A 57,671-nucleotide genomic window follows, 5' to 3' on the forward strand; every position below is an offset into this window, starting at 1 on the left:
TGGAACATTGGGGGAAAAATCAAAACTATATTTCTAGCGCAATGCACACGCCTTCAAGTTTTGGGGGAACCATAAATCATGGAGGTCAGTACATTCCTACAGCGTCAACAGCATTTCATGTTTATGAATTAATTTGGACTCCAGAAAGAATGGTATTTAGTGTAGACGGCAATGTTCATTATATCTACAATCCAGAGACTAAAAATGATGAAACATGGCCTTATTATGAAGACCAGTATTTCTTGTTAAATATTGCTATTGAGGAAAATGGAACGCCTGCAAGTTTTACCCAAAGTGCTATGGAAATCGATTATATTAGGGTGTATCAAGAATCTACAGCTTCTGTTTCTGATATCAATTTGTTAGAGAACGTAAAACTGACTCCAAACCCAGTAAATAATGAGTTAACAATTCAAGTTGATGAAGGTTTAAAATTTACAAAAGGAACAATTTACAGTATCACAGGAAAAAAAATACATACATTTTTTCAAAATTCATTTAAACAAACGCATGATACTTCTTTTTTAAAGAAAGGAATGTATCTATTAAAAATTGAAACATCGACAGCATCTAAAATGTTTAAAATTTTAAAAAATTAAGGGATTTTATAGCCAAAATGATAGGTTTGATTTCATTAAAAAATTCATGGTTTAATTAGAAAAATTATGTATATTTACTCGACATAATTCCCTCCAATCGATTATCATGTATTATAAAAATCAATTTATTACTTATAAGAAGCATTTGCTTGACAGGTACTCAAGCTTAGTAGAAAAGTCTGATAACTACAGATTTGAAGATGAAGTAAAAAGTGATCTCGCAGCTTTTAAGGCTATGAAGTTACTAGAAAAAATTAATCAAGTACAGTATTTAGACAGAGAATTTACGATTTAATTGAAAAGAAAAACCTCGAGTCTCTGCCTCGAGGTTTTTGTTAATCTTCTATGAAATTCAATGGAGAGCTGTACCGATTAAATTCTATAATTAATTTGTTAAAAATTATTGTAATCCCTATCTTGTAAAGGTTATCAGTTAAAAAATAACATTGGTTTATTTTTAAAAACCTCGATGTAGCTTTTTGAAATAGTCAAAAGCAAACAATAGTCTTGTTCCGTACCAAGAAAAGAACTCCCCATCTACTAAAATTATCTGTGTTTTTTTAAAGGTGTTTTCGAGTTCTAAAATATGCTTTTCGCCAAAAGGATAGGGTTCTGAAGATAGAAATATAAAATCAAGATCCTGCTCTTTATGCAAGTCTGTTAAATTAATCTCAGGGTAGCGATTTTTATGTTGAAATACATTTTTAAAGTTATTGACTTCTAAAAGATGATTGATAAAGGTATTGTTTCCGACAACCATCCAAGGCGTTTTCCAAATGAAATACGCTACTTTTTTATCTTTTTTATCTTTGATGAAATTAAGAAAATCAATTTTTTTATTTTCAATTTTAAGTATTTGTTCTCTCGCTTTTTCTTCACAAGAAAATATTTCCCCATATTGATGAATTAGTTGCAACGTATCTGCAATCGTAAAAATATCAGAAACATGGGTGGTGGCAATTTGTCTACAATTTTCTACGATGTCCTTGGTGTTTTCTTCTTTATTACAAAGAATAATATCAGGTTTTAGATGCTTTATAACATCAACTTTAATATTTTTTGTACCACCAACAACTGTTTTCTTTTTGATCAATCCATTTGGATGAATACAAAATTTTGTAATTCCAACGATGCTATCTTCCAAACCTAAATCTACTAGTAATTCTGTAATACTTGGTACTAAACAAATAATTCTTGTTGGTGTATTTTTAATTTCTAGCGTAGTATGTAGCTGATCTTTTATAAGCATTTAAATTCTTTTAAAATGGCTTGCATTTCAAGCTGTAATTCTTCAGCTTTAGAAGCCGCCATGTTGGCAAAGTTTTTTTCTTTGGATGCATAAATAATCCCTCGAGAGGAGTTGATTAAAAGCCCAATGTTTTTAGATAAACCATATTTACAAACATCCTGTAAATTTCCGCCTTGCGCGCCAACTCCCGGAACTAATAGAAACGAGTCAGGAACAATTTTTCTAATTTCTTTAAAATACTCAGCTTTCGTTGCACCCACAACATACATTAGGTTTTCAGCGTTTTTCCAGTGTTTAGAAGTTTCTAAAACGTGTTTATACAGTTCTTTGTCATTTACTTTTTTTGTTTGAAAATCAAAAGCACCTTCATTAGAAGTTAACGCCAACATAATAGTATGTTTATCTTTAAAAGCTAAAAAGGGTTCTACAGAATCTTTTCCCATGTAAGGAGCAACCGTTACTGAATCGAAGGCTAAATCATTAAAAAATGCTTTTGCGTACATGGTTGAGGTATTGCCAATATCACCACGTTTTGCATCGGCAATGGTAAAAATTTCTGGATAATTTTTATGAATGTATTGAATGGTCTTTTCAAGCGCCTGCCAGCCTTTAATTCCGTATGCTTCATAAAAAGCAGTATTGGGTTTATAAGCAACACAAAGGTGTTGAGTTGCATCAATGATAGCTTTGTTAAATTCAAAAATAGGATCTTCTAAAACTAATAGATGTTCAGGGATTTTATTTAAATCTACATCTAAACCGATGCATAAAAAAGATTTTTTTTGTTTTATTTGTGATACAAGTTGGGCTGTTGTCATTATTTTTACTTAAATTTTGTCAAAAGTACTATTTTAAACTTTTAAGATTTGTAAGTTGTTCCTTTTTTAGCAGACATATTTTATATGAAGAAAATAATTTTACTACTTTTTATCACTTTAATAAGTTGCGGCGCGGAAGACCCTAAAGAGTTTTCCGAAAAAGCGTTGCAAGATATGTTGATTGATTTAGACAATACTAAACTTACCTTTAGAGAAGTATTATATCATAATAAAGGAAAGAAAATACTGATAGATGTTTGGGCTTCTTGGTGCAAAGATTGTATTGTAGGGATACCCGATTCAAAAAAACTACAAAAAGAATTTCCTGAAGTTGTTTATGTATTTTTGTCTGTAGATTTTAGCAAGCCTTCATGGAAAAGAGCGATAGAAAAGTACAATTTAGAAGGAGAACATTACAATTTGCCAAAAGGAATGAATTCCGGTGATTTTGTAGATTTTATAAATTTAAGTTGGATTCCTAGATATATCGTAGTAGATGAAAAAGGAAGGATACAACTTTTTAAAGCTACAAAAGCATCTGATCAAAGCATTGTAAAAGCTTTAAAAACTAAAATATAAATCGTTATCGTAAGTATTTGTTTTTCTGAGTGATATTTGTAATTCATTTATTAAATTTACATTCTATAATAAAAGTATATAATTATGAGAAAAAAAATAGTAGCCGGAAATTGGAAAATGAATAATGATAAGGCTGAAACTAGTGCCCTTATTAAAGGGTTAAAAAGATCAATTAAAAAATTACCATTAAAAAATACAAGAGTAATTATAGCGCCATCTTATCTCAGTTTATCTTCTGCAGTTAAAAAAACAAAAGATACTCCTATAGAAGTGGCTGCTCAAAACATGCACCAAGCTAAAAGTGGTGCCTACACAGGAGAAATTTCAGCAGATATGTTAAAATCTATCGGTGTTAAAACAGTAATTATTGGGCACTCTGAAAGAAGAGAATATTTTTGTGAAACAGATGAACTTTTAGCAGCAAAATTAGATGCAGTTTTAGCAAATGATATGGAAGCAATTTTTTGTTTCGGTGAAAAATTAGAAGAAAGAAAAAAAGAAGACCATTTATTAGAAGTAGGGAGCCAGTTAAAAAACTCATTATTTCATCTAAAGCCAGCAGATTTTAAAAGTATAATTTTAGCATATGAACCCGTTTGGGCCATCGGAACAGGAGAAACTGCTAGTCCAGAGCAAGCGCAAGAAATGCATGCATTCGTTAGAACCGTTATTGGTAAGAAATTCGGACTAGAAGTAGCAGATTCAGTTTCTATCTTATACGGAGGTAGTGTAAAACCTGCCAATGCAGAAGAAATATTTTCGAAGCCAGATGTAGATGGTGGTTTAATTGGAGGCGCGGCTTTACAAGTTGAAGATTTTACAGCGATTATAAAAGCGATATAATATATTTTTAATTTATGTATAAATTTGGTTGTAAAACCAATAAATTTGCATCAGGATTTAAAATCTTGATGCATTTTTTTATGGATAATATATACTTAGAGTACAATTTTACGGTAGCACCCAAAGAACCAGCAACAGAAATTTTAATTGCAGAACTTGGCAACGTTGGCTTTGAGAGTTTTGTGGAAAATGAAAAAGGGGTTACTGCTTATATTCAAAAACAAGATTGGCACGCAAATATTTTAGATGATATTTATATTTTAAATGCTGATGAATTTTCTATTGAATACAATCAAAATGAAGTAGCGCAAACCAATTGGAATGCAGAATGGGAAAAGAATTTTAATCCGATTCAAGTAGATGATGTAGTGAGCATCAGAGCTCCTTTTCATAAGAATCCTAACTTAAAGTATGATATTGTTATAGAACCAAAAATGAGTTTTGGTACAGGGCATCATGAAACTACACACATGATGGTGCAACATTTACTAAAGTTAGATTTAGAAAATAAGAAAGTTTTAGACATGGGCTGTGGTACCGGAATTTTAGCGATTTTTGCTGAAATGAAAGGCGCAAACCCAATTGATGCTATTGATATTGATCGTTGGTGTTATGAAAACTCTGTTGAAAATATAGATAGAAATCACTGTAAAAATATTAGCGTTTTTGAAGGGGATTCTTCACTTTTAACGAACAAAAAGTATGATGTAATTATTGCGAACATCAACAGAAATATATTGTTGATGGATATGGTAATTTATACAAATTGTTTGCATACAAATGGGGTGCTGTTATTAAGTGGTTTTTATCAAGAAGATATGCCAATTATAGATGCAGAAGTTTCTAAATACAATTTAAAACTAGAAACCTTTATAGAAAAAAATAATTGGGTTGCATTAAAATACAATAAGTTGTAATTTTGTGGTTATGAGTACAAAAGAAAAAATTCAGGAAGAAGTAGATGTTTTAGAGCAAGAAACTTTTCAACATGAAATCGTATTGCATAATGATGAAGTAAATACGTTTGATTTTGTGATTGAATCTTTAATAAAGGTATGCGACCATACCTTAGAACAGGCCGAACAATGTACTATTTTGGTGCACTACAAAGGAAAATGTACGGTAAAATCTGGTGAGTACAAAGATTTGGAGCCAAGGTGCTCTAAATTATTACAATTAGGATTATCTGCCGAATTAGTCTAAATATGGAAAATGTTTTTAAATATTACGAGTTTTCAACTTTTTTTTTAGATAACTCGGGTTCGTTTTCAGGAAACGAAATTTCATATTCAGAACTCAACGATACGCATTTTTTAATTTTTGAAAAAATTAAAGAGACCTACAACTTGTATGTTTCTAGATATCGCCATAAAAAAGATATTGGTCAGCATAGTCCTGAAATTCTAGAACTTCTTGTAGAAAATTATGACAAAAGTATTCCGGAACACAGACTCGCAATCAAACAATATGTAGACTAAAATTGAGAAATTTGAGGGTTTAATAGGTAACCAATGAATATCAATTTTACTTCCAATGATTCTTTTAGCAGCTTATGATTTGCATAAGTATCAAAACAAATTTAAAAATCAAATGATTTAAAGTTCTGCAAGATTTAAAAATGATGACACAATAGTATTCAACGAATGAAATCTGGAAATATAAAATCGATTACTAGAAATTATCATGAACGAAGGGCTTTTGCAGTGACTTTTTAAAATTGAATTTATGTATCCCAACAATTCGCTATAATATCGAAAAATTGATACAAATATTCGCATAAAGGGTAATATCCAAAACAAATTAATAAAAAAAGCACCGTAAGTAAACGATGCTTTATTAATAAGTTATATGTTTTGTGTCTTAGTTATTCAACATCACAGGCATTACTAGCATTGTTACTTGTTCGCCTTCATCTGTACCATCTATGGGCGTTAAAATTCCGGCTCTGTTTGGCAAAGACATTTCAATTAATACTTCGTTCGCGTTTAAGTTGTTTAACATTTCGCTTAAAAACCGAGAATTGAAGCCAATTTGCATATCATCACCCTGGTAATCACAGCTCAAACGCTCATCTGCTTTGTTGGCAAAATCTAAATCTTCTGCAGAAATATTGAGTTCTGTACCCGCCATTTTTAAACGAATTTGATGCGTAGTTTTACTAGAGAAAATAGAAACACGTCTTACAGAGTTTAAGAAAGAAGCTCTATCAACCGTTAATTTATTTGGATTCTCTTTTGGAATTACAGCTTCGTAATTAGGATATTTTCCATCAATTAAACGACACATTAAAATCACATTATCTATCGTAAATTTTGCGTTAGCATCGTTGTATTCGATGGTTACATCGCTTTCCAATCCTCCTAAAATACCCTTTAATAAATTTAAAGGTTTCTTAGGCATGATAAATTCTGCAGTTTGATCTGCAGTAACATCTGTTCTGGAATATTTTACCAATTTATGTGCATCTGTCGCTACGAACGTTAAGCTTTGTGGGCTAAATTGAAAAAATACACCACTCATTACTGGGCGTAAATCGTCATTTCCTGCAGCAAAAATAGTTTTAGAAATGGCAGTTCCTAAAATATGTGCAGGCACAATGGTTGCACTTGGTGATGGCAAGGAAACTGCTTTCGGAAACTCATTTCCACTAAAATAAGCCATGTCATATTTCCCTTGATCAGAACTAATTTCAATCGTATTTTTACCTTTTGTTTTAAATGTTAAAGGCTGATTTGGAAATGTTTTTAAAGTATCTAACAACAAACGTGCAGAAACAGCAATAGAAGCAGTGCTTTCACTTTCTACCTCTACAATAGAACTCATCGTTGTTTCTAAATCTGATGCAGAAACCTTTAGTTGATTTTCAGATAATTCAAACAAAAAATTATCTAAAATTGGTAACGTATTGTTGCTATTTATAACACCGCCTAAAACTTGTAGTTGTTTTAATAACTGAGAACTCGATACAATAAATTTCATTGGTTATTTTTCTTAATTAGAATTACAAATATAACTTTAATAAATGATTTTAAAAATTAATTTATCAAGAGGTTCAGAGGGCTTTGTTCTAGATTTTAAAATGTTATAATTATGTTAACAAACTAATTTTTGATTCAAAAAAACTACATTTGTTTCACTTTTAATAAATGATAATGACAATAATTGTCATGCAGAGTGCTGTAAAAAATTTATTTATGTTTTTATTGCACGCTACCTGACAAAAAAATGACCAGCATTCAAAAATGAAGAAACTTTTACTTTTTATAGGAACATTTTTTTTGATTTCTATTTCAATATTCGCCCAAAAACCTCAAAAATTATCAACAAATCAGATTTACGAGAAAATACAGAAACTAAATTTTTTAGGAACAGCCCTCTATATTGCCGCGCATCCTGATGATGAAAATACACGTTTAATTGCCTATTTAGCCAATAATGTAAAAGCTAGAACAGGATATTTGTCTTTGACAAGAGGTGATGGCGGTCAGAATTTAATTGGTCCTGAAATTAGAGAATTGTTAGGAGTTATAAGGACCCAAGAATTGTTAGCCGCAAGAAATATTGATGGCGGTGAGCAATTTTTTACACGAGCGAATGATTTTGGATACTCAAAACATCCAGATGAAACTCTTAAAATTTGGAATAAAGAAAAGGTGTTGAGTGATGTTGTTTGGGCCATTAGAACTTTTAAACCCGATGTCATTATCAATCGTTTTAATCACGAAACGCAAGGAACAACGCACGGACATCATACTAGTTCGGCGATGTTAAGTGTAGAAGCTTTTGAATTAGCCAATGATAGTACTAAATACAGTGCCCAATTAGAAAACACAAGTTTATGGCAGCCAAAACGACTATTTTTCAATACTTCGTCTTGGTTTTATAATGATGAAACAGCCTTTGAAATAGCGTCTAAAGACTTTACAAAATTAGATGTTGGTGTATATTACCCGTTAAAAGGATTGTCTAACAATGAGTTAGCTGCTATGGCGAGTAGTCAGCATTTGTGCCAAGGTTTTGGTAGAGTTACAACAAGAGGAACGCAAACAGAATATTTAAAATTTTTAAAAGGAGATACTTTACAGGATACAAATGATATTTTTTCAGGAATTAATACTACTTGGAATCGAATAGAAGGAGGTGGAGAAATTGGCGCTATTTTATATGATCTTGAAGAAAATTTCGATTTTGTGAATCCGTCTAAACATCTCTCAAAATTATTAGTTGCGTACCAAAAAATACAATTATTAGAAGACAGCCACTGGCGAAAAATTAAAGAAAAGCAAATCAAAGAAATTATTGAAGCTTGTGCCGGATTGTATTTAGAAGTTTCAGCTAATAGTTCTAGCGGAACTCCCAACTCTAAAATAGATGTTAATTTTGAAATATTAAATAGAAGTGATGTTACCATGGTTTTAAGTTCCATCGAATCTTCTATGGATGAAAAAGTATTTATTAAAGAAGCGACTCTTTTTAACAATAAAAAGATGACCTTTAAAGAAACCATCAACTTAAAAACAGATCAATTTTCAGACCCTTATTGGTTAAGAGAGCCTGCAGCATTAGGAATGTATACGGTTACAGATTCTTTGTTCATAGGGAAACCGGAAACACCAAGACCTGCTAAAATGAATTTTAATTTAGTGATGGAAGGTGTACCAATTACCATCACTAAAAATGTAGTAAGAAGATATGCCGAACGTGATCAGGGAGAAATTTATGAGCCGTTTGAAATTTTACCTTTAATAACAACGAAGCTAAAAAACAAAGTGCTTATTTTTTCTGATGAAACACCTAAAAAAGTAAGTGTGGTTGTAAAAGCTGGTGCAAATTTTATTTCGGGTACTGTGCGTTTACAAGCTCCTGAAAATTGGCAAATTTCTCCTAATGAACATACCTTTAATATCGAACAGAAAAATGATGAAGACACGGTAACTTTTTTGGTAACAGCTCCAGAGAATGAATCTGTTGGAAAATTAAAAGTAGTGGCATCTGCCAATGGAAAAGAATATAGTAAAGAATTGATAGAAATTAATTATAACCATATTCCTAAACAAGCTGTTTTATTAAGCTCTGAAGCAAAAGTAGTTCGTTTAAATATTGAAAAAGTTGGCGATAAAATCGGGTATATTAAAGGAGCCGGAGATGCAGTGCCAGAAAGCTTACGTCAAATTGGATATACTGTTGAAGAAATTAATCCTTCGGAAATTAATGAAAATAATTTACAAAAATACGATGCCATTGTTTTAGGAATTAGAGCTTATAATGTGGTGAAAGAATTAAAATTTAAGCAAAAATTTTTATTAGCGTATGTAAAAAATGGCGGAAATATGATTGTACAATACAACACCAATAGAGGAGTAGATGTTAAGGCTCCTTATGGTTTAAAATTGTCTAGAGACCGTGTTACGGATGAGTTGTCTGAAGTAATTATTTTAGATGAAACACATGAACTCTTAAATTTTCCAAATAAAATTACACAAGAAGATTTTAACGGTTGGGTGCAAGAAAGAGGCTTGTATTTTCCAAATTATTGGAGTCAAGAATATACACCATTGTTTTCTATGAAAGATAAAGGAGAAACGCCAAAATTGGGAAGTTTATTAATGACAAAATATGGTAAAGGATATTATATGTATACCGGTTTAAGTTTCTTCAGAGAATTGCCTGCGGGTGTTTCTGGTGCATATAAATTGTTTGCCAATATGCTTTCTGTTGGAAAAGGGAAATAAGTTTTATAACAAGAGTCTCCCTATCGTTTTGAGCCTTTTTGAGTTTAAAATAACATGATAAGAATAGTGTTTATTTGTATTAATTAATAATTTTATGAGAACAAGTTTAGCTTTAATTCAGACTTTCGTTAAATGCAAGACAGCTTATTTCTTTTAGATTTTAGTTTTTTTAGCGGTAAACAATTGCAGGTCAGGATGATAAATAGCTTCAAAAAAAATAAAAAATGAATCAACAAAAATATAAATGGAAAAAAGAGTATTCGTTGGTTTTAATTGCCAACGTAGTTTACATAATTCTCTTTTATTTTATTACCAATTATTTTACCGTATAATTCATGGATATAGAAAGCAAATTACACGCCATAGACTGGATCATTTTATCTGTAACGCTAATTTCTATTGTAGTTTACGGAGCCTATGTTACTAGAAAAAACGCCAATGTAAATGATTATTTAAAAGGAGGAAGCGACTCTAAATGGTGGACGATTGGTTTGTCTGTTATGGCAACACAAGCCAGTGCAATTACATTTTTATCAACGCCCGGACAAGCGTTTCATAGTGGTATGGGTTTTGTTCAATTTTATTTCGGATTGCCTTTTGCAATGATCATTATTTGTGTGGTTTTTATTCCGATTTATCATAAATTAAAAGTCTATACGGCCTATGAATTTTTAGAAGGTAGATTCGATTTAAAAACAAGAAGTTTAGCGGCAATTTTATTTTTAATTCAAAGAGGTTTAGCAGCGGGAATTACCATTTTTGCGCCCGCAATTATTTTAAGTGCAGTTTTAGGATGGGATTTACTAACTTTAAATATTATCATTGGCTTTTTAGTGATTATTTATACGGTTTCTGGCGGAACAAAAGCGGTAAACGTAACACAAAAGCAACAAATGATTGTTATTTTTATCGGGATGCTCATTGCTTTTTTTATGATTGTGAGTCAGTTACCAGAAAATATTACGTTTTTAAACGCTCTAGAAATTGCAGGTGCCAGCAACAAAATGGAAGTGTTAGACTTCTCTTTTGATTTAAGCAACAGATACACAGTTTGGACAGGGATTCTTGGAGGAACTTTTTTAATGCTTTCTTATTTTGGCACAGACCAAAGCCAAGTGCAACGTTATTTATCAGGAAAATCTGTAAGAGAAAGTCAGTTAGGGTTAATTTTTAATGGATTGTTAAAAGTACCTATGCAGTTTTTTATATTGTTAATCGGTGTAATGGTTTTTGTTTTTTATCAATTTAATCCTGCTCCATTAAATTTTAATCCAGGTGCAAATGAGCAAGTTAAAAATTCAAAATACGCTCAAGAATATAAAAATTTAGAAGCAAAACATATAGCCATAGAAAATTCAAAAAAAGTAATTTTTGCTGATGGCTTTCAGGTAAAGGAAAAACCAATAGTGCAACAATTAAATGTTGCTGATTTAGCACTGAAGGATTCGGCTAAAAACATTATTGATAAAGTTGATAAAGAAAATCTACTAGAGAAAATAGAATCTAATGATAAAGATTATGTGTTTATTCATTTTATTTTAAATAATTTACCAAGAGGATTAATTGGTTTGTTGTTGGCTGTAATTTTATCGGCTGCCATGTCATCTACAGCATCAGAATTAAATGCATTAGCGAGCACAACTGCTATGGATTTATATAAACGAAATGTAAAAGAAGAAAAAAGTGATGAACATTTTGTTAAAGCTTCTAAATGGTTCACGTTACTTTGGGGGTTAATTGCCATTTCTGTAGCTTGTATTGCCAATTTATTTGATAATTTAATTCAGTTGGTTAATATTATTGGCTCTATTTTTTATGGGAATGTTCTAGGAATTTTTCTTTTGGCATTTTTCTTTAAAAAGGTAAATGGTAACGCTGTTTTTAAAGCAGCAGTTATCACTCAAATATTAATTTGCTCTATTTATTATTTTGGAATTTATAAGCTAGAATCTCAAGGTTTACAGCCTATAATTAGTTATTTATGGTTAAATTTTATTGGCTGTATTTTGGTGTTATTTTTCTCTTTATCATTTGTTTTTAAATCAATTAATAAACAAAGTAAAATTACTTTAATCGTTACCTCTTTGGCCATTATTAAAATTAGTTTTGACATTTTGAATGATGTTTCCTTAAATATAATTCATGTGGTAACATTAATTGCATTATTCTTTTTTCTAGGTTTTTTTAATATTGATAAAACAGCTTTAAATGAACAATAAAACTATAAAATGGGGAATTATTGGCCTTGGAAAAATAGCCAATAAATTTGCTACAGATTTAGCGACATTAGACAATGTAGAATTAGTAGCGGTGGCTTCTAGAAGTAAAAAAAAGGCTACTAATTTTGCATTCAAACACAATGCCAAAAAAGCTTATAATTCTTATGAATCTTTGGCAAAAGATCCTGAAGTTGATGCTGTTTATATTGCCACTCCTCACAGTTTTCATAAACAGCATACTATCTTATCTTTACAGCATAAAAAAGCGGTTTTATGTGAGAAACCTTTTGCCATAAATGCGCAAGAAGTAGCGGAAATGGTTGCGGTTGCAAAAGAGAATGATACTTTATTAATGGAAGCTTTATGGACCTATTTTTTACCACATTTTAAACATGTTCTAGAATTGGTAGAAAACAATACTTTCGGAAAATTAAAAAACTTAGAGGCCGATTTTGGCTTTTACATGCCTTACAATACCGAAAGTAGAGTTTTTAGAAAAGAAGTCGGAGGCGGTAGCTTGTTAGATATCGGAATTTATCCAATTTTTTTGACCCTATCAGTGTTAGGAATACCAAATAATATTGAGGCGTCAGCTACTTTTTTTGAAAACGGAGCAGATTCAAGTTGCTCAATGATTTTTGAATATGCCGATGCAAAAGCGTATTTAAAAAGTTCTTTATTAGAGGAGACACCTACCGAAGCAATTTTTACTTTTGAAGATGCTGTTGTAAAAATCCATAGTCGTTTTCAAGAGCCTTCAAAAATATCAATTTTTAAAGAGGGTTTTGAGGAGATTATGGACTTAGAAGTGAAAACAATTGGTTATGATTTTGAAACTAAACATTTTAATCAGTTATTAAGGAAAGGCAAAAAGGAAAGTAATATTATGACTTTTGAGTTTTCTGAAAATTTGATAAAAACTTTAGATAAAGTTAGACACATTATTGGTTTAGAGTATTCGGTTTCGTAACATTGAGGACTGTTTGTTATTTAATTTGTAGAATGTCTATCTAATTTTCTATGTATTTCTTTTTTATCAATTTTACAACTTTCATTTTTACAATCTTCTATTTCTTTTTTATATTTCATATTTCGAACTTAAATATATTAGTTTAGTCTCGTTCTGTACGTTTAGATTTACGATTTACTAGTGTATTATATGTTCAACATATGATTGTGTTTTTTTGATTAAAAAATCAATTGGAAAACTCCCTATTCTTTTTCCAATTCAATTTTAGAATTACTATTTTCAAATAGATGTAAATAGTCATCAACTTTAAAAATTTTGCTATGAAAACGAGACGTTCTATTTTTACCTTCTTGTTGCCTTATGATACTTCTGGCAAAACGTCTAATTTCTTGTTTAGAAGTTAATATAATTCCTGGAACAGGAGCACTTTTTCCTTTTTCATCCTTGGCAACCATGGTAAAATAAGAGGAGTTGCAATGTTTCGTTTTTCCCGTTCTAATATTTTCTGAAATTACACGCAAACCAACGACCATAGAAGTTCTTCCTGTAAAATTTATAGAAGCTTTTAAAGTCACTAATTCGCCCACTTCAATCGGATTTAGAAAATCTACTTTATTCACAGATGCCGTTACGCAATAGTTGCCTGAATGTTTCGAAGCACAGGCAAACGCAATTTGATCCATTAAATTTAAAATATGGCCACCATGAATTTTACCGCTAAAATTAGAGTGAGAGGGTAACATTAATTGTGTAATGATTACTTGAGATTCACTAATTTGTTTAAACTGTTTTTTAATTTTCGTCATAACTCAAAAATACAATTCTTTGGTTTCGGAACTTCTATTTAATTTAAAAAAGATTAAATTCAAACCGTTTTATGTCCCTTTTAGGAGCTTTTTTTCCCTTTTAGCTTATTTTTATTGTGGATAATTTCACTTATTTAGTTATTTGTTAAACAGTTAAAAGATATTTTATTAGATTTACATCGTTTAACAATAAGCTGAAAATATTAAACAAAAATAACCCAATTAAAACCTTTAAATTATGATTAAAAAACTACCTATTATTTTATTTTTTATGATCTCTTTTGGTCTATCATCACAAACAAATACAATTAATATTGATTGGAGCTTTAATTCAACACCAACAGCATCAGGCAATGCTAATTCCAGCAGAACTATAGAAGTTGGCGATACTGTTATTTGGAACTGGTATTCAGGTGGAACTCATAACGTGAATAGTCTTGACGGTGCTGAAGAAAATTTTGAAAGTGAATTTTTTGGAAATGGTGGCACATTTTCTTTTACATTTACTAGAGTTGGTGTAAATGATTATCAATGTGATTCTCATCCAGGTTCTATGTTTGGTAGAATTACTGTAGTTGCAGAAGGCGTTTTAAGTACACAGTCTTTTGATAATTTGGGCACTATAACTATGTATCCAAACCCAGCTGAAACGAATCTTAATTTCGATTTCCAAATTCAAAATATCGACAAATTAGATATTAAAATATTTAACTTATTAGGCAAAGAAGTATTGTCTAAACAAATTTCAAAAAATGACGCTTCTGTAATGGTTTCAAACCTAAATAGTGGAATTTATGTTGTAAGAATTACTTCTTTAAATGGTGAAAATTCAGCAACAAAACGTTTTGTAAAACGATAGTCTAAATGCTTATGAAAGAGTATATTACTCTTTCGCAATGTATTTACAACAAATCTTTGTAATTTTTAATCGGTTTTTTTTGAAAAATACCTTTTAAAAATTACAAAGATTTATATTTGTAAAAAGCTTTTTTATGAATTATATTCTTTTTGATGGCGATGTTAGACAATCGTTATTACCTTTTACTTATACAAAACCAGTTGCAGATTTAAGAATAGGCATTTTAACCATTAGAGAAAAATGGGAAAAATACTTAGGTTTAACCACCACAACAATTACAGAAGAATATTTAGAAGAAAAATATCCAATGGTAGAGTTGGAAGAGAATATTTTGATAAATTCATCTTTTTGTCCGACAAAAAGCTTGGTAAAAAAAGTCAAAAAATTATCAAAAAATGAGGCAATTTTTAAGGGGGATGATGTCCTTGCTTTTTATACTTCAGACTCACAAGAAGCAGTGAATTTTGAAGAATATACCCATATTGAGTTTGATGAAGAAATTCTTCAAATAAAAAATACTTGGGATATTTTTGCTTTGAATGATAAAGCAATTCAGCAAGATTTTGAGTTGTTGACAGAAGGGAGAACGTCACAACCCATTCCTGAGGGCGTTCAGTACATCAACAAAGAAAATATTTTTATAGAAGAAGGCGCAAAAATTACGTTTGCTATTTTAAATGCTACCGATGGACCTATTTATGTGGGTAAAGATGCAGAAATAATGGAAGGTTGTGTAATAAGAGGTGCTTTAGCTATGTGCGAGCATTCTGTTTTAAAATTAGGCGCAAAAATATACGGAGCTACCACTTTAGGACCTCATTGTAAAGTAGGAGGTGAGGTTAATAATTCTGTTTTAATGGGATATTCTAACAAAGGTCATGACGGCTTTTTAGGGAATTCTGTTTTAGGAGAATGGTGCAATTTAGGCGCAGATACCAACAATTCTAATTTAAAAAATAATTATGCCGAAGTAAAGTTATGGAATTATGAAACGGGGCGTTTTGCAAAAACAGGATTGCAATTTTGTGGTTTAATGATGGGAGATCATTCAAAATGTGGCATAAACACGATGTTTAATACAGGAACAGTTGTTGGCGTTTCTGCAAATATTTTTGGTAGCGGATTTCCAAGAAATTTTGTTCCGTCTTTTAGTTGGGGAGGAGCTTCTGGTTTTACGGAATACAAAACCAATAAAGTTTTTGAGGTTGCTAGTGTTGTGATGAAGCGGAGAAATTTAATTTTTGATGAAAAAGAACAACGTATTTTAGAACATGTTTTTGAAGAAACGAGTCAGTATAGAAATTATTGAGTTTTTTTTACAAGACACAAGACACAAGACACAAAAAAAAAGCCTAAAAATGTGGAATCATTTTTAGGCTTTTTTTTGTGTTTATTAAACTCACTTTTATCTTAAACTATTTTAGATATATAATGCCATCATACATCTAAATTGGTATTCTATTTCCATGTCTTCCCTTCTAGAAGCTTTAGATAGGCTTTTAATTTTTATCAACAACATCTCCAGATCCAGCAGATTTTACGTCGATATATTTAGGTGTTCCTTTGTAGTAAATGCTTCCAGAGCCTACTATTTTTGCTTTTATTTTAGTTTTTACAGTAGCTCTAATACTTCCAGAACCAGCAACGGTTGCGCTTAAAGCATTCGTAGGTAATTCATAGGCTTTTATGCTTCCAGAACCAGCAATAGAACAGTTTAATTCATTAGATGTTCCTGATAATTTTATATTTCCAGAACCACCAATATTAGTACTTACCTCTACAGCATCAATGTTTAAAGTAATGTTTCCCGAACCTCCTAAAGAAGCAGAGAAATCATTTGCTTTAATAGTACCTTCATTTGTAATATTTCCAGATCCACCTAAAGAAACTTTCTCAATATCCTTATAGGCAACTGTAACCGTTAATCTTTTGGTAGTACTTATATTCATGTTTTTTTGATATTGTATTTGTAAAGTATTTCCTTTTACTTCTGTTTCTATATAAGGAATAATGTTTTCTTCGCCTTCAATAGAAATAGCACCTTCTTTTCCTTCTACTAGTACAACGTTAAAAGAACCACCTACTCTAATTCCATCATAATCTAAAGTCGTTCTGTTTATGGTAACAACATGACCATTTCCTTTAATTTTTTTATTATTGCCTCCCCAACTTTGAGCATGTACAGAGAAACTTATGGTACATAAAAGTAAAGCGAATGTGGTTTTTTTAAGCATGATTTTATTTTTTAGGTTAATTTTTGAGTAATTTTTTGACTAATTTTCTTTGATTGATACACCTCCGTATTGAGATTTAATTTTTATGCGAGAATTTGAGTTTCCCTTTCCAAACTTGCCTTCATAATATTTTTTAGAAGATTTCGTAATCTTTTTGTAGAATTCCACATTATCATCATCTGTTTTAAAGCCAGCATATTGCAAGTCTAATGTAAAATCAAAAACTGTATCTGCATTCACACCAATTCTAATTCCTGTATATTCACTATTAATATCCACATTTTCAAAATCTTTAGCCAATCGTTTAATAGTGATTGCACCATAATCGGTGTCTAACGTAAAATTCTTTAAAATTGTTCCAAAACTCATGCTTAAATAATCTGAATTTCCTTCAACATGGGTTGCTTCATCGATAGCTAAAGATCCATAATCAGCATTAAAATTGATATTCTCTACTGTTTCAATTTTTAAAGTGGAATAATCCATATTTACTTTTAACGTTCCTGCTTTTTCAATAGTAATTTTGGAATAATCTAAATTTACGTTTCCACTAGCCATAAATACGATGTTTGATGATGAACAGTAGTCTAAGTTAATCGAATTGTTATCAGCAGAAAGTTCTCCTAAAGAAATTTTTCCATAATCGCAATTGACGTCTGCTTTTCCAAATAAATCGTCCAAATAAATATTGCCATAATCATTGTCTAAGTCAACTGAATTTGTTTTCGGAATTTTTACTTTGTAATTAATTTGATAATTTATGTTTTTGTTATTACCCCAAAGAGACCAACTTTGTTTTTCTTTTCTGAAATTAGTTTTTGCAGACACCCAGCTGACAGAGTTTTCAAAAGTTACATCGATACTTTCAAGTTTATCTTCAACACTATCTAAATCATCGCCTTTTACTGTGATTGTTACTTCAATTTCTACACGGTTTTTATCCCAAGTGGTAATATTTAAGTTGCCGTATTTATTATCTAGCGCAACGGTTGCGTCTTTATTCACTTTATATTCTTTTTTGATCGTTTTACTTTTCTCGTGTTTTTTTTCATCCGTATTGGCAGATGTAATAAGTGGAAAAAGAAGGAATAGTAAAGTTATTTTAAATATATATTTCATGGTTTAAAAGATTTGGGTTTTTAATTTGTTCAATTTGTTGTAAAACATTTTCTAAAATTTCTAAACGCTGTTGATAGTTTTTAATCATAGCGTTAATGATTTTGGTTGTATTACCAATATTATTTAATTCTTTAATAAAAAGCTTATAATTATCTTCTAATTCTTCCAATTCATCTAAAGCCTCTTCAATAATTGTTTCGGTATCTAAACTTCTGTTTTTCTCTATAGTTTTTAATTCTCTGTTAATGGTGGAGACAAAATAATTCTGAACTTCCTGCATTTTTGGAGATATATCTGCCAATTCTATTTGCCTTTTCTGATGATTGCTGCCTAGCCAAAAGCCAAGCACTAAAACCACAGAGGCCGCAACGGATAGCCATTTCCAAGGGGTTTTTTGGTGAGTTGGTTGCTGCCTGTTTAACTTTCTTTCAAAACGTTTTTCATGACCAGTATTGGGTTGGTCAAAATCGAAATCATTTTCAGAAAAAAAGTGTTCTAATTTATCTTCCATATGCTTGTGTTTCTATATGTTCTGCAAGGAGTACTTGCTTTAATTTTTTCTTTGCTCTCGAAACTGTAGTTCTTACATTCTCGTTGGTGTATTTTAAAATTTGTGCAATTTCCTCATAATCAAAACCTTCTATTAAATGTAAGGTCAGCACAACTCTGTAATTATCTTTTAAACTCTGTAAAGAGTTTAAAACGCTTTTTGGGTTTAAACCTTTATAATTTAACAATTCACCTTCTGCTTCATCTTTCGGAATTACTTCCATTTTTACTTCTTCATAGCGATTGTTCTTTTTAAGTTGAGTCAAACTTTTATTGATAACAATTCGTTTTAACCATGCCCCAAAAGTAACTTCACCTTTATAGGTATGCATTTTCGTGAAAGCTGTTAAAAAGGCTTCTTGCATAATGTCTTCAGCTTCAAAGCTATCTTTTAAAATGCGGTATGCAGAATTATACATTGCTTTGTAATAAGCATTGTAAAGTTGCAGCTGTGCGTTTTTGTCAGACGATTTGCAGCGTTCTACGAGGTTGGTTATATGTGGTTGATTAGCTTCCAATAAAATGGTTCTGTATAAAAGACAAAACTGTTTTTGAGTTGTGACAGTTTTGTAAAATAAAAATAGTTTTTTTAGAAATACCCGTTATTGCTTTAAATTACGGTAAAAAAAATAATGTTCTTTTTGTAGACAAAAATAAAAAATAAAGCATCATCTTACTTTCAGTTTTTTTTAGTTCAAACAGAAAGGGAAACACGTTTTTTATGATCGTAATTTCAAATGATCAATAATATAAGGTAACCGTTTATGTTTTTATAAGCTTTGTAATATGGATTTTACAGCACTTTCATCTTTTACTTTTTGTAAACTCCATTGTAAATCATACTGAATAATTTCTCCTATTTTTAAGGTTCTTTCAGGGCTTAAACATTCTAATTCACTAAAAAGATCATTTCCAAAAATAGTACAAGAAGTACCGCCATCTGGATATACTGCCTTTTGGTTGTTTTCAAAGTTATATTTTTCTACAAACAAAGTTTCTGCTAAGAAACTAGCAATCCAGTTTTTAGAATCTGATCCAACTTTTTGAGGCAAGTCTTCAGATGATTTTATGGCTAAAATATCATTTGCTACAGATACATTTTTAAAGGCATTATTTTTAGCGTCTGGCCAAACAGGTACTAAATAACCATTCTTAAAACAACTTTTTTTGTGAATGGGGAGATAGCCAATATTTGGAGTTTTAATTTTGGATAAGCTCCAGATGGTTAAGGGAATTTCTTCAAGACTTTTATCTTTTGCATCCGTTTTTTTTACCAATTCTTGTTGGATGTTTACTTCGGTTCCTGTGGCAGAAATTGTAATAATTCTTTTTATTTGTATGCCTAATAATTTACTTATTGGGCTTTCTAAAAGAACTCCATTTTTTAAAATGGAATGGGTAAAAGAACTAGCATTTATAAATGGATCGGGAATATGTCTGCTACCTGTAATACGATTAAAGTATTCCTCAGAACATGGTAGAACTCTATTGCCACCAATATTAGGAGCTTGTTTTAGGTTGTTTTCTGTATAGTATTCTCCTGTTTTAAATTGAGTTCCTTTAAGTTGGTCGTTTTCATAAAATATATTTTGTCCATCTAAAAAACCATAATGCAGAACTCTACCAACTTCTGGAACTACTAAAATTTTAATTTCTAAATTTGAAATTTCAATAGCATTCCAATTTTTATAGCGAATTTTGCGAATTTTTATTGCAGACATTTTTTGTTTTTATGTACAAAAATGATAAAAAATAATGAGGTATCCGCGGTATAATTATCATTGGCATAACTATTGTTTTTATATAAAATAGTAATTAAATTATATTATTTATGTATTTGATTATCAGAAATTTATAAAAACTAATTTTACATTGATGTTTTATTTTTATAAAATCAATGTCAGAATGACAGATATACAATATATGAGCAAAACAAAAGTTATAAAGTTAGACAGTTTGTCTTTTCAAAATATTATGAATGAAGATTCAGAATTAATTCCTTTAATGACACCAGAGGATGAAGAAATTATCAATAAAGAAACTGTTCCGAAAATATTACCAATTCTTCCTTTAAGGAATACGGTTTTATTTCCAGGAGTCGTTATACCTATAACGGCAGGAAGAGATAAATCAATTCAATTGATTAAAGATGCTAATAAAGGCGATAAAATTATTGGAGTTGTTTCGCAACGTAATGAAGATGAGGAAGATCCTTTGTTAAAAGATCTCAATACAACAGGAGTTGTAGCGCAAATTTTACGTGTTTTAAAAATGCCAGATGGTAATACAACTGTAATTATTCAAGGTAAAAAACGTTTCGAAATTGATGAAATTATTCAAGATGAACCTTATCTAAAAGCGACAGTAAAAGAGTCGTTTGAAGACAGAAACGTAGAAGATTTAAAAGAATTTGAAGCGATTATAGATTCTATAAAAGAACAGGCCTTAGAAGTAATTAAGGAAAACCCGATGTTACCATCAGAGGCTTCTTTTGCAATTAAAAATATTCAATCGAATTCGTTTTTGGTCAATTTTATTGCTTCAAATATGGATTTATCAGTAATGCAAAAACAAGTTATTTTAGAAAAAGACAATCTAAAAGACCGTGCATTATTAACGCTTAAAAATTTAAATAAAGAGCTTCAGAAATTAAAATTAAAGAATGATATTCAGTCTAAAACTCGTGAAGATTTAGATCAGCAACAGCGCGATTATTATTTAAATCAGCAATTAAAAACGATTCAAGAAGAATTGGGTGGTGTTTCTAACGATCAAGAATTGGAGGAAATGCGCAAGCAATCTAAAACTAAAAAGTGGACCGAAGAAGTTGGTGATACTTTTGAAAAAGAGCTGAGTCGTCTTAAAAGAATGAATCCGCAAGCCGCAGAATATGGTGTACAAAGAAGCTATTTAGAGTTGATGTTAGAGTTGCCTTGGGGTGTTTTTTCTGAAGATAAATTCGACTTAAAATTTGCAACCAAAGTTTTAAATAGAGACCATTTCGGCTTGGAAAAAGTTAAAGAAAGAATTATAGAGCATTTGGCTGTTTTAAAGTTGAGGAATGACATGAAATCGCCAATACTATGTTTATATGGTCCTCCAGGAGTTGGTAAAACTTCACTTGGAAAATCTGTTGCAGAGGCATTAGGACGAAAATATGTAAGGATGTCTTTAGGTGGTTTGCGTGACGAAGCAGAAATTAGAGGACACCGAAAAACCTATATTGGTGCTATGCCAGGGCGTTTAATTCAGAACTTGAAAAAAGCGGGCACTTCAAACCCAGTTTTTGTATTAGATGAAATTGATAAACTTGGACAAAGCCACCAAGGAGATCCGTCTTCGGCAATGTTAGAAGTTTTAGACCCAGAACAAAATGAGTCTTTTTATGATAATTATTTAGAAGTTGGGTACGATTTATCTAAAGTACTTTTTATCGCAACTGCAAATAATTTAGGTCAAATTCCTTGGGCATTGAGAGATCGAATGGAAATCATTAATGTTACCGGTTATACGATTGAAGAAAAAGTTGAAATTGCAAAAAGACACTTACTGCCAAAACAGTTAAAGGAACATGGCTTAACAGTTAAAGATTTAAAATTAGGTAAAAAGCAAATAGAACAAATTGTTGAAGGCTATACGCGCGAATCTGGTGTTCGTGGTTTAGAAAAACAAATTGCAAAAGTAGTTCGTTTTGCGGCGAAAAGTATCGCGCTAGAGGAGGAATACGACATTACAATATCATCAGAAAAAATAGAAGCTATTTTAGGAACACCAAGAAACAGAGATAAATTTGAAAGTAATGAGGTAGCAGGTGTGGTTACTGGCTTGGCTTGGACGAGCGTGGGTGGCGATATTTTATTTATAGAATCGATCTTATCTAAAGGAAAAGGAACACTTTCTATTACTGGTAATTTAGGAAATGTCATGAAAGAGTCTGCAACCATTGCCTTACAATATATAAAATCGAACGCAGAGGAATTTGGTATTAAACCACAAACGATGGAAAAGTACAATGTTCATATTCATGTGCCTGAAGGTGCGACACCAAAAGACGGGCCAAGTGCAGGTATTACCATGTTAACTTCCTTAGTTTCATCGTTTACACAACGTAAAGTAAAAAATAAATTAGCCATGACTGGTGAAATTACTTTGCGTGGAAAGGTGTTGCCTGTAGGCGGCATTAAAGAAAAAATATTAGCGGCAAAAAGAGCAAATATTAAAGAAATAATTTTGTGTGACGACAACAAAAAAGATATTCTTGAAATAAAAGAAAGCTATTTAAAAGGTTTAACGTTTCACTATGTTTCTGATATGAAACAGGTAATTGAATTGGCACTGACCAAGCAAAAAGTAAAAAATGCTAAGAAGTTAGTGTAAATTTTAAAAGTCTCCAAGTATGCTTGAATACTATTCAGTGTTTTTGGAGACTTCTTTTATGCCTTAATATTATTTTTGTAGGTGTTATTTCTTCCGTCAAAATTTTTGAAACTTCTGCAAGGAAATTATTAAATTACAAAAAGAAACCATTTAATTTAGAATCAAATAAAGCTGATAGAAAAGTTCTTTCAGCTTTATTTATTGTAAGTAATGTTATTGATGCCTTGCAACAAACTGGGGGAGTGAATTTAGGCTAATGATTCTTATGTTTTAAATCTGACGAGTTTCAGGTTTCGTAAAAGATTTTAAAATTTTGGTAGATAAGTTTATCGACAAAATTAAACTAGGGAAGAAACAAGAAAAAAAGACGATAAGATTTAACAAATCTAGTAAAGAAGTTATACTAGATGACGTAAGTAAATTATAGCCTGAATAGGATAATCCGATTGCAGAAAGTATAAAGAGAGCTGCTTGTTTTAGGGTGTCTGTTTTCATAATTATGGAAATTATAAATTAATAAGGACTGTTACTATTACCTAAATTTACAACAAAAGGATGGTTTTGATCGCTAAAAAAGAATTGCAGTAGTACGTGTACTCCTCAGAAAATAAAGGTGTTAGTTTAAGGGATAAGTGTTTTTATTAGTGCAATTGTGCTTTTAGCTTTTGTGTAATATTTTTACTTTTTGTAATTGAATATGAAGAATACAACTTGTACTCCAAAAAAAAACTTAAAGAGTGTTTCTTTAAGTTTTTTTGGAGGATTTGATCATGAACATACGGCGGGGGAATAGTTTATATAAATCGCTATTTAAATTTAAAATCTAATGTGTTGCAAGTTTTAAAATTGATTTTAGAGTTTTAGCAGATAAGTTTGCTGTCAAAATTAAAGAAGGAAAGAAACAAGCAAAGAAAGTCATTACTGTTACTACATCAGAGAAAGATTGAATGTTCGAGATTTTTATTAAATTAAGTCCTGAAAAGTATAAACCGGTGATAGCGATTAAAAGAATTACTACTTGTTTGATGGTGTCTGTTTTCATGATAGGGAGAATTATTGTTACTCAAATTTACAATAAAAGGATTGTTTTTATACTCAAAAAAGGATCGCAGTAGTACTTGTACTCCTTAAAAAATAAAAGTATGAATTCAAGGAATAAGTGTTTTTAGAAATAACATGGTAGCTCTAATTTCAAATTAAATTTTATCAATCTGTATAACAGCATGTTACATTTTTTTGAAAATTTTTAACCGAACGATTAAAGTACAGCATAAAACTATTTGATTTTGAGTTTAAAACTAAAGACTTGAGCTGCTTTTAATGCATCTTTTAAAAAAGCCCTTGCTATTTGCAGTAAAGATGTGATGCAAAAAATAATATCAAAAATTTCAATTTTGTCTAATTTATTTATATTTGTAAGGTTTTAAATTTTACAAGGAATTGTATTAGATTAATAGATAAGTTTACACTTAAAATTGAGAAAGGAAAAAAACAAGAGAAAAAAGTCATTACCGTTGCTGCATCAGATAAAGATTGTATACTAGGAATGGTCAATAAATTGATTCCTGAAAGGTATAAACCGATGGCACAAACTAAAAGGATCGTTACTTGTTTTAAAGTATTTGTGTTCATAATTGGGGGGAATTATAAATTAATATTAAATATTGATAAGTCAAAACTACAATAAAATGATGCTTAAGGCGCAAAAAAAAGGAGCACAGTAGTAGTTGACCTTTTCAAGAAATAAATGTTGAATTTTAAAGAATAAGTGGTTGAGTGTTAAATTTATTTTTATAATTATCTTTTTAAATAGATTAAATGTATATAAATAGTCTAGTTTTTTTTCATTTAGATCGTTGTAAGTAGTCTATTTAATTGCAACTAATGTTGTGAATAAAGCAATGTTACCGCACTTAAATTATATTCAGATGTAGCCAAATACTAGAAGATTTAAAGTGAAATTCACCAAGAATAATAACATAAAGAGATGTCGTTTTACACGAATTGAGTAATAAAATTAATCTTAAAACGTCATCTAAAAAATTTCTACAGTGAAACATACGTCTTGGATGCAAATATTTACCATCTATCTTCGATATTTAATTGGTTTTGCATTTATTTTTGAAAGCCTTGCAAAAATTCAAGGATTATGTTTTACAACAGAAAGTGGCCTTGAAAATCCTATAAATTCTTCTTGTCATTTTTTTTGAAACGTTATAGGAATCAGGTTTATATTGGCACTTTTTAGGATTGGCACAATTCGTTACAAGAACACTGCTTGTAACGCAATGCTTTGCAAAACTAGGAACGGTTCTTTTTTTACCAATCATAGCCAACGTTTTTGTTATTACAGTATCTTATGATTTTAGAGGAACCCCTATCATTACTGGGTTAATGTTAATTTCCACATTATTTTTACTTTATCGGGATTAGGATTCTTTAAAAATATTAGTTAATAAAAAACCAACGAATTCAATCAAAAAAAGAGTAGAGCACGATAGTAAATGGATATATTTGGGATTTATTTTTTTAAGAATGACGGTTCTTTCTAAACTTTTTATAAGTAATAAAAATATACTCTATAGTTTCTTAGCGATGTTTATTATTGGTATTGTGGGTTTAATTATTAGTTACAACAATCATAAATTATATATTGATTCAAACTTTATCGTAAAAATTAATTTTAAAAAAATGCGTGGTTACAATTTTTATAAGTTGTTAAGGTTTCTGGTCAACTTACTAAAATCGATACGGATTTTCTATTCAGTTTTTATTTGCTCAATGAAATACTTGAATAGGCATCAAGCTAGGTAAAAACCTTTATTTTTAAATAAAAATAGTGCGTTTACACATGTAAAACCTTAAACATAAATCCATATCATTGGTTATCTGATGTCATTGATTGAATCACAGAATATAAAGCTAATAAATTATTGGAATTGTAACCTCAAAATCGGCACAAAAATTAAATATAGATTAGCGAACGCTTACTTTGCTGGGGGATTTTTTAGTTATCAATCAGATTTAAATGGTATTTATGTATATTTTATGTACATATGTTTATAAATTAGATAGTATATAATTTTTTGCGAATTCTACTTAATTGAACGGGCGTAATATTTAGAAAAGAAGCAATGTGATATTGAGGTATTAAATTTTCTATGTTAGGAATTACCCTTTTTAATTTTTTATATCGCATTGTTGCATCTAAAATAGTTAAGTCATATATCCTTGATTCAAGCAATAAGAATACACTTTCTAAAGCGCTTGCGTACATGTATGCAATATCTTTATCCTCTAAGGCAAGTTGTTTTAGTTTTTTAAAATTGATGGCATATAACTCACATTCAGTTAAACAACTATAAGAAACATCAGAAGACTTGTCTAAAATTAAAGCGCCTAAAGCACCCGTAGCACTAAAAGGCGTAAATAGACTTCTTATATATTCTTTGCCTTTTTCATCAGTATAATAAGATCTTACAATCCCGCTTTTAAGAATAAAAAGGTCTTGTGGTATTTCTCCATACTTTGCTAATATATGGTTATTAGAAAATTTTTTTATTCGTGTAAGCTTTGAAAATTTCTGATAAGATTCTTTAGGTAAAACATGAAAGTTATTAATAAAATTAAGCAAGTTTTTCATTTACGAAGTGCCTTTTCAGTTTAAAATAACATTTTTAAAATTCTATAGAAAACTTAACGCATTGGGGCCTTCCATAAATAATAGGTCTAAAATAGAAAGATTTTCAATAAAACCATGCTTGTCATCAAACATTTGTATATATTTTTCCGTTGTTTTTTTAGGTTGATGTTTTCTATCGGCTAAAAATCTGTAATCATTTTTTTGGGTTTCCAATTTATAATTATCAGTTTTAGAGAAGTCTGAATTTAGTTGAAGTGCATCTGTAATAAATAAGTAACTATCGATATTAATATCTTGAAGATATTTGTATTTTTTTTCGAAAATAGGAGCGATATCATCTTCAAGAAGATCAAAAAAAGGAGAAGTTCTATAAGCGATTTGTAAAGATTTAAAATGTTGATCTTGCCAAGGAAAGTCGTTCTCAATTAACGTGTCTTTTGTTTTCTTTCTAGCTGATTTCAATGGATGTTTTACTGGAATACTCAACAATTGTTTTCCGTTTGAATTGTAGATGTAACAACGATTTCGGTAACTTTGTTTCTGAAAATTATCTTCCATTTCAAAAACTACAGTATCCGATTTTACAATCTCTGAATATTGAGAAATAGGAGAAAAATAAGTAGGAATAAATAATGCCATAAAGCCCCTTTTAATTCCCTAAAGGGGATATTTTGGCAAGTTTATGAAAAGATGCTCTAGCTTTTTTATCAAAAGAAATGAATATAAAAACCTTTGCGAACTTTGTTATAAACCTGTGCATATTTGTGTTTATTTAACTATTTACTGCTACTGAATACTGCTACTGAATACTGAATAATGAATACTGAAAACTGAATACAGAGGGCTATTTCTTAACTTTCTTTTTCCCTTTAAAAAAACTCCAACCAATATAAAGAGCTATCAAGGCAAAGACAAAATATCTATAAGAAACTGGTTCTCCATCTCCATGAACGGTGGTAAACATTCTATCCCATCGAATCGATTTTAACTTTACACCAAAAGAAGGTGCATCAGCATCCCAACTAAACCATATCATTACAGGCTTTCCTAGCACATGATCAAAAGGAACATACCCCCAATAACGAGCATCTAGAGAGTTGTGTCTGTTATCTCCAACTAGCCAGTAATAATCTTGTTTAAAGGTGTAAGAATCTACTTTTTCTCCGTTGATAAAAATAGCATCTCCATTGATTACTAAATCATTATTTTCATAATTTTTAATAATCTGCTCGTAATAAGGTAAGGATTTTTTGTCTAATTTTACAGTAGCGCCAGCTTTCGGAATATAAATTGGACCAAAATTATCTTGGCTCCATTGATTACTTTCTATATGCGGAAAAATAGCATTATCAGGCGCATGATTTACTTTTTTAACAGATGCGGTTAAAGGATATTTTTTAAGTCGAGCAACTTCTTCATCTGTCATATTAATATTGATTTTAGTATCAACATTAATCATTTTTAAACGTTGTGCAAACTCAGGGTTTACACCACCAGCAACTTCTGTATATAAGGAATCTTGACCAATTTTAGAAAGGCTTCCGTTCTTTTTTATAGCCTCTTGTACTTTGTCATTTTCCCAATATTCAGTCAAAATTTTATAGACGCCTGTTCGTTCTTTATCTAATAAAAATTTAGGAAAAGTACTTTGGCTAATAGGTTGTTTGCACTCAAAAGTATAGTAAAATTGTAATTTTGCTCTGTAGGGTAAATCGTTCTTTACGCCGTTTATGTAAACATAACCATCTCTAATTTCTAAAGAATCTCCAGCTATACCAACAGAACGTTTTACATAATTCGTTTTTTTATCGACGGGTTTATAAGTAAATTTTCCTGAAGTATCTCCCCACATTGTGGCTAAAGTATCGGCAGGCCAGTTAAAACAGACAATATCATTATTCTTAATTTGTTGTAAACCGGGCAATCGTGTATAAGGTAATTGTGGTTTTTTAAGATACGAAGCTGTTCCCGTAAAAGGCAGCGAATCATGCACCATCGGCGCAGCAATTACTGTAGAGGGTACTCTGGCACCATAATGAAATTTGCTTACGAATAAATAATCTCCCACTAATAAAGATTTCTCTAAAGAGGATGTAGGAATGGTAAAAGGTTGCATAAAATAAGTGTGTACTAGCGTAGCAGCAATGATTGCAAAGGTAATAGAACTAACCCATTCACCTAATTCTGAACGAGGTTTTAAACTTCTATCGGCTCTGTAGGCTGCATCTGTTGCATAGTTGATATAGAAAATATACAAGCCTAAAGTTGCGATGACTAAAAGTGAATCTAGTTTTTTGTAAAAACCAAAAGTTCTGATTGTTTCTATCCAAATTACTGGGAACATTAACAAGTTTACAATCGGTATAAAAAGTAAAACAATCCACCATTTAGGTCGATTTATAATTTGCATTAAAACGATTCCGTTATAAATTGGTATCGCAGCTTCCCAAGCTTTTCTGCCCGCTTTTACATAGAGTTTCCAAGTGCCTAAAAAATGAATAACTTGAATAACTAGAAAGAAGATAAACCATTGTAAATATGTCATAATATTTTTTTAATTTCCTTTAAGTAGGAATAATTGTATAATTTATAAGGCGCAAAATAGAAAAAATGTTACAGTTCTTAACCAATGTTTAACACATCTTTCATAGAAAAAATGCCTGTTTTATCTAAAATCCATTCTGCGGCAATTACGGCTCCTAAGGCAAATCCTTTTCTGTTATGAGCTGTATGTTTAATTTCTATGGTATCCACTTCAGAATTGTACCAAACAGTATGCGTTCCAGGTACATCCGGAATTCTTTTTGCCATAATCGGTATATGTTCTTCGGATGAAATTTTATCTAACTCCCATGCGGTTTTAGAAGAGTTTGCAATAATTCCTTCTGCTAAAGTAATTGCTGTGCCACTTGGAGCATCTAACTTTTTTACGTGATGAATTTCTTCCATAGAAATGTTATAATCTTTTAGATTACTCATCATTTTTGCCAACTGTTTGTTTAGTTCAAAAAAGATATTAACACCCACACTATAATTTGAGGCGTAGATAAAAGCTCCTTTTTTTTCTTTACACAGCGCAACAGCGTCTTCATATCTGTCTAACCAACCCGTTGTTCCAGAAATTACAGGAACATTATGCTGTATGCAATTAGAAATATTATTGAAAGCTGAATTAGGAACGCTAAAATCAATCGCTACGTCTGCTAGCGTAATGTCAATGGTGTCATCAACATCTTTTTTAATCACTATTTCATGACCTCTGGAAATTGCGATTTTTTCAATCTCTTTTCCCATTCTTCCGTAGCCTAAAAGTGCAATTTTCATTTTAAAAAGTATATTTAATTTTGAGTCCTACAGTTGGTGCATCAAATCGAATAGGATTTGAAATTACACTAGGTCTAAATGATAAATTATCATCCGTATTAAATTGCAATAAATGTGCATTTACACTAGCTTCTACAATTTGTAAGATATATAGTATAACGCCTGTTAATAAGGACATATCTCTATTTTCTCTTAATTGTTCTTGAGCAGTTTCTAGGGTTTCTGTAGAAACAATTAGTTGACCATTTATGTTAAATTCATCCACTAATCCGTTTTTTCTTAACTTATACGCAGTTCTAAAACGTTTATAGTCGCTATTGTTAATTTGATAATAATAAGCAGGAATCGCTAATGCTCCCCAAACGATAGGAGCTTTCCAATATTTCTTATTATAAATTTGCCCCATTCCTGGAAAAATAGCGGAATAAAATGCTGCTTTAGAAGGGGCTAAAGGATTATAAATACCTCCTTGCTTTATTTTTCCTTTTATTTTAAATTCTTTTAATTTCACACTTTTTGATATGGAATCTTTTTGGGCTAAAAGATTCACAGAAAAACATGCGAGGCATAAAACAAGTATGGCTTTTTTGAAAAACAATTATTTTAAAAGATTTTTAATACGATTAAAGTCTTCTTCAGAATGAAAAGGAATGGAGATTTTTCCTTTTCCGTTTGCGGTTATTGTAACATTGATTTTGTGTCCCAAATAATCGCTAATATCTTTTACACTTTCTTTAATGTAGGGTGGTACAACTTTCTTTTTTGGTTTTGCTATAACACCAGATTTTAGAGTTTTTACTAAATCTTCAGTTTGTCTTACCGATAATTTTTCACGTAAAATTTTCTCATAAATCGCTAGCTGATCTTCAGTGTTGTCCACATTAATCATTGCACGGCCATGCCCCATAGAAATAAAGCCATCACGCATTCCTGTTTGTAAAATAGGATCTAATTTTAACAAACGCAAATAGTTTGTAACTGTAGAACGTTTTTTACCAACTCGTGTGCTTAATTCTTCTTGAGTTAATTGAATTTCATCAATTAAACGCTGATAAGAAAGGGCTACTTCTATGGGGTCTAAATTTTTACGCTGTATGTTTTCAACCAAGGCCATTTCTAGCATTTCTTGATCGTTGGCAAGCCTTATATAAGCTGGTATTGTATTGTTTCCTATTAATTTTGATGCTCTAAAACGTCGTTCACCAGAAACTAATTGAAATTTATTTCCTTCTAATTTTCTTACGGTTATTGGCTGAATTACGCCTAACTCTCTAATAGAACTAGCAAGCTCTCTTAAAGATTCTTCGTCAAAATAAGTTCTTGGCTGATATGGGTTTACATCAATTAATTCTAGCTCTAGTTCAATAATGTTCCCAACAACCTTATCTGCATTTTTATCGGATGCAGTATTGATGTTCGGTGTATCTTGTAACAAAGCAGATAATCCTCTTCCTAAAGCCTGTTTTTTTGTTGCTTTTGCCATTCTACGAATTCTTTTTTAATAATTCTTGGGCTAAATTTAAATAATTTACAGCGCCTTTACTAGTGGCATCATATGCAATTATACTTTCGCCATAACTTGGTGCTTCTCCTAAACGCGTATTTCTTCTTATAATTGTATCAAAAACCATGCTAGAAAAATGTTTTCTAACTTCATCTACAACTTGGTTTGATAAGCGCAATCTAGAATCGAACATGGTGAGCAGTAAACCTTCTATATTTAAATCAGAATTATGTAAGTTTTGAATACTTTTTATGGTATTCAGTAGTTTTCCTAAACCCTCTAACGCAAAATACTCACATTGTATAGGAATGATCACAGCATCTGCTGCAACTAGAGAATTTAAAGTGATTAAACCTAATGATGGTGCGCAATCAATCAAAATATAATCATACTGATCTTTAATTTTTTCAACCGCTTTTTTAAGCATATACTCTCTTTCTTCCTTGTCTACCAATTCTATTTCTATTGCCACCAAGTCGATGTGTGCAGGGATTATATCTACATTAGGAGAAGATGTTTTTACAATAGCATCTTTTGCAGCAATAGAGTTTTCTAAAACTTGATAAGTTCCATATTCTACAGCATCTACATCTATGCCAAGACCTGAAGAGGCATTTGCTTGAGGATCAGCATCAATTAATAATACTTTTTTCTCTAAAACACCCAAAGCAGCTGCTAAATTAATGCTGGTAGTTGTTTTACCAACTCCTCCTTTTTGATTTGCAATTGCAATTATTTTTCCCATACCGAGGCTCTTTTTCTAAAGAGTAAAATTACATTTTTTTATGTTTTCTGAAAATGAAAGATGTTAACAAAAGAATAATCTTTTAAAAGATTGCATTTAAGTGTTTTATGTTCTTTTCTTTTGAGTTTTTAAACAATTGTCAGCATTCAAATGAACGTTATTTTTTATAGTTTGCTATTATTTTTTTTCTGGAATATTTTTTAAAACCTCCATGAATAATTTCCAGAATTTTTGAGTGGATGATATTTGAGCGCGCTCATCTGGAGAATGCGCTCCTTTTATAGTTGGTCCAAAAGAAATCATATCTATTTTAGGATAATTCTGACCTAGAATACCACATTCTAAACCTGCATGACAGGCAGCAATATTTGGGTTTTCTTGAAATAATTCTTTATACAAATTTTCAAGGACTACTAAAATTTCTGAATTTAAGTTAGGCAACCAACCAGGATAGGTTCCTGCAAAATCAACATCAAAACCCGCCAATTCAAAACAAGATCGTAAGGAATTTGCCAAATCCCATTTATTACTTTCAGAAGATGAGCGCGTTAAACACGCTATTTTAATTGTACCCTCTTTTACAATAACTCTTGCAATATTATTTGAAGTTTCTACGAGCCCTGAAACATCAGGACTCATTCTATATACTCCATTTAAAGCGGCATAAATAGCTTTGATAAAACCTTCTTGAACTCCTAAATCCATCACTTTTTCTGGAGATGTAACTTCCTTTATTTCAATCTCTAAATTAGCTTCTAATGTTAAAAACTCTTCTTTTATTGTGTTTATTAATTGAGTACTTTCAAACAGAAAAGGTTCTTTAGAAACAGTATCAATAATAACAGTTGCGAAGCTTTCTCTAGGAATTGCGTTTCGTAAACTTCCGCCATTAATGTTGGCAATTCGCAAACCAAAATTAGTGAAGCCATCAAACAAAATACGATTCATAATTTTGTTGGCATTTCCTAAACCTTTGATGATATCCATTCCTGAATGCCCTCCATTTAAACCTTTTACAGCAATTGTAAATCCAGTTGTATTCTTAGGGGTTTCTTCTTCTTTATAGGTTCTGGTAGCGGTTACATCTACACCACCGGCGCAACCAATTCCGATTTCATCATCTTCTTCGGTATCTAAATTTAACAAGATTTCACCCTTTAATATACCTCCTTCTAAACCCATAGCTCCCGTCATTCCGGTTTCTTCATCAATGGTAAATAAAGCTTCAATTTCTGGATGTTGAATATCTGTAGAAGACAAAACTGCCATAATTGCAGCAACCCCCAAACCATTATCTGCACCTAAAGTGGTGCCTTTTGCTTTTACCCAATCTCCATCTACAGACATTTTAATGCCTTCTTTATCAAAATCGAAAACAGTATCTGCATTTTTTTGATGCACCATGTCTAAATGCCCTTGCAGCACAATGGTTTTTCTAGTTTCCATGCCCAACGTTGCTGGTTTTTTTATGATGACGTTGCCAACACTATCAACAAAAGTATCGAGGTTTAATTTTTTGCCAAAATCAACCATAAACTGGATAATTCTTTCCTCTTTTTTAGAAGGTCTCGGAACAGCATTTAAATCTGCAAAATGATTCCAAACTGCTTTTGGTTCTATATTTCTAATCTCTTGACTCATGATATTATCTTTAAAATTGGTGCATCAAAAGTACAGTTTTTAAAGACCAAAAAAAAGCCCTCTGAAGAAAGAAGGCTTTTTATAGTTTTAATTTATTTAGTTGATTTCTATGATTACATCCTCAAGATTTTTACGAACCTTTTTCAAATCTTTCATATAGTCATCATCGGCTCTAAAACCAACAGGTAAAGCTAACGTGGCGGTTAAATTTTGTGCATCTAAGTTTAAAACTTCATCATATTTTTCAGGAATAAAACCTTCCATTGGGCAAGAATCTATTTTTTCTAAAGCGCAAATTGTAAGTAAATTACCTAAAGCTAAATAGGCTTGGTTTTTGTTCCAGGCAAATAATTCGGCTTGTGTTTTTTTCTCAATTTCAGCAGTTAAAAATTTTTTAAAAGGATTCATTACCGAATCTGGAGTTGCTCTAACCTTTTTTACTAAATTAAAATAATTTTCAACTTCTTTGCTGCTATATTCTTTTGGAATGCAAATAACAAGAAGATGCGAAGCTTCTAAAACTTGTGGTTGATTGTAAGAATGTACAACTAATTCTTTTTGAATGTCTTTATTCTTAATTACTAATAGTTTTAAAGGCTGCAAACCATAAGAAGTTGCTGTTAAATTAAAGGCTTCTTTTAAGGTTTCTATTTGTGCTGTTGATAAGATTTTTTTAGTATCAAATTTTTTAACGGCATATCGCCATTGTAAACTTTCTATCGAATTCATTTTTTTTATTTAAGGTGTAAAAATAAACGATAAAAATAGTTTGAGAAACGTACCTCTATTGGAAAAATTGATAAGCAAATAAATTTTTTTGTATCTTGAAGCAAAAAAAGATGCACGAAGAATTTCTTTATTATGTTTGGCAGTACAAAATATTTTCGAGTCTTAAGTTACAAACTTCTGATAATAAGGAGATTTCTATTATAAAATCAGGAATGCATAATAAAAATTCAGGGCCCGATTTTTTAAATGCTCAAGTAAAAATAGACAACCAACTTTGGGGTGGAAATGTAGAAATGCATATAAAATCTTCTGATTGGTATTTACATAAACATGAAGAGGATGCTAATTATGATGTGGTTATTTTACATGTAGTTTGGGAGCATGATGTCGATGTTTTTATGAAAAATAACCAGCCTTTACCAACATTGGTGCTCAAAAACTTTGTTTCGAAAGCGCTTTTAGTAAATTATAAAACTTTAATGTATCATCAACAACGTTTTATTCCTTGTGAACGTCAAATTTTAAAAATAGATGAATTTCTTTTAAATAATTGGTTAGAACGATTGTATTTTGAAAGATTAGAACAAAAATCAGGTTTTATTAAAGAGTTATTAGTGCACACAAATACCGATTTTGAAGCTGTTTTATTTCAATTATTAGCTAAAAATTTTGGGTTAAAAGTTAATGGAGATGCTTTTTTACAACTGGCAAATTCTCTTGATTTTTCTGTGGTTAGAAAAGTTTATTTTGATAAAAATCAGCTCACTGCATTGTTTTTTGGTCAAGCAGGATTTTTAGAAGAAGATCTTCCAGAACATTATCATCAACAATTGCAGCAAAACTATCGGTATCTAAAACATAAATATAAATTGTTGCCCATCGCAAAAGAACAGTTTCAATTTTTTAGAATGCGACCTCAAAACTTTCCAACCATTAGAATCGCGCAATTAGCAGCTCTAATTTTTGAACAGCACAATTTGTTTTCAAAATTGATGCATTGTAATAAGAAAGAAGAATTTTATGCGTTGTTTTCTTTTGAGGTTGATGCGTTTTGGAAAACTCATTTTACTTTTGAATCTGTGTCTAAAAAATCAGCTAAAAAATTATCAAAATCATTTATAGATTTAATTTTGATAAACACGATTATCCCTTTAAAATTTCTCTATTTACAGCGTAGAGGAGAGGTGAACGAAGAAGAAATTATGCAATTAATAAAGCAGGTTTCATCAGAAAAAAATAGTGTTATTTCTAAATTTTCAGCACTTAAAATTATCTCAAAAAATGCTTTAGAAAGTCAGGCTTTATTAGAGCTTAAAAATAATTATTGTTCAAAGAAACGCTGTTTGCAATGTTCTATAGGAAATACTTTGTTGAAAAGAAAATAAATATTATTGACATTTATAGCATCTTAGTTGTTTGGAATTTAAGAGGAGGTTGATTACTATATAGGTGTTTTTTAGGGTATTTAGTTTTCTTCAAAAACAGGAAAAAATGGCTGTTTTTTACACTGTTTAATAGGCATACGTGGAAGATTTGAAATTTTAAGACGCGAAGATTCATGAAATAAAACTATCATTATGTTAAAGGTTGAGATGACTTAAATCTCAAAATCTGTGAAGAAAAACCAATAGAATTTAAAAATAAACCGTTAATTTTGAAGATATACTATTTTAGTTACTAAATACATATTTTGTGTCACTCAAGCAACATCTATTCATCATAAATTTTTTGCTAATTTCTTCTTTTAGTTTTTCGCAAGATGTTAGTTTTCAGGAAGTAGACTCTGTAACCTATACTTTATATCAAAAGGAACGGTGGCAGCAATTAGCAGCATATGGTAAACAATTGGCTCCGCAAAAAATAGATTATTACTATTATAATGTAAGATTGGGCATTGCGCATTATAATTTAGGAGGATATTACAATGCCATTTCGTATTTTAAAAATGCGATCAATAACAATACTACAGATTTTGCAATTTCTTATGTATACTACTCGTACATTAATCTCGGGCAAATAGAAAGGGCTAAAGAAATCTACAATCAATTAACAGAAGAATCTCAAAGAAATATAAAAAACGAGAATAGAGCATTAGCATCAGTGTTTGTTGAATCGGGTTTAAAAAGCTCGAATACTACATTTCAAGACGATTTAACGTATTATTCTTTCACAGGATTACATCGTTTTTCTGATAAAACAGCTATCGTCACAAATATTAGTTTTATTAATCAAGATAGTGGTTGGGAAACAAATAATCAATATCAATTAGGGTTTTTTCCTTCTTACTATTTATCTAAAGGGCGATCAATTTCTTTAGGATATGTGTATGCTAATAATACCAATAAACGAAGTGCAATAACAACAGGAGAGGAGTTTAAAACGAATACAATTATTACAAATAATGCCATTATAGCAAATTATAGCAAACAATTTCATAGGTTTAGAGCAGAAGGATTTGTGCAATATATCCATCAAGTTAAAAAAACTACGGGAGAGGTAGAGATTTCTGAGTCTTTAAATAATACGATTTTTGGTGCTACCGTTTCTTATGCTTTGCCTAGTGTAAGGGATCGTTTTTCTTTTGGAGTAAATTTAGTTTATGCTTTCGGGAACTCAAATTCTTTTATGGCTAGCCCTTTCATCACCCTAAGAATCTCTCCAAAATTATTTTTTAGAACTGTGTATTATACGATTGATCATTTCTTGTACTTAGATAAAGATTCTAATATTTTATTTGTAAATGCTGATACAAATACACAGCGAATAGCAGGGACTTTTAACTATATTTTAAATGCAAAATGGCAAGTTGTAGGAACCTATTCCAACGAGAATATTACGAATATTGATCCTTTGTTAAATCATAAATTGAATTCCTTTTTTGTGGGTATTAATTATCATTTTTAAAATAGAATCTTATGACTATGAAAAAACTAGTGATTACTTTTTTATGCACACTTTTGTTTAGTACAACTATTTCAGCTCAGTCTGAGAGCTCTAAAGCTTACTCTAAAAGTTATGAATTAGAAGCCGCCAAAGATTATAAACAAGCCATTGTAGAAATGGAAAAAATATATGCCGAAAGTTCTTATGACATGAATTTGCGTTTGGGATGGTTACATTATATGGCTGGCGATTTTTTTAAATCGCAAAAATACTACGATAAAGCAATTGAAATAGCTAAGAATTCGGTTGAAGCAAGATTAGGATTGATTTATCCATTATCTGCCATGCAAAACTGGAATAATGTTTTACAAACCTATTTAGACATTGTTTCTATTGATGCTCATAATAGTACTGCAAATTATCAAATAGCAGTGATATACTTCATACGACAGGATTACCAAAAAGCATTGAAATTTGCAAATAATGTGCATACATTATATCCTTTTGATTACAATTCGAATGTATTAATTGGAAAAATAAAAATTAAGCTTGGAGATATTTCAGGAGCTAAAAGGCACTTAAATAGAGCTTTAAATTATAGTCCTACTTCTCAAGAAGTTTTATATTTGTTATCAACTTTGTAATCCTTAGATTCAATTTTTAATCATAAAAAGGCATTTGTTTTTAGAATAACTGTTTTTTTACATCACTTTAAATTTATATTACTTAAGCAAAGACAAGCCTTCTAATGCCGAAGTGTCTTTTGGACTGTATAGAAGTACTTTGTGAAATAAAATTGAGGCATTGTTTTTATTGCCTAAAAAGTAATTCGTCCAGCCGCTCATTAATAAGTAATTATAATTAAAAGGTATGAGATTTAGTGATACATCAAAATATTTTTTAGCCTTTATAAAATCTTTTCGATAATAGTAGATCAATCCTAATTGATAATTAGCTGTCGTATTTTTAGCATCTAATTTTAGTATAGACAAGTATGCCTTCTCGATAGCGACCCAGTTTTCTAATTTGTTATATACAGTAATTACTGCCCATAAAGGCTCTGTCGCTGCTGGTAAAATTTCAGCTGATTTTTTATAGTATTCTATAGATGCTTTTGTTTTATCCGCTAAATAGTGCAACCAGCCTAGACGCAAATTTATTTCGTAAGAGCTAGGTAAATAAACGGCTTGTAAATCAGAGATGGCTAGGTCATATTGCTCAGCATTTTCATGAATGTAAGATTGTTCAAAAGCATCGGTTATTTGTTCATTTTGAGCGTGCAATGAGACCGATAATAAGAGTATTGTTAGAAAGATGATAGTTTTAGTATTTTTCATGATATATATAGATAAATGGTTGCTGTTTTTACTTTTTATTTTAGAGTAAAAGAATAAGATGCTGATTTGTTTTTTTTATGAATGGTAAGACGCTTAATTGCATGGTCTTTAAATTCTAGTTCAAAATTTATTTTTTTGAATGTATAATCCATCACTTTTGCTTGCACTTCAGAATGCACAATTACGTTTTGAGGTGCATATTCGTTGTCAGAAGATATAAAGTTAGATTTGTAATTGGCTTTTGTAAACAAGTAAAAGGGAGCTAAGAAATCTTGAAAAAACTGAATTAACTTTCCATTAAAATGAATTAATGGTACCTTATCTTCTATAGTGATGGCTTCATAGTAACCTAGTAACTGTCTGTAGTTTGCAAGGTAAAAATGAAACAACAAAGAAGATCTATCTCCTTCAAAATCTGTAAAATAAAACATCACTCCGTCATTGACAAAATAGGCGTAAGATTTGGTGTTTTTACAGTAGATATATGTTTTGTTATAGGCGTCTGTAAGAATTTCCCACTCTGTACTCGTTAAAGTTGCTTCATTTTCTAAAATTATTTTATGACCTGGCATTAAAGAGTACGCCACAACTAATAATTGATTTACATTTACATTGCTAATAAAAGCGTCTTCATTGGGTACTTCAGAAATTTTTAAGGCAAGTTCGTCTCCTTTTCGTTCCATAAAGTACGCAATAGGATACGGATAGGTTACTTCACCTAATACCGGTGTAGTTTGTAATTGAAAATGGATGTGAGGTTCGGGTGATCTTCCTGAATTACCACATAGCGCCAAAAACGTTCCTTTGGTTACAAATTGACCTATATAAACCCCAAAGGTGTCTTTTTTTATATGACTTATCTGTGAAAATAATCCATGTAAATGATTGATAATTATTGTATTTCCCCAATTGTTTTCGGTATCCATGTCTCCAATATCGTTATCGGCCACATTGTTAATAATATCATATACATAGCCATCATAAGGAGCTAAAATTTCTTGATTATAGCAATAAAAGTTGTCTTTTCCAAAACCTTCTCGAGCACTAAGTGGTAATCGATAGGTATTGTTTAAATGATCTTTGATGACAAAATCTAAGGCTTTACTCCAATAGCCAAGATGTGTAATAGTGCCATTATACCCCTGACTAACGTTCCACTCACCTTTAAAAGGAAGCGCTAATTTATATAAGTGTTCGTTTTTAAAACGTTGTAAAGAGTTCATATACTTATAGATGGTTTTTTCTGCCGAAAAATATTGATGGATGACCACATATAAATAGCTGGTAAAAAGTCGTTGATTCAGTGCAAATAGAAAAATAATAGTAATGATACTAAAAGATAAAGAGTAGGGTTTAATTTGAAATTCTAATAAAATTTTAGTTAAAGCCAAAGAAGTTAAAAGAACTACAGGCGTCAGTATAATAACGGTTAGGTAGCTGTAAAGATTTGGTATTAGAAAAAAGCAACCAATAGCAATTCCCATAAAAATAAAATTTGCGCCGAGCAAGTTGTTGTTTAAATCACTTACATCTGCGCCAAAAATGTAATAGTAAAAATAGGCGCAAGCAAATCCTAAAAGACCTAATGAAAAGGCAATTCTAGAAAATTGTAGTAAACCAAAGGCTATAATCATTCCACTAAGAACGCTATTTTGAAAAAAAGTTCCTGCCAAAGTTTTAAAGAAGGTAAGAACAAAAGTATGCAGTGGTAGGTCATCAAGAGAATGTGTAAATTGATAAAAAGCAGAACCTTCATTGAGCAAAGATTCATTAATGACATAGATATGAGATTCATCTAAAGTAATATTACTGAAATTAGCAGCGGCTAAAGAAACAATCCAATAGGTAATAATAAAAGGTAAGATTAAAAAAGGAAGTCCATAAATGGTCAAAAAACCTTTAATACTTACTGTTATGAGTAATAAAACGACTATTGCTGAAATAAATAGTATGACAAAAGAAAAATTAAAATTGAATTCGTATCCCATCGCCATTCCAACAAAAAGGGCATTAAAACCAAATAATCCCGTTTTAATATCTTCTTTGTTAAAACCTATAAAATGGGCGATTACATTAATGAGTACAACAGCAACAAATCCAGATATTCCTACAAACGGCGTAAAAAAAGTAACAACCAATATACAGAGCGCAAAGAGGTTATTTACAGAAAAAAAGACTAAACTGTAACTATTTAAAATACATTGAATCCAGTAATTCGTTTTAAGTTTTTCGATAAATATCATCGATTATATAATTAGAAATTAAATATTATTTTCTATTTATTTTCAAAAGTAGCAACAATTATATTAAAATATCATAGGTTCTTGCATTTAAATTGTTAAAAAATTAAAGATGTGATTTTTTATATACCGTATTTTTTTAGTACGTTAGCATAGTATAAAGATTACAAATATTATATCCAATTATGGGGTCTACAGTTAATTTAAAAAATAGGATAAAAGAAGCAAGTTTAAACAAGTTAAAAGGGGAGTCTGTTTTTAAAAACTTTGTAAGTTGGTTTGAAATACCTGCCTATAATCATTTCAGATCCATGGCGTTTTACAACTATATTTATCAAATAGAAATGAAATATGTGGAGCTAAATGGATATGCAATGGCATTTTTTCCAGCAGATTCTGGTATAGGTGGCGCTATTGTTACGGGGGTTGGTTGCGTTCCTAGTGAAACAGGAACCTTAATTTATTTAAATGCAGGAGAAGATTTAAATGTTGTTTTAGCAAGAGTGAACGAGGCCGGAGGTAGAGTTGTAATGCAGAAAACGTTTTTAGGTGAAAATGCAGGGTACTTTGCTTTGTTTATTGATTCTGAAGGAAATAGATTGGCATTACATTCAAAAAATTAATAGAGAATGATTTCAAAACAGTATAATATTATTCAGCTTCGTGTTAATTTATGGAATCACCTTAAAGAACAGAGCAATAAAATTTCTGCACAAAGTAAGAGCGAGAGCTCTCATCAGGGCGTGAGTATTATTCTAGAAATTTTAGAAAACTTATTATGCATTGAACAATATTTTGCTTTTCCAGGGGCTACGATTACAAAAGAAATTATAGCCACAGTTAAAAATGGTGAACAGAATGCTATAAGTCATCGGGTATCAGAAATTGTTTCCTTATTAGTGAGTGATGATTATCGGAACCATCCCGAATTACGTCCTGTTCATTTTGAGACGGCAGAAAGTCTGCGAGATAGAAAAATTTCTAATGCTAAAAAAAACTCGTTTGAAGTTTTATATGTAGAGGATTTATCTGAAAAGGAAGAAATACTTCTTAAAAAAAAGTTTAATTCATTAATGGATGATACTGATACTCTAACCTATAATTTGGTTGTTCAGCGTTCATTTCAAGATGCTTTAATAGGCTTGTTTTTTAATTATAATATACAAGCTGCTGTTATTAGATACGCACCTTTGTCTTTATCAAACAACATCACAAAACTCATTAAACCCTTTATTCAAAATGTTCTTAAGATTGATTTAGAGGGAGTTTCAGACATAGAATTGGGGCCTTTGTTAGGTCATTACATCCATCAGTTTAGACCAGAATTAGATTTATATTATATCACAGATACTTCTTTAACACATTTAAAAGATACCACTTTGCATGCTTTTCGGCGTATTTTTTATCGGATGGAAGACATGCAGGAGTTGCATTTAACTATACTTAGTGGAATAAATGAACGTTATGAAACTCCTTTTTTTACGGCACTTACAGAGTATAGTAAATTACCAATAAGTATTTTTCATGCGTTACCAATCTCAAGAGGTAATTCTGTTTTTAAATCTAGATGGATTTCTGATTTTGGTGATTTTTATGGTAGAAATGTGTTTTTAGCAGAAACATCCGCAACGAATGGTGGCCTAGATTCTTTGTTACAACCTAAAGGACCCATTAAACAGGCGCAAAAAAAAGCAGCAAAAGCCTATGGTGCGCAACATACCTTTTTTGTAACTAATGGAACTTCTACCGCCAATAAAATTGTACAACAAGCTTTAATTAAACCAGGAGATATTGTTTTGGTTGATAGGGATTGTCATAAATCACATCATTACGGATTGGTTTTAGCAGGTGCATTTCCTGCTTATTTAGATTCTTATCCCATAGAAAAATATTCCATGTATGGTGCTGTACCATTGCGTATAATTCGAGAAAAATTAATAGAATTAAGTAAAGCAGGACGATTAAATAAATTAAAAATGCTTTTATTAACCAACTGTACTTTTGATGGATTGGTGTATAATGTAGAAAAAATAATGGAGGCCGTACTGTCTATTAAGCCAGATATGGTCTTTTTATGGGATGAGGCTTGGTTTGCTTTTGCGAGTTTTACATACACGTATAAGCAACGTACAGGAATGTATGTTGCTCAAAAATTATTTCATAAATATAAAACACCAGCATATAGAACAGCATATAACGAGCATCTTAAAAATCTACTACCGGGAGAATTCCCATCAATGCCCGATCCTGATAAAGTAAAAATAAGAGTATATGCCACTCAAAGCACACATAAAACGTTGTCTAGTTTCCGTCAAGGTTCTATGATTCATATTTGGGATGAGGAGTTTAGCCGTAAAGTAACAGATGCTTTTCATGAGGCTTATATGACGCATACCACTACATCGCCAAATTATCAAATTTTAGCTTCTTTAGATGCCGGAAGAAGACAAATAGAATTAGAAGGGTACGAACTAGTAGAGCAGAGCATAGAAATGGCCATGATTGTTCGTTCCAAAATTAAAGATCATCCGCAGTTAAGTAAATATTTTCATCTATTATCCGTAAGTGATTTAATTCCTTTAGAATTTAGAGAATGCGGCGAAAACGATTATTATACAGCAGAAAAAGGTTGGAATAGGATGGAGGAATCTTGGGAAAAAGACGAATTTGTTTTAGATCCTACCAAGTTGACTTTATCCATCGGTAAAACAGGAATTACTGGAGACGTTTTTAAGAATGTATATTTAATGGACCGTTTTAATATTCAAATTAATAAAACCTCTCGTAATACCATTTTACTAATGACAAATATAGGTACCACGCGAGGTAGTGTTACTTTTTTAATAAATGCACTACTCCAAATCGCAGACGAATTGGATAAAAGTATGTATTCGTTAAATAAACGTGAGGCAGAAATTTCTAAAAAAGAGATTCATTCCTTAATATATGATGTGCCTCCATTGCCAGATTTTAGTAGTTTTCATCATTCTTTTTTGGCAGCACCAGGTGTTCCAGGTGGTAATATAAGAGAGGCTTTCTTTTTGGGTTATGAAGAGGATTTGTGTGAATATGTCCTTTTATCCGATTGTTTACTTCAATTAGAAAATAATAAGGTATTCGTCTCTACTTCTTTTGTGATACCATATCCTCCAGGATTCCCTATATTGGTTCCTGGTCAGGTAGTTAGTGCAGAAATTATTAAATTTATGTTAGCTTTAGATGTTACAGAAGTACACGGCTATCGGGCCGCTTTAGGTCTTAAAGTTTTTACACAAATGGCTTTAAATAGAAAAAACACAATCTCTGCCATGGGGGCAATGCATGCCATGAATGCCATACATACGGGTACCGAAAAATAAAATAAAATAACCATGATAAATGCTAGTTCAGAACAAAAAAAACTGATAGGTTTAAAAGAAATAAAAAGTTTTTTTAAGGATAATAAGACCCCTATATATTTTATAAGCGCTACTAATTTTAATTTATTAGGAATGGATGAATGGATCTCGAATCTTAAGTTCATCAGTTATAAAGATTCTTATGATGGGAAGCATCCTAATTTATTTTCTCCGAAAGAAGAAATTTCTCATAATGAATTTACTAGTATTGAAGATATCAATAATTACTTATTATTACATCCAGAGGTTATTGAGTATATCAATGCTCATAAAGTAAACGGAAAAGCAGGAAAAGCCTTGTTTTTAATGTTTGATAAAAAGACAGAACAATTGGCTAAAATTTTAGGATTAGAGGTCTGTTTTCCGTCGGCTGAATTGCGCACCTTTTTAGACAATAAAGTAAATACCAACCGTATTGCCGAAAAAGCGGGAGTGGCTTGTGTGCCCTATGTATTGTCTAAAGTATATAATTATGAACATCTGCGTAAAATATCTAAAGGATTAACTGAAAAACTCGTGGTACAGTCGCCTTATGGCGATTCAGGACACACTACCTTTTTTATATCTGATGAAGAAGAATACAACCAATATGCTGCTGAAATAGAAAAAGAAGATGAGTTAAAAATCATGAAACAAATTAATTGTTATGGAACGGCTATTGAAGGTTGTGTAACGCAACATGGTACTTTAGTTGCACCCTTAATGACAGAATTAGTTGGTTTTAAAAGTTTAACGCCATACAAAGGCGGATGGTGTGGAAATGAAATGTATCCAAATGCTTTTAATGCAGATATCCGAGAAAAAGCAAAAGTATATACCAAACGTTTTGGAGACCAATTGCGTGCCGAAGGATATAAAGGATATTTTGAGTTAGATTTTTTAATAGATCAAGATAATAATGAAATCTATTTGGGCGAGTTAAATCCAAGAGTTTCTGGTGTTACTAGCTTAACCAATCATAACAAATATGCCAAACAAGATGTGCCGTTATTTTTGTTTCATTTATTAGAATGGATGAATATTCCTTATGAAATTGATTGCGATGCTTTAACAAACCGCTGGGCAGAAGCAGTCAATATGGATAGTTGGAGCCAGTTAGTAATTAAGCATACATTTAAAACTTTAGAGATGACTACAAAGGTGCCTCAATCTGGAATTTGGGAGATGAAAAATAATGGTAATATTACATTTAAAAAATCAGATACACATCACCAAGCAATAGGGGGCGATAACGAAGCTTTCTTTTTGCAGATTACTCAAAAAGACAATTATTTATACCAAGGTGCTGATTTAGGAATTCTAATTTTACGAGGAAGATTAATGTCTGATGAATTTGAACTTTCAGAACGCGCTAAACGCTGGATTAAAGCATTAAAGTCGCATTATAAATCGGATATTATAGATATGAGTGAGCTTTCAGCTGAAGAGTTATTGGAGCTTGAGCAAAGCTTTAAGGTTTCCTGATGTAATTTTTTTGGCAACAAATGCTATAAATATGCTGCATTACCAAACAAACATCAAAATGACTTGTTAAATTCGTTTCTATTTCCTTTATCTTTTAAGACAAAATAAGACGATTACTTGCTATGCTTTTATTTTTTAAATCATCTAAAGAAAAATATAGTTCAAATTTAGAATCAATCACTTGGAGGTTCAGTTGTTCTAAAAATAGTATTCTTTATGCTCCTTTTTTTTGTAAGATTTTAATTTTAAATAAAAATAGGTTAGGGTACTCACAAGGAATAGCATTCCACAAAACGACAAGACTAAAATTAAAGGAGATTCTACACTTTTAAAGATAATTGTTGCTGTATTTCCAATAAGTATCCATTGTATAATATAAACTGCCGTAACATTTTTTCCTAACCATTTAAGGTAGATAAAAACACTACTATTTCCAAGTTTTTGATCTAATTCATGAATTGTTAAACTATAAAATATCAAAAATATAAAAGTCCAGAAAAAGAATAAAATGCCATGGTGATAATACTCTTGCAGGTTGGCTGAAACTCTTATTGCATAGCGCAGGCTATAGATTAAAAAGCCAACAAAAATAATTCCTGAAATAATCTTAATAAAGGGTGTAAATACTATTTGTAAATCATATTTTTTGTTGATTTGATAAAAGGCATATCCCAGCAAAGAATAGGATATCCATGGAAAAACAGGAAAGTAAGACCAATACGATGCGCCATAAAAAAAAGAGGCTATATATTGCAAATAGACTTGGTCTATAGTGTGGTTTAATAAATAGTGACCTAGAAAGGCAGCTACCACACTGATGCTTATCGAAATTAAAATACTATGTTTTAATCGCTTCAGCAATGCGAAAAATACAATTGAAATTCCTGCAAATTGTAAAATATCTACACCAAATAGATAAGGAAATATGGAGATGTTCAGTTTGCCTTGATACACATGAATAAATAGATTTAAGTTTAAAAGTATGTTTAGTAACATACCTGCCAAAAATATCTTAATACCACGCCAAATAAGTTGTTTTGTTGTTTTTTGGGATGACCCAATATAATATCCAAGAATGCCTACAAATATAGGGGCAACCAATGGTCCACCTAAAAAGAGTAAAAATTGACCAATAGTACTTGAAAAAATTTTTGGAGTTGCAAATAGTTCTACAATATGAACTTGTATCATGAGTATAACTGCAATTCCTTTTAATAAATCTGCTGTTCTAGATCGTTGTGCCATTTTTTCAATTTGATAAACCAAATTACAATTTTTATTTCTCTTTTAGGGTTTCTTTAAATTTAGATCAAAAAAAATCATTTTAGAGCTATAATACTGCAATAAATCATTGGTTTTTTTTCTTATTTTCTGTAAAAAATGACAATAACGAAGGCTACGCTAATGCTATTTTAATTTCAATGAATCAAAAAATAATTCAATTTATAGATAGATATCCTTAACCTAAATTGGTAAAAAAAATATAAAAGACATACTAAATTCGTTTCTATTTCTTTTCTATTTCACTATGAGATACAAGCGTTATGTATCTATCGTTTTATTTTTTAATCATTTAAAGAAAATATATTTCAAATTTAGAATCAATCATTGGGGGTTTAATTGGTATTCCTATGTTCATCAGTTAAATAGAAATCTTTGAAATAGTTTTTATGTGTCTGGTTCTATATGGATTAAAACGTGTCCTAAATTTGGTATTTCATTTCGCAAATAGTCCTTTAAATTATGAGCAATATCGTGTCCTTCCTTAACGGAAATTTCTCCGTCAACTATTGCGTGTAAATCTACATGGTATTTCATTCCTGCTTTTCGGATAAAACATTTTTCTGTTCCAACGACACCTTCGACTTTTATAGATTCTTCTCGAATTTCTTCCAAAAGATCATCATAAAGATGCTCATCCATTATTTCTCCTAAGGCTGGTCTAAAAATCAAATAGCTATTATAAAGAATAAAACCAGAAGCTATCAAAGCTGCCCAATCATCTGCTGTTTCATAGCCTTTACCGAAAATTAAAGCAATACAAATTCCGATAAATGCCATCATAGAAGTTATTGCATCACTTCTATGATGCCAGGCATCTGCTTTGAGTGAGGAACTATTGGTCTCTTTACTTTTTTTGAGCACTATTCTAAATGAAATTTCTTTCCATACAATAATACACCCAAGAACAATTAACGTCCAAGATTTAGGAATTTTATGAGGTGTCTGAATATTTTGAATGCTTTTGTAGGCAATAATGGTTGCCGATGTTACAAGAAAAGCAACGACCAAGAATGTTATGAGCGGTTCAATTTTTCCGTGTCCGTATGGATGATTTTCGTCTGCTGGTCGTTTTGCATATTTTAAACCAAATAGAACAAGGAGAGAAGAGAAAATATCGGTTGTTGATTCTATTGCATCCGCAATGAGAGCGTATGAATTACCAAAGAATCCTGCAAGCCCTTTAATCAAAGCTAAACTGGTATTTGCAATTATGCTAAAATATGTCGTTCGTATGGCAGTTTGTTCGTTATGCATTCAGATTCATTCAGTTTTTAGAATTACTTATAACTCATTATATTGTAATTTTTATGCCATACACCTCATAATTTAATGTGATGTAATGCCTTTTTTTACTGATATAATGTAAAGATAATTTATTTAAAGCGGTACCTAAAGGACTTTTTATTGGTTTTAAATCTTTTCTTGTTACATTACAGAAGCTATAAAAGTAAAATAGTTTTTAAGTGGGAGTGTAATTTTAACTCTGTCTGTTAATTTTTTCCGTTTTAAAAATAGTTTGATTTTTTTATAATCTGGCTTAAAAAATCCAGCTGTTTTTAAAATGAGTCCTATCGGCAGTGTCAAAAATTACTTTCAAAATCAAAAAGATCTGAGTGTTTAAAAATAAATATTGCACAATAAAACGTAGTTTCATTGTGCAATAGGGATTAATTTGATGACAAAATTGTTTTTACTTAGGGTTTAGTATTTCTTTAATTGTAGACAAACAATCTGCATAATGGTATCTTGTAATTTTATTAACACGTTTATTTTTTGCAATGGTTAATTGAAACTTTAAGTTTGCCAATTCTCCTTTAACAATTGAGGTGATGTCAGAATTTTTGGAATCTGTTGAATTTAATAACATTCCCATTCTATTGATAAAAGATTTTTGAAGATTACGTCTAAAAACATCTACATTTTTGGTGTAACCTGTTTCAGAGAAAAGTCCAATTCTTAAATCGCGCATCATATCTAAAACATTATACGTATCCGTATTAATTATTTCTGCATCAATCATTCTTTCTAGTTTCGATGCATTTAAGATTCCGTACAGTTGTCTGTTTTGCAGGCTTAACATTCTACTCGTGTAACCACTTTCGTTGATATTCGCTAAAATATTTGAGTCTAATAACCAATCTTGTGTTTTAAAAGCATTTTCTTGCAGCCAAATCATTGAATTTTTTTGTGTTTTTTTTGATACAGGCTTGTAGATATCACCATCTTGACTAGGGTTTTTATTGTATTCGTATACACCACCAATATTGCCAGATACATGCCCCACATATCTACTCCAAACGCTTAATAATTCTCCGTATAATTCTGATAAATCTTCATAATTATTGGTTTGATCTGACGTCCAGTTAGGTAAATTTTTAGCAACAATTTTAAGATTTTTTATGCCGTAAGTTGAAGCTTTTACCTGGTCGTTCCCAATACCTTCAGTTTGTGCAGAAGGGTCAAAACGCTGTCCTCCAAATCTATATATGGGGTTGTTGGCTTTCTCCTCAATCCATTTATCTAAAGTTTTTACCTCTTGTTCTGGGGTTTTTGCTGTAGGAATTTTACGGTACCCCCAATTAATGGCATAATGATCATAAGGCCCTAATTGACGAATAAATCTGATGTTTTCATCCCCTGGTTGTGCAACATAATTATAACGAGCATAATCCATGATGGTTGCAGCAATACCCATTTTTTGGGTAAATTTTCCTGATCGTAAAGAATCTACTGGGTACGCATAACTAGCTGCCATATTGTGAGGTAATCCCAATGCATGACCAACTTCATGAGAAATTACCATACGCATCATTTCTCCAATTTCTTCAGCAGGCGTATCTAAGGTTCTAGCAGACGGATTTGCAGCCCCTGTTTCTAATAAATACCTGTTTCTGTATGAGCGTAAATGATTATGATACCAGATAATATCGCTCTCAATAATTTCTCCAGTTCTAGGATCAGAAACGCTGGGTCCTGTAGCATTTCTAGTGGTACTGGCTACATATCTTATAGACGAATAACGCGCATCTTCCATGCTAAATTCTGGGTCTTCTTCTTTTGTTGGCGCATATTTTGCCATAATGGCATTTTTAAAACCAGCAGTTTCAAATACTTTTTGCCAATCATCTACTCCTTGTTTAATGTACTTTTTTAGTTTGTCTGGCGTTGCCGGGTCTAAATAGTAAATAATGGGTTTTATAGGCTCCACTAATTCACCACGATTATACGCATCGATGTCTTTAGGTTCTAATCGCCAACGTCTTATATATCTTTTATTATCAGCTTTTAAAGCTTCTGAACTGTAATCAACATTTCCTAGACTAAAATAACCAACTCTTTTGTCATAAATTCTTGGCATCATTTTATCTTCTGGCAATAAAATCATCGATTGATTGATACGCATGGTAATGGTGTTTGTTGATGAATTACTTGGCGGTGCATCTGCCTCAAACGTAAAATCTTGCACAACTTCTATATTCTTTGGATAACTTTTTACGTTGTTGATAAAACTTCTAGAAGCATCGAGTCTTTTTACTTTATATCTTCTTCTATATGAATTAGGCAAACCCGAAATTGCTTTTACATCCGAAGAAAAGAATTTAGTAACATCTATTAAAACAGCAGTAGAATCTGTATTTTGTGTTTTGATATCAAAAGCATAAATGATAGGTTCTAAGTTATTCGCTTTTACAGATTTATAAATAGGCAAAGAATCATTGGCAACAGCATTGTAAGATTTTACTTTTAATAAAATCTTATTTTGAAATTCTTCCCAAACAATAACTTGGGTGTTTATTTTAGAACCTGCATTTACATAACCGCCGCCTAAACCTGCCGGAAGTTCTTTAATTCTAGTGACTAATAACATCTCTTTTCTGAAATGAGATTTGGGAATTTCGTATAGGTAATTATTGTCTGTTTCATGCACTTTAAAAATACCATCATCTGTTTTTGTTTTAGACGTAACAAAATCAGCATATTTCGGAATTTTACTTTTTTTAGGTGGTGGTGGCGTTTGAACTGTTTCTTTATCTTTGGATTTTCTTCTTTGCCCTTGTATTTCAGATGGAATTGTAAAAGCGATAATCAGGGCAAACAATAATAGTTTTTTCATGTTAGTTTGAGTTGAGAATTGAAGCAACTAAAATAATAAAAAGGAGAAGTATTTGCTTTATGGATTGTGTTAAAATAAAAAAAGCTCAATCAGATTTGATTGAGCTTTATATTTTAGTTCATATTTTTTAATACAGACTTTTAAATTTTTGTGGATTAAACTCGTGCATTATTTCATAAACCTTTTCAAATACATCTTCTGCAGATGGTTTTGAGAAATAATCGCCGTCAGTACCATAGGCTGTTCTGTGTTCTTTGGCAGTTAATGTTGCGGGTTTGCTATCTAAATATTGGTATCCGTTTTGGTTTTCTAAAATTTCTTGTAAAAGATAAGCAGAAGCTCCTCCAGGAACATCTTCATCGACCACTAATAATTTATTTGTTTTGGCAACACTTTTTACACAATCATGGGCCACATCAAAAGGTAATAAACTTTGGGCGTCAACGATTTCAATATCAATGCCAACTTGTGCCAAATCTTTTTCTGCTTCTTGTACTATTCGTAAAGTTGATCCGTAAGAAATAATAGTAATATCTTTACCTTCTTTTACAGTTTCTACTACCCCAATAGGTGTTTTAAAATCGCCTAAATTTGTTGGCAGTTCTTCTTTTAGTCGGTAACCATTTAAACATTCTATAACCAAAGCAGGGTCATCACCTTCTAATAAAGTATTATAAAATCCTGCTGCCTTCGTCATGTTTCTAGGTACTAAAACGTGCATTCCTCTCACATTGTTTATAATGCCTCCCATGGGCGAACCTGCATGCCAAATTCCTTCTAATCGATGCCCTCTAGTTCTAATAATTAAGGGGGCTTTTTGTTTGCCAAAAGTTCTATAACGTAAAGTTGCTAAATCATCACTCATAATTTGAAGCGCGTACAATAAATAATCTAAATATTGTATTTCTGCTATCGGTCTTAATCCTCTCATTGCTAAACCAATTCCTTGACCAATAATGGTGGCTTCTCTAATACCAGTGTCTGAAATTCTAGTAGCTCCATATTTTTCTTGTAAACCTTCTAGTCCTTGATTTACATCGCCAATAAAACCTGCATCTTCACCGAAAATAACCACATCTGGATGTTTTAAAAGAACTGCATCAAAATTATCTCTCATGATGATTCTTCCATCTACTAAATTTTTAGTTTGGTCGTAGATTGGTTTATTCTCTAAAACCCCTAAAGGAGTTAATTCGGTTTCGCTTAATAAATGCGATGAATATCTGTTATGCGCATCTTGTAGAGATGTTTTTATGAAATTTTGGAGTTCTATTTTTTTAGAAAAATGTTCATCTTTTAAATAACGTAAACATTTTCTTGCAGTAGCTAAAATATCTTTTCGTGTTGGTTCTCCTATTGCTGATAAATCGTTTTTAAATTTAGTAATAAATGTTCCGTTATTACTTTTAGCAGCAACATTTTCTAACAATTGAACGGCAACTAAAAGTTCAGATTTTATCTCATTTAAAAAAGCATTCCAAGCATTTCTTTTCGCATTGGTAACCTCTTTTTTAGCTTCTTTTTCTAATATAATGAGTTCTTCTTCAGATGCTACAAAACGTAAAATATCGCCAGTTTCTGTTTCTAGTTCAAAATCTAGAATCCATTCACGGAATTTGGTGATACAGTCATGTTCTTTCTCCCATTGTAAGCGCTCTTTATCTTTATATCTTTCATGAGAACCCGAGGTAGAATGCCCTTGAGGTTGTGTTAATTCTTTTACGTGAATTAAAACAGGTACATGTTCTTCTCTTGCAATTTTTGCCGCTTTTTGATAAACATCAACCAATTGCACATAATCCCATCCATTAATTACAAAGATTTCATAACCATCTTTTTCGTGTTCTCTTTGAAAACCTTTTAAAATTTCTGAAATACTTTCTTTTGTTGTTTGATATTTAGCATGTACCGAAATACCATACTCATCATCCCAAACACTCATTACCATGGGTACTTGTAGTACTCCAGCAGCATTTATAGTTTCAAAAAATAAGCCTTCGCTTGTGCTTGCATTTCCAATTGTACCCCATGCAACTTCATTTCCTTGGTTAGAAAAATTAGTTTTGTGTTGCACACTTTTTTCATTTCTGTAAATTTTTGATGCTTGCGCTAAACCTAACAAACGTGGCATTTGACCTGCTGTTGGCGAAATATCTGCACTAGAATTATATTGTTTTGTTAAATTTTTCCAGCTACCATCTTCGTTTAAACTATGGGTTGCAAAATGACCACCCATTTGTCTTCCTGCAGACATTGGGTCTGCTTTGATGTCGGTATGTGCATATAAACCTGCAAAAAACTGTTGCGCGGTAAGCTCGCCAATGGCCATCATAAAAGTTTGATCTCTATAATAACCAGATCTAAAATCTCCTTTTTTAAAGGCTTTTGCCATAGCAAGTTGTGGCACTTCTTTTCCGTCACCAAAAATACCGAACTTTGCTTTTCCGGTGAGTACTTCTCGTCTGCCTAATAAGCTACATTCTCTGCTAATTTTTGCAATCTTATAATCACTTAAAACTTCTTTTTTGAAGTCGTTAAAAGAGATTTCTTGTTGATTTAAAGTAACTGTTTTTTGCAACATATGGTTCGTTTTTACTCGTACAAATATAGTTTTTTTAATTGATATTTAAAAGTATTCATGCTTATCTAAGAATATGGTAAATAAACAAGAGTAAACTTAGTCTTTGTTGAGGATTATATAATTGATTTTAGATTGTTTTATTTCTACAGAAATCCTCTTCTAAAGAAATTATAAATTGAACTTATATTTCCTGTCAACGTAAATCTAATGTTTTGAGGATATGCATGTTGTGATATTTCCCACCCATTATTTGAATAGAGAGGAAAGTAAACTTCGAGTATGTTATGGATAAAATTAAGCCGTATTCCGTTGTTATAGCCAAAATAAATAGGATTATCTCTATTCTTTAAAAAGGCAACATCATTGTAAAATTCAACCCATCTCCATATACCAATACTCGCATTAAAAGACATCATGTATTGATTTGCGAATCTGGTTGGTAAAACAGATTTAAAGCCTCCTTCTGCAATAATATATTGCTGACTAAAAATACCTGAACTTTCTGAACGACCAAAATAATTTAGTTCAAATAAATAGTCATTGGCTCTGTCTAAACCAAAACTGAAATAATCTCCAACAGAATTATTATGCAAAAATGTACCTATAAATAGCCTAAAATCTAACTGTGTATCTGAGGTTGATAAAGATCTAAAACGCAGGTCTGTTGCAAGTTTTGAGAAGTTTTTAGCATATTCAAAACTGAAATTATATCTAAATTCTTTAATTATATCTGGGTTAATGTAGTTGTAACTTAGGCTAAAGACATCATAATTATCTTCATCACTTTTAATTTGATCTAAAGGTATTTCTTTGTTGATATGCAATAATTTAGCTGTTATAGATTCTTGAGTTGCATCTCTTAAATCTTTTCTTTTAAAAATAACATTTACAAAAGGTACAAAGGATCTGTAAGACAATTCAGGAGCATAATCTAATGTCTGCCCTGCAACTCCGTACATGATTTTGTAAATATTAGTTTTTTCGAAAAATTGATTATATAATACAGAAAAAGAACCGATGGCTGTGTTACTTTTTGTTGCGTAAGACGGAGCAAAAGTAAGTTCTAAATTTCTAGCAATTAAAGGTTTGTTATGAAGTTTTACTCCTAAAATTAAACCATTGTAAAAATTATAACTGGCGTTAGGTTGGTAGAAAATTTGGTTATAGTAAGGATCTTCTATATCTTTTATTAAGCTTAATTTTAGAGGTTTGTTAAATATTTTATTTTGCAAACCTTTCCAGTTATCAAGTGTATTGATTTCTGGATATAAATTTTCATAATTGAGAGCTACTTTGTTAATTCCCTTTTTAGGGATGCTTACCGTTTTGTAGTTTTCAACATTTGTTATCCATTTTTTGAATTTTATTTCTTTGTCTTTTAGTCCATATAATAAAACGGGGGTCGTAATATTTCTTTTATTTTGTATCGTTACTTCTATACTGTCTTTTTTTATAGAAACACTTTCTATGGTATGATCTATTTTTTTATTTGTTTTAATAAAATCATTAAAAAACCAGTCAATATTTTTTTCTGTTTTAGTTGCTAAAATCTCTTTAAAATCTTGACTAGTTGCAATTTTAGATTGTTTTTTTTGATAAAAATCTTTAATGCTGCTATTTAGAATTGTATCGCCTAAAAAACCTTTTAAATATCTAAAACCTAATCCAGCTTTGTATTTATTGGCAATTTTTCTGTTAAAATTAGAAAGTGAATCTGCTGGTGTGGTTAAAGCTTGGTCTAAAAACTTACGAGAAATAAATTGATATACAAACGGATATTTATCATTAAAATCTAACTTAGAAAAATTAAATCTTTTTAAAAGCCAATAATTTGAAACTTCACCTAATAATTTTACGTCTGGATAAAATTTTTCAATATACTCAATCATTAAATAATTTTGTACTCCTTCTAAAAACCAATGATCTGTTCTCTTGTTTAGGAGCATTGTGTTTTCTATAAATTTTCTACTCAGTGCCTTAAACATGGTAATGTCCCATTTAAAAGTATCTGAAAAAGGCCGTAAAAAATTTGGTAACTGATTTAGTCCGTATATCGGATCTTTGCTTTGTGTAATTTTATCGATACAAATATCTTTATGTGGGTATTTGCCTAAAAATGTTTCAATAAAATGGAATTCTCTATTTAAAATTTCGGTTGCAGATTCGTCGCTAATTTCTTTATTGAGCAAATTGGTATGAACTGTAGTATTTTTAGTTTTAAAAGATTTAAGTTGTTTTATGTAATTAATTCCTAAAGTAACATCTGTTCTATTTTTTTCTTCTAAATAATAATTATTAAAATTGGCGAGCTCAATTTTATTTTGATTTAAATTACTTTCTAAAATATACTCTTTTGGTATTTTTAAATTGATCTTAAAATCTGTTGCTTTTTCATATAAATCATCAATATTTAAATTGCTCATTAACTGCCAGCCGTTATTGTAAACTGCTGGAGTTATATACCAAAAACGTAGATGAAAACCTTCTTTTGTTTTGCCGTACCCCGTAAATTTTGCGTTTGGTATTTTTACAGTATACGTTAAAAATATTTTTACGCTATCCTTGGCAATTAAAGGTTTATTAAGCGCAATTTTTAAAATATCAGCATTGTTTTCTAATTCATTAAATTGAACATTTTCAAAATTTAGGGTAAGATTCTTTATTGTTGTTTTTCCTAAATTCTTTTCTTTGGTAAAATATAATTCTTTTTTAAAATCTTTAATAAATCTTTTTGATAAAGGTGTTTTTCGGTCTCTAAAACTATTGGGCCAATTGTGTAGAAAAATATTTTTTAAAATTGAATCTGAAGTATTGATAAAAACAATCTCTTGTTTTATTAATAACTCTCTGCTAACTGAATTTAGTTTAGCCTCTATAGCGATAGTGTTATTTTGTGCTTGAAAAAATACACATCCAAAAAAAAGGAAGAATAATATGTGTAAAAAAGATTTCAAATTAAGCTTTCGCAAATTTTAAAGTGTTATTAATTTCAAAAAGAACATCGGATTCTAGTTCCTTACTGAGTTAAAAAATAAAAGCATTTTTCTAAAGACTTTTTAATATGATTTTATACTTTTTTGTTTTAACATCAAAAAGTAAGCCATCTACAAAAGATATTATGAACACTCTTAAAAATTAGGTTTTAATTTGTGTTTCTCATAGAATTTAACAAAGTGATCAACAGTTTCATCTGCGGTATCTACCAATCTGAAAAGATTTAAATCATCTTCATTAATATTACCTTCTTTTATGAGTGTGTTTTTGATCCAATCCATCATGCCTCCCCAGAATTTTTTACCTACTAAAACAATAGGAAAACGTCCAATTTTTTTAGTTTGAATTAGAGTAATCGCTTCAAAAAGTTCATCCATGGTGCCAAAACCTCCTGGCATTACTACAAAACCTTGAGAGTATTTTACGAACATCACCTTACGGACAAAAAAATAATCGAAGTCTAAATTTTTTCCTTGATCAATCCAAGGATTGTCATGTTGTTCATGAGGTAATTCAATATTTAAACCTACCGAAAGTCCTTTTCCTCTTCTGGCTCCTTTATTTCCAGCTTCCATTATTCCTGGTCCACCTCCAGTAATGATACCAAACCCATTTTGCGTTAATTTAAAACCAATTTCTTCTGCTAGTTTATAATAAGGGTCACTTGGTTTTGTTCTAGCAGAGCCAAAAACAGATACACAAGGGCCAATTTTACTTAAACGTTCATAACCGTCTACAAATTCTGCCATTATTTTAAAAATGGCCCAAGAATCATTTGTTTTTATTTCGTTCCAAGTTTTTTGTTGCAGCTGCTCTCTTATTTTTCTATCGTCTTTG

46 protein-coding genes (2 of these 46 running past the window's edge) are annotated in these 57,671 nt (G+C 30.8%); 19 read left to right on the forward strand and 27 right to left on the reverse strand.

The features are described 5' to 3' along the window. Window positions 1–599, forward strand: the 3' end of a protein-coding gene (locus K8354_RS02815; RefSeq protein ID WP_223445223.1) for a family 16 glycosylhydrolase. It extends 1,036 nt beyond the left edge of the window; only the last 599 of its 1,635 coding nucleotides appear in the window; its start codon lies beyond the left edge, outside the window; its stop codon occupies window positions 597–599. A gap of 457 nt (window positions 600–1,056) precedes the next feature. Here the strand turns inward: K8354_RS02815 and K8354_RS02820 are convergent, their stop codons facing one another. Together K8354_RS02820 and pyrF are read right to left on the reverse strand one after the other, a co-directional pair. Continuing rightward, a complete protein-coding gene (locus K8354_RS02820) occupies window positions 1,057–1,848 on the reverse strand; it encodes an ABC transporter substrate-binding protein (protein WP_223445224.1) in 792 nt (263 codons plus the stop codon). After that, the gene (gene pyrF, locus K8354_RS02825) at window positions 1,839–2,666 is read right to left on the reverse strand and encodes an orotidine-5'-phosphate decarboxylase (protein ID WP_223445225.1); all 828 of its coding nucleotides are present in this window, start codon (window positions 2,664–2,666) and stop codon (window positions 1,839–1,841) included. Before pyrF ends, K8354_RS02820 begins: the two co-directional genes overlap by 10 nt. A gap of 84 nt (window positions 2,667–2,750) precedes the next feature. On the opposite strand from pyrF, the gene K8354_RS02830 reads away from it, so the two are divergent. The 5 genes from K8354_RS02830 to K8354_RS02850 all read left to right on the forward strand — a co-directional run bounded on the left by K8354_RS02830 (window position 2,751) and on the right by K8354_RS02850 (window position 5,566). After that, the gene (locus tag K8354_RS02830) at window positions 2,751–3,245 is read left to right on the forward strand and encodes a TlpA family protein disulfide reductase (protein ID WP_223445226.1); all 495 of its coding nucleotides are present in this window, start codon (window positions 2,751–2,753) and stop codon (window positions 3,243–3,245) included. 84 nt (window positions 3,246–3,329) lie between these two features. Continuing rightward, on the forward strand, window positions 3,330–4,088 hold the full coding sequence (gene tpiA, locus K8354_RS02835) for a triose-phosphate isomerase (protein ID WP_223445227.1): 759 nt from the start codon (window positions 3,330–3,332) through the stop codon (window positions 4,086–4,088). A gap of 80 nt (window positions 4,089–4,168) precedes the next feature. Further along, the gene (prmA, locus tag K8354_RS02840; protein WP_223445228.1) at window positions 4,169–5,005 is read left to right on the forward strand and encodes a 50S ribosomal protein L11 methyltransferase; all 837 of its coding nucleotides are present in this window, start codon (window positions 4,169–4,171) and stop codon (window positions 5,003–5,005) included. Window positions 5,006–5,015: 10 nt separating this feature from the next. Next, on the forward strand, window positions 5,016–5,291 hold the full coding sequence (locus tag K8354_RS02845; protein ID WP_223445230.1) for an ATP-dependent Clp protease adaptor ClpS: 276 nt from the start codon (window positions 5,016–5,018) through the stop codon (window positions 5,289–5,291). A 2-nt stretch (window positions 5,292–5,293) separates the two neighbouring features. Then, window positions 5,294–5,566, forward strand: coding sequence for a hypothetical protein (locus tag K8354_RS02850; protein WP_223445232.1), 273 nt, complete (start codon window positions 5,294–5,296; stop codon window positions 5,564–5,566). Between the two features lie 382 nt (window positions 5,567–5,948). On the opposite strand, the gene dnaN is transcribed toward K8354_RS02850, so the two are convergent. After that, a complete protein-coding gene (gene dnaN, locus K8354_RS02855) occupies window positions 5,949–7,067 on the reverse strand; it encodes a DNA polymerase III subunit beta (RefSeq protein WP_223445234.1) in 1,119 nt (372 codons plus the stop codon). Window positions 7,068–7,330: 263 nt separating this feature from the next. On the opposite strand from dnaN, the gene K8354_RS02860 reads away from it, so the two are divergent. The 3 genes from K8354_RS02860 to K8354_RS02870 all read left to right on the forward strand — a co-directional run bounded on the left by K8354_RS02860 (window position 7,331) and on the right by K8354_RS02870 (window position 13,009). Then, window positions 7,331–9,820, forward strand: coding sequence for a PIG-L family deacetylase (locus K8354_RS02860; RefSeq protein WP_223445236.1), 2,490 nt, complete (start codon window positions 7,331–7,333; stop codon window positions 9,818–9,820). Window positions 9,821–10,155: 335 nt separating this feature from the next. Further along, window positions 10,156–12,039, forward strand: a complete 1,884-nt coding sequence (locus K8354_RS02865) for a sodium:solute symporter family protein (protein WP_223445238.1) — start codon at window positions 10,156–10,158, stop codon at window positions 12,037–12,039. Next, a complete protein-coding gene (locus K8354_RS02870) occupies window positions 12,029–13,009 on the forward strand; it encodes a Gfo/Idh/MocA family protein (RefSeq protein ID WP_223445240.1) in 981 nt (326 codons plus the stop codon). Before K8354_RS02865 ends, K8354_RS02870 begins: the two co-directional genes overlap by 11 nt. 242 nt (window positions 13,010–13,251) lie before the next feature. Here K8354_RS02870 and K8354_RS02875 read toward each other — a convergent pair whose 3' ends face one another. After that, window positions 13,252–13,815, reverse strand: coding sequence for an acyl-CoA thioesterase (locus tag K8354_RS02875; RefSeq protein ID WP_223445242.1), 564 nt, complete (start codon window positions 13,813–13,815; stop codon window positions 13,252–13,254). Window positions 13,816–14,053: 238 nt separating this feature from the next. Between K8354_RS02875 and K8354_RS02880 the strand changes: the two genes are divergently transcribed. Together K8354_RS02880 and K8354_RS02885 are read left to right on the forward strand one after the other, a co-directional pair. After that, window positions 14,054–14,674, forward strand: a complete 621-nt coding sequence (locus K8354_RS02880; protein WP_223445244.1) for a T9SS type A sorting domain-containing protein — start codon at window positions 14,054–14,056, stop codon at window positions 14,672–14,674. Window positions 14,675–14,807: 133 nt separating this feature from the next. Next, a complete protein-coding gene (locus K8354_RS02885) occupies window positions 14,808–15,983 on the forward strand; it encodes a GlmU family protein (RefSeq protein ID WP_223445246.1) in 1,176 nt (391 codons plus the stop codon). A 190-nt stretch (window positions 15,984–16,173) separates the two neighbouring features. On the opposite strand, the gene K8354_RS02890 is transcribed toward K8354_RS02885, so the two are convergent. The 5 genes from K8354_RS02890 to K8354_RS02910 all read right to left on the reverse strand — a co-directional run bounded on the left by K8354_RS02890 (window position 16,174) and on the right by K8354_RS02910 (window position 20,297). Then, the gene (locus tag K8354_RS02890) at window positions 16,174–16,908 is read right to left on the reverse strand and encodes a head GIN domain-containing protein (protein WP_223445248.1); all 735 of its coding nucleotides are present in this window, start codon (window positions 16,906–16,908) and stop codon (window positions 16,174–16,176) included. Between the two features lie 39 nt (window positions 16,909–16,947). Continuing rightward, entirely contained in the window at window positions 16,948–18,027 is a 1,080-nt protein-coding gene (locus K8354_RS02895; protein ID WP_223445250.1) for a DUF4097 family beta strand repeat-containing protein, read from the reverse strand. Next, window positions 18,011–18,538, reverse strand: a complete 528-nt coding sequence (locus K8354_RS02900) for a hypothetical protein (RefSeq protein ID WP_223445252.1) — start codon at window positions 18,536–18,538, stop codon at window positions 18,011–18,013. Before K8354_RS02900 ends, K8354_RS02895 begins: the two co-directional genes overlap by 17 nt. After that, window positions 18,528–19,094 (reverse strand): RNA polymerase sigma factor, encoded by a 567-nt coding sequence (locus tag K8354_RS02905; RefSeq protein WP_223445254.1) that lies wholly within the window; start codon window positions 19,092–19,094, stop codon window positions 18,528–18,530. Before K8354_RS02905 ends, K8354_RS02900 begins: the two co-directional genes overlap by 11 nt. 252 nt (window positions 19,095–19,346) lie before the next feature. Continuing rightward, entirely contained in the window at window positions 19,347–20,297 is a 951-nt protein-coding gene (locus K8354_RS02910) for a hypothetical protein (protein ID WP_223445256.1), read from the reverse strand. Window positions 20,298–20,481: 184 nt separating this feature from the next. Here K8354_RS02910 and lon point away from each other — a divergent pair, with 184 nt between their 5' ends. Then, window positions 20,482–22,953 carry an endopeptidase La gene (lon, locus tag K8354_RS02915; RefSeq protein ID WP_223445258.1) on the forward strand — a complete coding sequence of 824 codons (2,472 nt, stop codon included), beginning with the start codon at window positions 20,482–20,484 and terminating at the stop codon, window positions 22,951–22,953. Between the two features lie 23 nt (window positions 22,954–22,976). Next, complete coding sequence (locus tag K8354_RS02920; protein WP_223445260.1) at window positions 22,977–23,210, forward strand: hypothetical protein; 234 nt, start codon at window positions 22,977–22,979, stop codon at window positions 23,208–23,210. A 566-nt stretch (window positions 23,211–23,776) separates the two neighbouring features. Here the strand turns inward: K8354_RS02920 and K8354_RS02925 are convergent. The 10 genes from K8354_RS02925 to K8354_RS02970 all read right to left on the reverse strand — a co-directional run bounded on the left by K8354_RS02925 (window position 23,777) and on the right by K8354_RS02970 (window position 34,539). Further along, window positions 23,777–23,995 carry a hypothetical protein gene (locus tag K8354_RS02925; protein WP_223445262.1) on the reverse strand — a complete coding sequence of 73 codons (219 nt, stop codon included), beginning with the start codon at window positions 23,993–23,995 and terminating at the stop codon, window positions 23,777–23,779. 2,025 nt (window positions 23,996–26,020) lie between these two features. After that, window positions 26,021–26,596 carry a Crp/Fnr family transcriptional regulator gene (locus K8354_RS02930; RefSeq protein WP_223445264.1) on the reverse strand — a complete coding sequence of 192 codons (576 nt, stop codon included), beginning with the start codon at window positions 26,594–26,596 and terminating at the stop codon, window positions 26,021–26,023. A 42-nt stretch (window positions 26,597–26,638) separates the two neighbouring features. Continuing rightward, window positions 26,639–27,235, reverse strand: coding sequence for a WbqC family protein (locus K8354_RS02935; RefSeq protein WP_223445266.1), 597 nt, complete (start codon window positions 27,233–27,235; stop codon window positions 26,639–26,641). A 205-nt stretch (window positions 27,236–27,440) separates the two neighbouring features. Beyond that, on the reverse strand, window positions 27,441–29,141 hold the full coding sequence (gene lepB / locus K8354_RS02940) for a signal peptidase I (protein ID WP_223445268.1): 1,701 nt from the start codon (window positions 29,139–29,141) through the stop codon (window positions 27,441–27,443). 77 nt (window positions 29,142–29,218) lie between these two features. Beyond that, on the reverse strand, window positions 29,219–29,920 hold the full coding sequence (dapB, locus tag K8354_RS02945) for a 4-hydroxy-tetrahydrodipicolinate reductase (protein ID WP_223445271.1): 702 nt from the start codon (window positions 29,918–29,920) through the stop codon (window positions 29,219–29,221). A 1-nt stretch (window position 29,921) separates the two neighbouring features. Next, on the reverse strand, window positions 29,922–30,431 hold the full coding sequence (locus tag K8354_RS02950; RefSeq protein ID WP_223445273.1) for a DUF5683 domain-containing protein: 510 nt from the start codon (window positions 30,429–30,431) through the stop codon (window positions 29,922–29,924). 87 nt (window positions 30,432–30,518) lie between these two features. Next, window positions 30,519–31,403 carry a ParB/RepB/Spo0J family partition protein gene (locus K8354_RS02955; RefSeq protein ID WP_223445275.1) on the reverse strand — a complete coding sequence of 295 codons (885 nt, stop codon included), beginning with the start codon at window positions 31,401–31,403 and terminating at the stop codon, window positions 30,519–30,521. Window position 31,404: 1 nt separating this feature from the next. Then, window positions 31,405–32,169 (reverse strand): ParA family protein, encoded by a 765-nt coding sequence (locus K8354_RS02960; RefSeq protein WP_223445277.1) that lies wholly within the window; start codon window positions 32,167–32,169, stop codon window positions 31,405–31,407. Window positions 32,170–32,346: 177 nt separating this feature from the next. Beyond that, window positions 32,347–33,810 carry an aminoacyl-histidine dipeptidase gene (locus K8354_RS02965; RefSeq protein ID WP_223445278.1) on the reverse strand — a complete coding sequence of 488 codons (1,464 nt, stop codon included), beginning with the start codon at window positions 33,808–33,810 and terminating at the stop codon, window positions 32,347–32,349. Window positions 33,811–33,906: 96 nt separating this feature from the next. Next, window positions 33,907–34,539: an NAD(P)H-dependent oxidoreductase gene (locus K8354_RS02970; protein ID WP_223445279.1), complete on the reverse strand. Its 633-nt coding sequence runs from the start codon at window positions 34,537–34,539 to the stop codon at window positions 33,907–33,909. A 110-nt stretch (window positions 34,540–34,649) separates the two neighbouring features. Here K8354_RS02970 and K8354_RS02975 point away from each other — a divergent pair, with 110 nt between their 5' ends. The 3 genes from K8354_RS02975 (at window position 34,650) to K8354_RS02985 (ending at window position 38,066) form a co-directional block, all read left to right on the forward strand. After that, on the forward strand, window positions 34,650–35,924 hold the full coding sequence (locus tag K8354_RS02975) for a DUF2851 family protein (RefSeq protein ID WP_223445280.1): 1,275 nt from the start codon (window positions 34,650–34,652) through the stop codon (window positions 35,922–35,924). A gap of 307 nt (window positions 35,925–36,231) precedes the next feature. After that, on the forward strand, window positions 36,232–37,443 hold the full coding sequence (locus K8354_RS02980) for a tetratricopeptide repeat protein (protein ID WP_223445281.1): 1,212 nt from the start codon (window positions 36,232–36,234) through the stop codon (window positions 37,441–37,443). A gap of 17 nt (window positions 37,444–37,460) precedes the next feature. After that, window positions 37,461–38,066, forward strand: coding sequence for a tetratricopeptide repeat protein (locus tag K8354_RS02985; RefSeq protein ID WP_223445282.1), 606 nt, complete (start codon window positions 37,461–37,463; stop codon window positions 38,064–38,066). Between the two features lie 78 nt (window positions 38,067–38,144). Here the strand turns inward: K8354_RS02985 and K8354_RS02990 are convergent, their stop codons facing one another. Further along, a complete protein-coding gene (locus K8354_RS02990; protein WP_223445283.1) occupies window positions 38,145–38,759 on the reverse strand; it encodes a tetratricopeptide repeat protein in 615 nt (204 codons plus the stop codon). A gap of 35 nt (window positions 38,760–38,794) precedes the next feature. After that, entirely contained in the window at window positions 38,795–41,002 is a 2,208-nt protein-coding gene (locus K8354_RS02995; RefSeq protein WP_223445285.1) for an urea transporter, read from the reverse strand. 182 nt (window positions 41,003–41,184) lie between these two features. Here K8354_RS02995 and K8354_RS03000 point away from each other — a divergent pair, with 182 nt between their 5' ends. The 3 genes from K8354_RS03000 to K8354_RS03010 are packed head-to-tail and all read left to right on the forward strand — an operon-like array spanning window position 41,185 to window position 45,861. Continuing rightward, window positions 41,185–41,622, forward strand: coding sequence for a VOC family protein (locus K8354_RS03000; RefSeq protein ID WP_223445287.1), 438 nt, complete (start codon window positions 41,185–41,187; stop codon window positions 41,620–41,622). 6 nt (window positions 41,623–41,628) lie between these two features. Further along, a complete protein-coding gene (locus tag K8354_RS03005; RefSeq protein ID WP_223445289.1) occupies window positions 41,629–44,358 on the forward strand; it encodes an aminotransferase class I/II-fold pyridoxal phosphate-dependent enzyme in 2,730 nt (909 codons plus the stop codon). A 12-nt stretch (window positions 44,359–44,370) separates the two neighbouring features. Beyond that, window positions 44,371–45,861 carry a biotin carboxylase gene (locus K8354_RS03010; RefSeq protein WP_223445290.1) on the forward strand — a complete coding sequence of 497 codons (1,491 nt, stop codon included), beginning with the start codon at window positions 44,371–44,373 and terminating at the stop codon, window positions 45,859–45,861. A 198-nt stretch (window positions 45,862–46,059) separates the two neighbouring features. On the opposite strand, the gene K8354_RS03015 is transcribed toward K8354_RS03010, so the two are convergent. The 6 genes from K8354_RS03015 to K8354_RS03040 form a co-directional block, all read right to left on the reverse strand. Then, the gene (locus tag K8354_RS03015) at window positions 46,060–47,106 is read right to left on the reverse strand and encodes a heparan-alpha-glucosaminide N-acetyltransferase domain-containing protein (RefSeq protein ID WP_223445291.1); all 1,047 of its coding nucleotides are present in this window, start codon (window positions 47,104–47,106) and stop codon (window positions 46,060–46,062) included. 423 nt (window positions 47,107–47,529) lie between these two features. Next, window positions 47,530–48,399, reverse strand: coding sequence for a cation diffusion facilitator family transporter (locus tag K8354_RS03020; protein WP_223445292.1), 870 nt, complete (start codon window positions 48,397–48,399; stop codon window positions 47,530–47,532). A 436-nt stretch (window positions 48,400–48,835) separates the two neighbouring features. After that, the gene (locus tag K8354_RS03025) at window positions 48,836–51,259 is read right to left on the reverse strand and encodes a zinc-dependent metalloprotease (protein WP_223445293.1); all 2,424 of its coding nucleotides are present in this window, start codon (window positions 51,257–51,259) and stop codon (window positions 48,836–48,838) included. Window positions 51,260–51,386: 127 nt separating this feature from the next. Further along, window positions 51,387–53,840, reverse strand: coding sequence for an alpha-ketoacid dehydrogenase subunit alpha/beta (locus tag K8354_RS03030; protein ID WP_223445294.1), 2,454 nt, complete (start codon window positions 53,838–53,840; stop codon window positions 51,387–51,389). A 143-nt stretch (window positions 53,841–53,983) separates the two neighbouring features. After that, on the reverse strand, window positions 53,984–56,794 hold the full coding sequence (locus tag K8354_RS03035) for a gluzincin family metallopeptidase (protein WP_223445296.1): 2,811 nt from the start codon (window positions 56,792–56,794) through the stop codon (window positions 53,984–53,986). A gap of 174 nt (window positions 56,795–56,968) precedes the next feature. Further along, window positions 56,969–57,671, reverse strand: the 3' portion of a protein-coding gene (locus K8354_RS03040) for an LOG family protein (protein WP_223445297.1). It continues 5 nt past the right edge of the window; 703 of the gene's 708 nt are visible here — the last part of the coding sequence; its start codon lies off the right edge, out of view; the stop codon is at window positions 56,969–56,971.

This window comes from Polaribacter litorisediminis (assembly GCF_019968605.1).
Classification (GTDB): domain Bacteria; phylum Bacteroidota; class Bacteroidia; order Flavobacteriales; family Flavobacteriaceae; genus Polaribacter; species Polaribacter litorisediminis.

Bases quoted from the DNA above. Each gene is read 5' to 3' on its own strand.
- K8354_RS02860 (WP_223445236.1), top strand. From the start codon at position 7,331: ATGAAGAAACTTTTACTTTTTATAGGAACATTTTTTTTGATTTCTATT.
- K8354_RS03030 (WP_223445294.1), bottom strand. From the start codon at position 53,840: ATGTTGCAAAAAACAGTTACTTTAAATCAACAAGAAATCTCTTTTAAC.
- K8354_RS03025 (WP_223445293.1), bottom strand. From the start codon at position 51,259: ATGAAAAAACTATTATTGTTTGCCCTGATTATCGCTTTTACAATTCCA.
- K8354_RS02995 (WP_223445285.1), bottom strand. From the start codon at position 41,002: ATGATATTTATCGAAAAACTTAAAACGAATTACTGGATTCAATGTATT.
- lepB (WP_223445268.1), bottom strand. From the start codon at position 29,141: ATGACATATTTACAATGGTTTATCTTCTTTCTAGTTATTCAAGTTATT.
- K8354_RS02820 (WP_223445224.1), bottom strand. From the start codon at position 1,848: ATGCTTATAAAAGATCAGCTACATACTACGCTAGAAATTAAAAATACA.
- K8354_RS03005 (WP_223445289.1), top strand. From the start codon at position 41,629: ATGATTTCAAAACAGTATAATATTATTCAGCTTCGTGTTAATTTATGG.
- K8354_RS02985 (WP_223445282.1), top strand. From the start codon at position 37,461: ATGAAAAAACTAGTGATTACTTTTTTATGCACACTTTTGTTTAGTACA.
- K8354_RS02910 (WP_223445256.1), bottom strand. From the start codon at position 20,297: ATGTCTGCAATAAAAATTCGCAAAATTCGCTATAAAAATTGGAATGCT.
- K8354_RS02935 (WP_223445266.1), bottom strand. From the start codon at position 27,235: ATGGCATTATTTATTCCTACTTATTTTTCTCCTATTTCTCAATATTCA.
- K8354_RS02875 (WP_223445242.1), bottom strand. From the start codon at position 13,815: ATGACGAAAATTAAAAAACAGTTTAAACAAATTAGTGAATCTCAAGTA.
- K8354_RS02850 (WP_223445232.1), top strand. From the start codon at position 5,294: ATGGAAAATGTTTTTAAATATTACGAGTTTTCAACTTTTTTTTTAGAT.
- K8354_RS03015 (WP_223445291.1), bottom strand. From the start codon at position 47,106: ATGGCACAACGATCTAGAACAGCAGATTTATTAAAAGGAATTGCAGTT.
- K8354_RS02885 (WP_223445246.1), top strand. From the start codon at position 14,808: ATGAATTATATTCTTTTTGATGGCGATGTTAGACAATCGTTATTACCT.
- K8354_RS02865 (WP_223445238.1), top strand. From the start codon at position 10,156: ATGGATATAGAAAGCAAATTACACGCCATAGACTGGATCATTTTATCT.
- dapB (WP_223445271.1), bottom strand. From the start codon at position 29,920: ATGAAAATTGCACTTTTAGGCTACGGAAGAATGGGAAAAGAGATTGAA.
- K8354_RS02880 (WP_223445244.1), top strand. From the start codon at position 14,054: ATGATTAAAAAACTACCTATTATTTTATTTTTTATGATCTCTTTTGGT.
- K8354_RS02900 (WP_223445252.1), bottom strand. From the start codon at position 18,538: ATGGAAGATAAATTAGAACACTTTTTTTCTGAAAATGATTTCGATTTT.
- dnaN (WP_223445234.1), bottom strand. From the start codon at position 7,067: ATGAAATTTATTGTATCGAGTTCTCAGTTATTAAAACAACTACAAGTT.
- K8354_RS02975 (WP_223445280.1), top strand. From the start codon at position 34,650: ATGCACGAAGAATTTCTTTATTATGTTTGGCAGTACAAAATATTTTCG.
- K8354_RS03020 (WP_223445292.1), bottom strand. From the start codon at position 48,399: ATGCATAACGAACAAACTGCCATACGAACGACATATTTTAGCATAATT.
- K8354_RS02870 (WP_223445240.1), top strand. From the start codon at position 12,029: ATGAACAATAAAACTATAAAATGGGGAATTATTGGCCTTGGAAAAATA.
- prmA (WP_223445228.1), top strand. From the start codon at position 4,169: ATGGATAATATATACTTAGAGTACAATTTTACGGTAGCACCCAAAGAA.
- K8354_RS02960 (WP_223445277.1), bottom strand. From the start codon at position 32,169: ATGGGAAAAATAATTGCAATTGCAAATCAAAAAGGAGGAGTTGGTAAA.
- K8354_RS02955 (WP_223445275.1), bottom strand. From the start codon at position 31,403: ATGGCAAAAGCAACAAAAAAACAGGCTTTAGGAAGAGGATTATCTGCT.
- K8354_RS03010 (WP_223445290.1), top strand. From the start codon at position 44,371: ATGATAAATGCTAGTTCAGAACAAAAAAAACTGATAGGTTTAAAAGAA.
- K8354_RS02990 (WP_223445283.1), bottom strand. From the start codon at position 38,759: ATGAAAAATACTAAAACTATCATCTTTCTAACAATACTCTTATTATCG.
- K8354_RS02890 (WP_223445248.1), bottom strand. From the start codon at position 16,908: ATGCTTAAAAAAACCACATTCGCTTTACTTTTATGTACCATAAGTTTC.
- K8354_RS02970 (WP_223445279.1), bottom strand. From the start codon at position 34,539: ATGAATTCGATAGAAAGTTTACAATGGCGATATGCCGTTAAAAAATTT.
- pyrF (WP_223445225.1), bottom strand. From the start codon at position 2,666: ATGACAACAGCCCAACTTGTATCACAAATAAAACAAAAAAAATCTTTT.
- K8354_RS02830 (WP_223445226.1), top strand. From the start codon at position 2,751: ATGAAGAAAATAATTTTACTACTTTTTATCACTTTAATAAGTTGCGGC.
- tpiA (WP_223445227.1), top strand. From the start codon at position 3,330: ATGAGAAAAAAAATAGTAGCCGGAAATTGGAAAATGAATAATGATAAG.
- K8354_RS02895 (WP_223445250.1), bottom strand. From the start codon at position 18,027: ATGAAATATATATTTAAAATAACTTTACTATTCCTTCTTTTTCCACTT.
- K8354_RS02845 (WP_223445230.1), top strand. From the start codon at position 5,016: ATGAGTACAAAAGAAAAAATTCAGGAAGAAGTAGATGTTTTAGAGCAA.
- K8354_RS02930 (WP_223445264.1), bottom strand. From the start codon at position 26,596: ATGAAAAACTTGCTTAATTTTATTAATAACTTTCATGTTTTACCTAAA.
- K8354_RS02925 (WP_223445262.1), bottom strand. From the start codon at position 23,995: ATGAAAACAGACACCATCAAACAAGTAGTAATTCTTTTAATCGCTATC.
- K8354_RS02965 (WP_223445278.1), bottom strand. From the start codon at position 33,810: ATGAGTCAAGAGATTAGAAATATAGAACCAAAAGCAGTTTGGAATCAT.
- lon (WP_223445258.1), top strand. From the start codon at position 20,482: ATGACAGATATACAATATATGAGCAAAACAAAAGTTATAAAGTTAGAC.
- K8354_RS03000 (WP_223445287.1), top strand. From the start codon at position 41,185: ATGGGGTCTACAGTTAATTTAAAAAATAGGATAAAAGAAGCAAGTTTA.